49 protein-coding genes, 2 pseudogenes and 1 riboswitch (2 of these 52 running past the window's edge) are annotated in these 57,671 nt (G+C 54.5%); of the genes and pseudogenes, 21 read left to right on the plus strand and 30 right to left on the minus strand.

Annotated elements, in window-relative coordinates:
- A protein-coding gene (locus ABVN44_RS17920; protein WP_001217365.1) for a GMP reductase crosses the window boundary here: on the minus strand, nucleotides 1-758 show its 5' portion. The gene continues 286 nt to the left of window position 1, outside the view; 758 of the gene's 1,044 nt are visible here — the first part of the coding sequence; the start codon lies at nucleotides 756-758; the stop codon falls past the left edge of the window.
- Nucleotides 759-983: 225 nt separating this feature from the next.
- Here ABVN44_RS17920 and coaE point away from each other — a divergent pair, with 225 nt between their 5' ends.
- From coaE to yacG, 3 genes are read left to right on the plus strand one after another with little or no spacing between them, the layout of a single operon-like run.
- Nucleotides 984-1,604 (plus strand): dephospho-CoA kinase, encoded by a 621-nt coding sequence (gene coaE / locus ABVN44_RS17925; protein WP_001270913.1) that lies wholly within the window; start codon nucleotides 984-986, stop codon nucleotides 1,602-1,604.
- Complete coding sequence (gene zapD / locus ABVN44_RS17930) at nucleotides 1,604-2,347, plus strand: cell division protein ZapD (RefSeq protein WP_000557441.1); 744 nt, start codon at nucleotides 1,604-1,606, stop codon at nucleotides 2,345-2,347. Before coaE ends, zapD begins: the two co-directional genes overlap by 1 nt.
- Before the next feature lie 9 nt (nucleotides 2,348-2,356).
- Nucleotides 2,357-2,548: a DNA gyrase inhibitor YacG gene (yacG, locus tag ABVN44_RS17935; protein WP_001286419.1), complete on the plus strand. Its 192-nt coding sequence runs from the start codon at nucleotides 2,357-2,359 to the stop codon at nucleotides 2,546-2,548.
- Here the strand turns inward: yacG and ABVN44_RS17940 are convergent.
- A pseudogene (locus ABVN44_RS17940) lies at nucleotides 2,545-2,652 on the minus strand (LysR family transcriptional regulator); the annotation flags it as partial. The gene yacG and the pseudogene ABVN44_RS17940 overlap by 4 nt on opposite strands.
- Nucleotides 2,653-2,687: 35 nt before the next feature.
- On the opposite strand from ABVN44_RS17940, the pseudogene ABVN44_RS17945 reads away from it, so the two are divergent.
- A pseudogene (locus ABVN44_RS17945) lies at nucleotides 2,688-2,828 on the plus strand (aldo/keto reductase); the annotation flags it as partial.
- A 33-nt stretch (nucleotides 2,829-2,861) separates the two neighbouring features.
- Here ABVN44_RS17945 and mutT read toward each other — a convergent pair.
- The 23 genes from mutT to leuO form a co-directional block, all read right to left on the minus strand.
- Entirely contained in the window at nucleotides 2,862-3,257 is a 396-nt protein-coding gene (mutT, locus tag ABVN44_RS17950; protein WP_000736058.1) for an 8-oxo-dGTP diphosphatase MutT, read from the minus strand.
- Between the two features lie 151 nt (nucleotides 3,258-3,408).
- Nucleotides 3,409-6,114: a preprotein translocase subunit SecA gene (gene secA / locus ABVN44_RS17955; protein ID WP_000905757.1), complete on the minus strand. Its 2,706-nt coding sequence runs from the start codon at nucleotides 6,112-6,114 to the stop codon at nucleotides 3,409-3,411.
- A gap of 61 nt (nucleotides 6,115-6,175) precedes the next feature.
- Nucleotides 6,176-6,673 (minus strand): secA translation cis-regulator SecM, encoded by a 498-nt coding sequence (secM, locus tag ABVN44_RS17960; RefSeq protein WP_000014336.1) that lies wholly within the window; start codon nucleotides 6,671-6,673, stop codon nucleotides 6,176-6,178.
- Nucleotides 6,674-6,951: 278 nt separating this feature from the next.
- Complete coding sequence (gene lpxC, locus ABVN44_RS17965; RefSeq protein ID WP_000595487.1) at nucleotides 6,952-7,869, minus strand: UDP-3-O-acyl-N-acetylglucosamine deacetylase; 918 nt, start codon at nucleotides 7,867-7,869, stop codon at nucleotides 6,952-6,954.
- A gap of 100 nt (nucleotides 7,870-7,969) precedes the next feature.
- On the minus strand, nucleotides 7,970-9,121 hold the full coding sequence (gene ftsZ / locus ABVN44_RS17970; RefSeq protein WP_000462785.1) for a cell division protein FtsZ: 1,152 nt from the start codon (nucleotides 9,119-9,121) through the stop codon (nucleotides 7,970-7,972).
- A gap of 60 nt (nucleotides 9,122-9,181) precedes the next feature.
- Entirely contained in the window at nucleotides 9,182-10,444 is a 1,263-nt protein-coding gene (gene ftsA, locus ABVN44_RS17975; RefSeq protein ID WP_000588463.1) for a cell division protein FtsA, read from the minus strand.
- Complete coding sequence (gene ftsQ / locus ABVN44_RS17980; protein WP_000075728.1) at nucleotides 10,441-11,271, minus strand: cell division protein FtsQ; 831 nt, start codon at nucleotides 11,269-11,271, stop codon at nucleotides 10,441-10,443. The genes ftsA and ftsQ overlap by 4 nt, the downstream gene beginning before the upstream one ends.
- A 1-nt stretch (nucleotide 11,272) precedes the next feature.
- The gene (locus ABVN44_RS17985; protein ID WP_000763895.1) at nucleotides 11,273-12,193 is read right to left on the minus strand and encodes a D-alanine--D-alanine ligase; all 921 of its coding nucleotides are present in this window, start codon (nucleotides 12,191-12,193) and stop codon (nucleotides 11,273-11,275) included.
- Nucleotides 12,186-13,661 (minus strand): UDP-N-acetylmuramate--L-alanine ligase, encoded by a 1,476-nt coding sequence (gene murC / locus ABVN44_RS17990; RefSeq protein WP_001096072.1) that lies wholly within the window; start codon nucleotides 13,659-13,661, stop codon nucleotides 12,186-12,188. Before murC ends, ABVN44_RS17985 begins: the two co-directional genes overlap by 8 nt.
- 118 nt (nucleotides 13,662-13,779) lie before the next feature.
- On the minus strand, nucleotides 13,780-14,847 hold the full coding sequence (gene murG / locus ABVN44_RS17995) for an undecaprenyldiphospho-muramoylpentapeptide beta-N-acetylglucosaminyltransferase (protein ID WP_000016613.1): 1,068 nt from the start codon (nucleotides 14,845-14,847) through the stop codon (nucleotides 13,780-13,782).
- Complete coding sequence (gene ftsW, locus ABVN44_RS18000) at nucleotides 14,844-16,088, minus strand: cell division protein FtsW (RefSeq protein WP_001239803.1); 1,245 nt, start codon at nucleotides 16,086-16,088, stop codon at nucleotides 14,844-14,846. Before ftsW ends, murG begins: the two co-directional genes overlap by 4 nt.
- A complete protein-coding gene (gene murD / locus ABVN44_RS18005; protein ID WP_023231564.1) occupies nucleotides 16,088-17,404 on the minus strand; it encodes a UDP-N-acetylmuramoyl-L-alanine--D-glutamate ligase in 1,317 nt (438 codons plus the stop codon). Before murD ends, ftsW begins: the two co-directional genes overlap by 1 nt.
- 2 nt (nucleotides 17,405-17,406) lie before the next feature.
- Nucleotides 17,407-18,489: a phospho-N-acetylmuramoyl-pentapeptide-transferase gene (mraY, locus tag ABVN44_RS18010; protein ID WP_000964138.1), complete on the minus strand. Its 1,083-nt coding sequence runs from the start codon at nucleotides 18,487-18,489 to the stop codon at nucleotides 17,407-17,409.
- Nucleotides 18,483-19,841: a UDP-N-acetylmuramoyl-tripeptide--D-alanyl-D-alanine ligase gene (gene murF, locus ABVN44_RS18015; protein ID WP_000626634.1), complete on the minus strand. Its 1,359-nt coding sequence runs from the start codon at nucleotides 19,839-19,841 to the stop codon at nucleotides 18,483-18,485. The genes mraY and murF overlap by 7 nt, the downstream gene beginning before the upstream one ends.
- Nucleotides 19,838-21,325: a UDP-N-acetylmuramoyl-L-alanyl-D-glutamate--2,6-diaminopimelate ligase gene (murE, locus tag ABVN44_RS18020; protein ID WP_023231565.1), complete on the minus strand. Its 1,488-nt coding sequence runs from the start codon at nucleotides 21,323-21,325 to the stop codon at nucleotides 19,838-19,840. The genes murF and murE overlap by 4 nt, the downstream gene beginning before the upstream one ends.
- A complete protein-coding gene (gene ftsI / locus ABVN44_RS18025; RefSeq protein ID WP_000642235.1) occupies nucleotides 21,312-23,078 on the minus strand; it encodes a peptidoglycan glycosyltransferase FtsI in 1,767 nt (588 codons plus the stop codon). Before ftsI ends, murE begins: the two co-directional genes overlap by 14 nt.
- Before the next feature lie 15 nt (nucleotides 23,079-23,093).
- Nucleotides 23,094-23,459, minus strand: a complete 366-nt coding sequence (gene ftsL / locus ABVN44_RS18030; protein WP_000625651.1) for a cell division protein FtsL — start codon at nucleotides 23,457-23,459, stop codon at nucleotides 23,094-23,096.
- Nucleotides 23,456-24,397 (minus strand): 16S rRNA (cytosine(1402)-N(4))-methyltransferase RsmH, encoded by a 942-nt coding sequence (gene rsmH, locus ABVN44_RS18035; RefSeq protein WP_000970433.1) that lies wholly within the window; start codon nucleotides 24,395-24,397, stop codon nucleotides 23,456-23,458. The genes ftsL and rsmH overlap by 4 nt, the downstream gene beginning before the upstream one ends.
- 1 nt (nucleotide 24,398) lies before the next feature.
- On the minus strand, nucleotides 24,399-24,857 hold the full coding sequence (gene mraZ / locus ABVN44_RS18040) for a division/cell wall cluster transcriptional repressor MraZ (protein ID WP_000488294.1): 459 nt from the start codon (nucleotides 24,855-24,857) through the stop codon (nucleotides 24,399-24,401).
- A gap of 605 nt (nucleotides 24,858-25,462) precedes the next feature.
- Nucleotides 25,463-26,467 (minus strand): catabolite repressor/activator, encoded by a 1,005-nt coding sequence (cra, locus tag ABVN44_RS18045; protein ID WP_000762406.1) that lies wholly within the window; start codon nucleotides 26,465-26,467, stop codon nucleotides 25,463-25,465.
- Between the two features lie 283 nt (nucleotides 26,468-26,750).
- A complete protein-coding gene (gene ilvN, locus ABVN44_RS18050) occupies nucleotides 26,751-27,242 on the minus strand; it encodes an acetolactate synthase small subunit (RefSeq protein ID WP_129339503.1) in 492 nt (163 codons plus the stop codon).
- A gap of 2 nt (nucleotides 27,243-27,244) precedes the next feature.
- Entirely contained in the window at nucleotides 27,245-28,969 is a 1,725-nt protein-coding gene (gene ilvI / locus ABVN44_RS18055) for an acetolactate synthase 3 large subunit (RefSeq protein ID WP_001748923.1), read from the minus strand.
- A 321-nt stretch (nucleotides 28,970-29,290) separates the two neighbouring features.
- A complete protein-coding gene (leuO, locus tag ABVN44_RS18060; RefSeq protein ID WP_001115420.1) occupies nucleotides 29,291-30,235 on the minus strand; it encodes a transcriptional regulator LeuO in 945 nt (314 codons plus the stop codon).
- A 656-nt stretch (nucleotides 30,236-30,891) separates the two neighbouring features.
- Between leuO and leuL the strand changes: the two genes are divergently transcribed.
- The 5 genes from leuL (at nucleotide 30,892) to leuD (ending at nucleotide 35,747) form a co-directional block, all read left to right on the plus strand.
- Entirely contained in the window at nucleotides 30,892-30,978 is an 87-nt protein-coding gene (leuL, locus tag ABVN44_RS18065) for a leu operon leader peptide (protein ID WP_001575587.1), read from the plus strand.
- A gap of 87 nt (nucleotides 30,979-31,065) precedes the next feature.
- Nucleotides 31,066-32,637, plus strand: a complete 1,572-nt coding sequence (leuA, locus tag ABVN44_RS18070; RefSeq protein ID WP_000082819.1) for a 2-isopropylmalate synthase — start codon at nucleotides 31,066-31,068, stop codon at nucleotides 32,635-32,637.
- Nucleotides 32,637-33,728, plus strand: coding sequence for a 3-isopropylmalate dehydrogenase (gene leuB / locus ABVN44_RS18075; RefSeq protein WP_000042336.1), 1,092 nt, complete (start codon nucleotides 32,637-32,639; stop codon nucleotides 33,726-33,728). Before leuA ends, leuB begins: the two co-directional genes overlap by 1 nt.
- 2 nt (nucleotides 33,729-33,730) lie before the next feature.
- The gene (gene leuC, locus ABVN44_RS18080) at nucleotides 33,731-35,131 is read left to right on the plus strand and encodes a 3-isopropylmalate dehydratase large subunit (RefSeq protein WP_001140632.1); all 1,401 of its coding nucleotides are present in this window, start codon (nucleotides 33,731-33,733) and stop codon (nucleotides 35,129-35,131) included.
- A gap of 10 nt (nucleotides 35,132-35,141) precedes the next feature.
- Nucleotides 35,142-35,747 carry a 3-isopropylmalate dehydratase small subunit gene (gene leuD, locus ABVN44_RS18085; RefSeq protein ID WP_000818264.1) on the plus strand — a complete coding sequence of 202 codons (606 nt, stop codon included), beginning with the start codon at nucleotides 35,142-35,144 and terminating at the stop codon, nucleotides 35,745-35,747.
- Between the two features lie 334 nt (nucleotides 35,748-36,081).
- Here leuD and sgrT read toward each other — a convergent pair whose 3' ends face one another.
- The gene (gene sgrT / locus ABVN44_RS18090; RefSeq protein ID WP_001248755.1) at nucleotides 36,082-36,204 is read right to left on the minus strand and encodes a glucose uptake inhibitor SgrT; all 123 of its coding nucleotides are present in this window, start codon (nucleotides 36,202-36,204) and stop codon (nucleotides 36,082-36,084) included.
- 92 nt (nucleotides 36,205-36,296) lie between these two features.
- On the opposite strand from sgrT, the gene sgrR reads away from it, so the two are divergent.
- From sgrR to thiQ, 4 genes are all read left to right on the plus strand, one after another.
- Nucleotides 36,297-37,955 carry an HTH-type transcriptional regulator SgrR gene (gene sgrR, locus ABVN44_RS18095; protein WP_129339479.1) on the plus strand — a complete coding sequence of 553 codons (1,659 nt, stop codon included), beginning with the start codon at nucleotides 36,297-36,299 and terminating at the stop codon, nucleotides 37,953-37,955.
- Between the two features lie 46 nt (nucleotides 37,956-38,001).
- Nucleotides 38,002-38,101, plus strand: a riboswitch (TPP riboswitch).
- Nucleotides 38,102-38,132: 31 nt separating this feature from the next.
- Nucleotides 38,133-39,116 (plus strand): thiamine ABC transporter substrate binding subunit, encoded by a 984-nt coding sequence (gene thiB / locus ABVN44_RS18100; protein ID WP_000915326.1) that lies wholly within the window; start codon nucleotides 38,133-38,135, stop codon nucleotides 39,114-39,116.
- A complete protein-coding gene (gene thiP / locus ABVN44_RS18105) occupies nucleotides 39,092-40,702 on the plus strand; it encodes a thiamine/thiamine pyrophosphate ABC transporter permease ThiP (protein ID WP_000235635.1) in 1,611 nt (536 codons plus the stop codon). Before thiB ends, thiP begins: the two co-directional genes overlap by 25 nt.
- Nucleotides 40,686-41,393 (plus strand): thiamine ABC transporter ATP-binding protein ThiQ, encoded by a 708-nt coding sequence (gene thiQ, locus ABVN44_RS18110; protein ID WP_000915965.1) that lies wholly within the window; start codon nucleotides 40,686-40,688, stop codon nucleotides 41,391-41,393. Before thiP ends, thiQ begins: the two co-directional genes overlap by 17 nt.
- 38 nt (nucleotides 41,394-41,431) lie before the next feature.
- Here thiQ and ABVN44_RS18115 read toward each other — a convergent pair whose 3' ends face one another.
- Both ABVN44_RS18115 and araC read right to left on the minus strand, forming a co-directional pair.
- A complete protein-coding gene (locus tag ABVN44_RS18115) occupies nucleotides 41,432-42,199 on the minus strand; it encodes a DedA family protein (protein WP_001148369.1) in 768 nt (255 codons plus the stop codon).
- 118 nt (nucleotides 42,200-42,317) lie between these two features.
- Nucleotides 42,318-43,163 carry an arabinose operon transcriptional regulator AraC gene (gene araC, locus ABVN44_RS18120; RefSeq protein WP_000852387.1) on the minus strand — a complete coding sequence of 282 codons (846 nt, stop codon included), beginning with the start codon at nucleotides 43,161-43,163 and terminating at the stop codon, nucleotides 42,318-42,320.
- A gap of 340 nt (nucleotides 43,164-43,503) precedes the next feature.
- On the opposite strand from araC, the gene araB reads away from it, so the two are divergent.
- The 3 genes from araB to araD all read left to right on the plus strand — a co-directional run bounded on the left by araB (nucleotide 43,504) and on the right by araD (nucleotide 47,562).
- Nucleotides 43,504-45,213 carry a ribulokinase gene (gene araB, locus ABVN44_RS18125; RefSeq protein ID WP_048348999.1) on the plus strand — a complete coding sequence of 570 codons (1,710 nt, stop codon included), beginning with the start codon at nucleotides 43,504-43,506 and terminating at the stop codon, nucleotides 45,211-45,213.
- Between the two features lie 10 nt (nucleotides 45,214-45,223).
- Nucleotides 45,224-46,726, plus strand: coding sequence for an L-arabinose isomerase (araA, locus tag ABVN44_RS18130; RefSeq protein WP_023231569.1), 1,503 nt, complete (start codon nucleotides 45,224-45,226; stop codon nucleotides 46,724-46,726).
- Nucleotides 46,727-46,866: 140 nt separating this feature from the next.
- On the plus strand, nucleotides 46,867-47,562 hold the full coding sequence (araD, locus tag ABVN44_RS18135; RefSeq protein ID WP_000888684.1) for an L-ribulose-5-phosphate 4-epimerase: 696 nt from the start codon (nucleotides 46,867-46,869) through the stop codon (nucleotides 47,560-47,562).
- A gap of 5 nt (nucleotides 47,563-47,567) precedes the next feature.
- On the opposite strand, the gene ABVN44_RS18140 is transcribed toward araD, so the two are convergent.
- The gene (locus ABVN44_RS18140) at nucleotides 47,568-47,987 is read right to left on the minus strand and encodes a DUF4751 family protein (RefSeq protein WP_024148439.1); all 420 of its coding nucleotides are present in this window, start codon (nucleotides 47,985-47,987) and stop codon (nucleotides 47,568-47,570) included.
- Between the two features lie 517 nt (nucleotides 47,988-48,504).
- On the opposite strand from ABVN44_RS18140, the gene ABVN44_RS18145 reads away from it, so the two are divergent.
- The 4 genes from ABVN44_RS18145 (at nucleotide 48,505) to rluA (ending at nucleotide 55,271) form a co-directional block, all read left to right on the plus strand.
- On the plus strand, nucleotides 48,505-49,125 hold the full coding sequence (locus tag ABVN44_RS18145) for a YdcF family protein (RefSeq protein WP_000877512.1): 621 nt from the start codon (nucleotides 48,505-48,507) through the stop codon (nucleotides 49,123-49,125).
- Nucleotides 49,126-49,168: 43 nt separating this feature from the next.
- Nucleotides 49,169-51,520 (plus strand): DNA polymerase II, encoded by a 2,352-nt coding sequence (polB, locus tag ABVN44_RS18150; RefSeq protein ID WP_000035715.1) that lies wholly within the window; start codon nucleotides 49,169-49,171, stop codon nucleotides 51,518-51,520.
- A 173-nt stretch (nucleotides 51,521-51,693) separates the two neighbouring features.
- On the plus strand, nucleotides 51,694-54,600 hold the full coding sequence (gene rapA, locus ABVN44_RS18155) for an RNA polymerase-associated protein RapA (protein ID WP_001116968.1): 2,907 nt from the start codon (nucleotides 51,694-51,696) through the stop codon (nucleotides 54,598-54,600).
- A gap of 11 nt (nucleotides 54,601-54,611) precedes the next feature.
- Nucleotides 54,612-55,271 (plus strand): bifunctional tRNA pseudouridine(32) synthase/23S rRNA pseudouridine(746) synthase RluA, encoded by a 660-nt coding sequence (gene rluA, locus ABVN44_RS18160; protein WP_000525196.1) that lies wholly within the window; start codon nucleotides 54,612-54,614, stop codon nucleotides 55,269-55,271.
- A 94-nt stretch (nucleotides 55,272-55,365) separates the two neighbouring features.
- Here rluA and djlA read toward each other — a convergent pair whose 3' ends face one another.
- Nucleotides 55,366-56,178 (minus strand): co-chaperone DjlA, encoded by an 813-nt coding sequence (gene djlA, locus ABVN44_RS18165; protein WP_001200595.1) that lies wholly within the window; start codon nucleotides 56,176-56,178, stop codon nucleotides 55,366-55,368.
- Between the two features lie 253 nt (nucleotides 56,179-56,431).
- On the opposite strand from djlA, the gene lptD reads away from it, so the two are divergent.
- On the plus strand, nucleotides 56,432-57,671 hold the 5' portion of the coding sequence (gene lptD, locus ABVN44_RS18170) for an LPS assembly protein LptD (protein WP_000746127.1). 1,121 nt of this gene lie beyond the right edge of the window; only the first 1,240 of its 2,361 coding nucleotides appear in the window; it begins with the start codon at nucleotides 56,432-56,434; its stop codon lies beyond the right edge, outside the window.

A 57,671-nucleotide genomic window follows, 5' to 3' on the forward strand; every position in this document is an offset into this window, starting at 1 on the left:
CCGCCGCTCTCTTCGTGACCCGCCAGCATGCCGCCCAACATAACGAAATCCGCGCCGCCGCCGAAGGCTTTTGCTACGTCGCCTGGCATGGTGCAGCCGCCATCGCTGACGATCATGCCGCCCAGGCCATGCGCCGCGTCAGCGCATTCGATAACCGCCGACAGTTGCGGATAACCAACGCCGGTTTTTACACGCGTCGTGCATACGGAGCCAGGACCAATTCCCACTTTCACGATATCGGCGCCGGAGAGGATAAGCTCTTCGCACATCTCGCCCGTTACCACATTGCCTGCGCAGATTGTTTTTGTCGGCCATGCTTCACGTGCTTTCGCGACGAACTGCACAAAATGTTCTGAATAGCCATTGGCCACATCAATACAGACAAAGTTCAGCGCAGGATTCAGCGCCAGAATCTGCACGGTTTTTTCGAAATCAGCATCAGAGGTCCCGGTGGAAACCATCACATGCTTGAGAACATCAGCCGAAGCCGTGTTGATAAAAGCTGCCCACTCTTCAACGGTATAATGTTTATGTACAGCAGTCAGAATATCAAACCCGGCCAATGCTTGCGCCATTTCAAACGTCCCGACGGTATCCATATTGGCCGCAATAATCGGTACGCCAGACCAGGTCTGACCTGAGTGTTTAAAGGTGAATTGACGTTCCAGTTCGACATCGGAACGGCTTTTGAGGGTAGAACGTTTAGGACGGATAAGAACGTCTTTGAAACCTAACTTCAGATCTTCTTCAATACGCATGTGCGGATTCCTGGGGTTAATGGCGAAAAATCGAAACTCACAACTCCAGTGACGCTATCATACGCACTAATCATGGCCGTACAAGACTGCGAAATTCTCTTTTTTTACGTTACAATCCCATAAATTTACCTGGCGAATAGTAGGTTAATGCTCAGAGCGCATCGTCTTTGTATGTTTAAAATTTAACCTTTTGATTGTCAAACTAAAATTCCGGAAGCTGGAGATATGAGGTATACCGTAGCCTTAACCGGCGGTATTGGCAGCGGTAAAAGTACCGTCGCTGATGCCTTCGCTGACCTCGGAATAACCGTCATTGACGCGGATATTATCGCGCGCCAGATGGTTGAGCCAGGGCAGCCCGCCCTGAACGCAATAGCGGAACATTTTGGTTCTGAACTTATCGCCGCCGACGGCACGTTACGTCGCCGGGCGCTGCGTGAGCGTATTTTTTCGCATCCGGAAGAAAAAGCCTGGCTTAACGCTCTGCTTCATCCCTTAATTCAGCAGGAAACCCAACGACAGTTTCAACAGGCTACGTCGCCCTATGTGTTATGGGTTGTGCCTCTGCTGGTTGAAAACAGGCTGTATCAAAAAGCCAACCGCGTACTGGTGGTTGACGTGACGCCCGAAACGCAGCTCATACGCACAATGCAGCGTGATGATGTTACGCGCGAGCATGTTGAACACATTCTCGCTGCGCAGGCGACGCGTGAAGCGCGCCTTGCCGTGGCGGACGATGTTATTGATAATAACGGCGCACCGGATGCTATCGCATCAGATGTGGCCCGCCTGCACGCCAGTTATCTTAAGCTCGCGTCGCAGTTTGTCTCACAGGAAAAACCGTAATGCACACCCAGGTCCTATTTGAACACCCTCTCAATGAGAAGATGCGTACGTGGCTGCGCATAGAGTTTTTGATCCAACAGCTCTCCATCAACCTGCCAATTGCAGACCATGCTGGCGCACTGCATTTTTTCCGTAACATCAGCGATCTACTGGATGTGTTCGAACGGGGCGAAGTCCGTACCGAACTGCTGAAAGAACTGGAGCGCCAGCAGCGTAAATTACAGGCCTGGGTTGAGGTTCCCGGCGTCGATCAAGACCGTATTGAAGCCCTGCGCCAGCAGTTAAAATCCGCGGGCAGCGTGCTAATCTCCGCCCCGAGGATTGGCCAGCAGCTACGCGAAGATCGCTTGATTGCCCTTGTGCGTCAACGCCTAAGTATTCCTGGCGGCTGTTGCAGTTTCGATTTACCCACTCTGCATATCTGGTTGCACCTACAACAGGCGCAGCGCGACGCCCAGATTGAAAGCTGGCTTGCCAGCCTGAATCCCCTCACCCAGGCGCTGACTTTGGTGCTTGATCTGATCCGTAATTCAGCGCCTTTCCGTAAGCAAACCAGCCTGAACGGTTTTTATCAGGATAACGGGGACGACGCCGATTTGCTGCGTCTTATGCTGACGCTCGATTCACAACTTTATCCGCAAATTTCCGGCCATAAGAGCCGTTTTGCCATTCGCTTTATGCCGCTGGATAGTGAAAATGGTCTGGTGCCGGAGCGTCTTGATTTTGAACTGGCCTGTTGCTAAGGAGTAAAAATGTCTGACGTGACCGTCGTAAACTGTCCGACCTGCGGTAAACCGGTCGTCTGGGGGGAAATTAGCCCCTTCCGCCCATTTTGTTCTAAACGCTGTCAGTTAATTGATTTGGGCGAATGGGCCGCCGAAGAGAAACGAATCGCCAGCAGCGGCGACCAGTCTGATAGCGACGACTGGAGCGAAGAGCGCTAACGGTGATGGCTCTGTTGAGACGGCAATATCGCCTTATGACAAAAATAATCAATAAATACGCGTAGTTTTGGCGCCATATGCGCGCGGCCGGGATAATACCAATAAACCGGCGAGATTAGGCTATAACAGAAACGTAGCCGCCACTGCGCCAGAAAACCCTGGCGCGTTATCACTGACCCTAAGCCCGCAGGAGCTGGCGGCAATTGAGGCGGTTTTTCCTCACGACGCCGCGGCCGGCCCCCGCTACTGGCCGGAAATTATGTCGACATTAAATCGCTAATAAGATCGATGGGGATCGTGTTGCGATCCCCCACTAAGGCGCAAATTGGCGTAATTTACGAATAATCGGTTCATTGGCCGGCGGAAAATCGTCCGTATTCAACGCGTTTTGCGCGATCCACCGTCCCGGCTGCCCTTCTTTCCCCCACGGTTCGCCCTCCCAGCGTTCAACCAGCCAAAACCACAGCGTAATGTGTCGGTCCGGGAATTGATATTCCAGAGTGTCGAATAATGTCACCTGTGTTGGCGTAATCCCCACCTCTTCCTGTAGCTCCCGGATCAACGCCTGCTCTGGTGTTTCGTCGGCTTCAATTTTTCCGCCGGGAAATTCCAGCTTGTTCGCCATATGCGCATCAGCGGCGCGTCGGGTAATAAAAATTTCGTCGTTCGGGTTGCGGATAATCCCAACCGCGATTTGCAGTTTTTTCATCTTGTTGCATCCATAAAAAAGGCGCAGTCGCCTGCGCCTTTTTATCTGTGTTCAATGCCAGGCCGAATAAGCGTAGCGCCCTTCGGCAATAATGCCAGCACCGACCTGATGGCAACACATTATGTCTTATCAGGCCGGTAAGTTTATCGCATCAGCTCAGGCGACCGTGACACTGTTTGTATTTCTTACCGGAACCACAAGGGCAAGGATCGTTACGTCCAATCTTACGTTCGCCGGTTTGGGCGGCCAGATCGGCAGCCACGGCGGTATCGTCATCCTGATGGCTTAGCTGCTGCATCTGCGCCAGGCGCTCCGCCTCTTCGCGACGCTGCATTTCCATCGCTTCGACCTCTTCCGGCATACGTACCTGGACTTTGCTCAGGGTACTGATCACTTCATATTTCAGCGATTCCAGCATCGCGGCGAACATAGCGAAGGATTCGCGCTTGTATTCCTGCTTCGGATCTTTTTGCGCATAGCCGCGCAGATGAATACCCTGACGCAGGTAATCCATCGCCGCCAGATGCTCTTTCCACAGGGAATCGAGCGTTTGCAGCATCACGCCTTTTTCGAAATGACGCATCATTTCAGCGCCAACCACCTCTTCTTTACGCTGATACACCTCGATGGACTGCGCCAGGATGCGCTCACGCAGCGTCTCCTCATGCAGCTCCGGCTCTTTATCCAGCCATTCGGCAATCGGCATCTCCAGGTCGAAGTCGTTTTTCAGGCGTTCCTGCAAACCCGGGATATCCCACATCTCTTCCAGCGACTGCGGCGGAATGTAGGCGTCGATAGTCGCCTTAAAGACATCTTCGCGAATGCTGTTAATGGTGTCGCTCACGTCAGACACATCCAGCAGTTCGTTACGCTGGGTATAAATTGCACGGCGCTGATCGTTCGCCACATCATCATATTCCAGCAGTTGCTTACGAATATCGAAGTTACGGCTTTCTACTTTACGCTGCGCGTTAGCGATAGCTTTCGTCACCCACGGGTGCTCAATCGCTTCGCCCGGCTTCATCCCCAGTTTACGCATCATACCGGAGACACGATCGGAGGCGAAAATACGCATCAGCGCATCTTCCATCGACAGGTAGAAACGGGAAGAACCCGGATCGCCCTGGCGACCGGAACGGCCACGCAGCTGGTTGTCGATACGGCGGGATTCATGGCGCTCGGTGCCAATGATATGCAGACCGCCGGCAGCCAGAACCGCGTCATGGCGTACCTGCCAGTCCGCTTTAATCTGCGCAATCTGTTCTTCCGTCGGCGCTTCCAGCGCGGCGACTTCCGCCTGCCAGCTACCGCCCAGCATAATATCGGTACCACGACCCGCCATGTTAGTAGCGATAGTGACCGCCGCTGGATAACCAGCCTGCGCAACGATGCCTGCTTCGTTGGCGTGGAATTTTGCGTTCAGGACGTTATGTTTGATGCCCGCTTTGGTCAGCTCTCTGGAGACCACTTCAGATTTCTCGATAGAAATCGTCCCGACCAGCACTGGCTGACCGTTCGCGGTACGCTCTTTAATATCTTCGATAATGGCCTGGATTTTTTCCGCTTCGGTCATGTAGACCAGATCCGGCAAATCTTTACGGATCATCGGACGGTTGGTCGGAACAACGACGGTGTCCAGCTTATAGATAGAACTAAATTCGAAGGCTTCAGTATCCGCCGTACCGGTCATACCGGCCAGCTTTTCATACAGACGGAAGTAGTTCTGGAAGGTAATAGACGCCAGCGTCTGGTTTTCATTCTGAATTTCAACGCCTTCTTTCGCTTCTACCGCCTGGTGCAGACCGTCAGACCAGCGACGCCCCTGCATGGTACGACCGGTATGTTCATCAACAATGATGACTTCGCCGTCTTTCACAATGTAATCCACGTCACGGGTAAACAGCGCGTGCGCGCGCAGCGCGGCGGTGACGTGATGCATCAGCATAATATTGCCAGGCGAGTAGAGCGACTCGCCTTCATCCATAATGCCTTCTTGCACCAATAGCTCTTCAATCAGCACCAGACCGCGTTCGGTCAGGTTAACCTGGCGCGCTTTCTCATCAACGGAGAAGTGCCCTTCGCCCTGGAAAGTGTCAGAATCTTCTTTCTCCTGACGAATCAGGTGCGGAATGATTTTGTTCACTTTTTTGTACATTTCCGAGCTATCTTCCGCCGGGCCGGAAATAATCAGCGGCGTACGCGCTTCATCGATCAGGATGGAGTCGACCTCATCCACCAGCGCATAATGCAGTTTACGCTGCACGCGCTCTTCCGGGCTGAACGCCATGTTGTCGCGCAGGTAGTCAAAACCGTATTCGTTGTTAGTGCCGTAAGTGATGTCGGCAGCGTAAGCTTCACGTTTGGCTGGCGCAGGCATACCTGGCAGGTTGATACCAACGGACATACCGAGGAATTCGAATAGCGGACGGTTGTTTTCGGCGTCACGCTGCGCCAGATAGTCGTTCACGGTTACCACATGAACGCCTTTGCCGGACAGCGCGTTCAGGTAGGCTGGCAGCGTTGCGGTCAGCGTCTTACCTTCACCAGTACGCATTTCGGCGATACAGCGATCGTTGAGCACCATACCACCCAATAGCTGAACGTCGAAGTGACGCATCCCAAAGACGCGTTTACTGGCTTCACGCACCACCGCGAACGCTTCCGGAATCAGGCTCTCTACGCTTTCGCCTTTTTCAATACGGGCGCGAAATTCGTTGGTTTTCGCTTTCAGTTCGTCATCGGAGAGTTTTTCCATCTCCGGTTCCATCGCATTAATAAGGCTGACGGCCTTACGCATACGACGCAGCGTACGATCGTTACGGCTACCGAATACTTTGGTTAATAATTTGATTAGCATAATAAAGTCTCAAATGCCCCGCGCCGCGGAGCTACAAATAAAGTAAAAGGGTCTTTTTTCGTTAGCTGAGACGTTGCGGACCGGCGCGGATACCCTGCGCCTGACTTATCCAGGCCGGGATGCTAAATGCGGTTTGTGGCGCAAAATACGCCAGGGAGAGGCGGCGAACAATCGCCGGCGGCGTGCCCTCCTGCGTGAGCATCGCGCTGAGCGTATTCAGTAAGGCGATATGATGCGCCTGTAATGGCGACGGCGCGTCGGCAACGGGCAGCGTTTGCGGCGCCATTGCAAAAGAAAGGTGGCGAATCACCGTGCGAATAGCGTGCTGATGCCAGTAATCTACGGTGAAATTGGGACGACGGTTAGAGGCTTCTAACAGCGCAAGATGGCTAAAGTTAACTTTAGACGCGGTGCTGGCGGTCGTCCTTGCAGGCGTATTGGTTTCAGCGGCGTTACTGAGCGCGGGCAAACCAAAACTCGCCGCGACCATCCCTAATAAGAGATGCGGCCAGAAGTATCGTCTGCCTAACTGTCGCCAGCGCGTCAGTATTCCACTCACGTCATTGCCACCTGATATGCCCCTCATGGGCTTACGGAATCAAAACAATTTGCGCACAAATCTTATCATTAAAGCGTACGCGCTACAGCAGTAATGACGAGAAGCTAAGGTGAAAATCGGCTAAGAAAACAGCGAACGCGCCGTGTTTCCATTTAACCCTGTCAAAATGGCTGTATTAAGGAAAGCGCAGATAAAGGATAGTAAAAAAAACGACTGGCTCGCCTGGCCGGAGAGAGTGCCAGGTTAACCAGTCGAATTTTATACGACAGTGTATGTCGTTATGCCAGTACCGTCGAAGGCGCTTTGAAAGCCAACGGCAGTTCTGCGTCGTCCTGGAAGGTCACAAATTCCCAGGCTTCCTGTTTTGCCAGGACTGCCTGTAACAATTTGTTATTCAATGCGTGACCGGATTTATACGCGGTAAACGCACCAATAATATTGTGACCACACATGAACAAGTCACCGATCGCGTCGAGCATTTTGTGACGAACGAATTCATCTTCAAAACGCAGGCCGTCTTCGTTCAATACGCGATAATCGTCAACAACGATGGCACAATCGAAGCTGCCGCCCAGGCACAGGCCGCGGGACTGCAGATATTCGATATCACGCATAAAACCGAAGGTACGCGCACGGCTGATCTGGCGCATGAACGCATCCGCAGAGAAGTTCATCGCGTAGCGCTGGCTGCTGGAATCGATCGCCGGATGGTTAAAGTCGATGGTGAAATCCAACGTAAAACCATTGTACGGTCTGAATTCAGCCCATTTATCGCCATCTTCAACCCGAACAGTCTCTTTGATGCGTACGAATTTTTTGGCGCAGTTCAGTTCATCAATACCGGCGTCAAGCAGCAGGTAGACAAACGGAGCGGCACTGCCATCCATGATCGGGATTTCCGGGGCATTAACCTCAATAACGATGTTATCGATACCTAAGCCCGCCAGAGCAGCGTTCAGGTGCTCAACGGTTGAAATCCGTACATCATGCTCATTCACCAGACACGTACAGAGCATGGTATCACGCACAGATTTGGCATCGGCCGGGAAATCTACCGGTGGATTCAAGTCGGTGCGACGATAGATGACCCCGGTATTGGCCGGCGCAGGGCGTAATGTCAGGGTGACTTTTTTGCCGGTGTGTAAACCGACGCCAGTCGCCTGAACGATACGTTTAAGTGTCCTTTGTTTGATCATCGTATAATCTCGCCAAATTACCTATCCAACCGAAGTGTACTATACATTCGGCGGGCCAGTTTAGCACAAAGAGCCCAGAATCCCAAATTCCAGCTAATTCTTAATCAGCTTGCTTACGCAGGAATGCGGGGATATCCAGATAATCCGGCTCTTTCGCCGCCTGTGGTGTATTGTCGTTAACCACTTTCGCGACCGTTTTTTGCTCCTGCGTCAGCGGCGCCATACCGTGCTGCTGATAACGATCCAACACCGGCTGCTGCACCTGTTTATTGGTCACCAGAGTGATTTCAGGACGCTTGTCCATACCAATACCGGTCGCCACTACCGTCACGCGCAGTTCATCATTCATATCCGGGTCCAGAGAGGTACCGATAACCACGGTGGCGTTATCCGACGCAAATGCACGGATGGTGTTACCGACGGTTTCGAACTCATCCAGACGCAGGTCGAAGCCCGCCGTAATGTTGACCAACACGCCGCGCGCGCCGGACAGGTCGATATCTTCCAGCAGCGGAGAAGAAATAGCCATTTCAGCCGCTTCTTCCGCACGGTCTTCACCGCTCGCCACGCCGGAGCCCATCATTGCGTAGCCCATTTCAGACATCACGGTACGCACGTCAGCAAAGTCGACGTTCATCAGGCCCGGGCGGGTGATCAGCTCTGCGATGCCCTGAACCGCGCCTTTCAGCACGTCGTTAGCCGCGCCGAACGCGTCGAGCAGGGAGATACCACGGCCCAGCACTTTCAGCAGCTTGTCGTTCGGGATGGTGATCAACGAGTCCACATGCTTGGACAGCTCAGTGATACCCTGCTCCGCAAATGCCATGCGCTTTTTACCTTCAAAATTGAAAGGCTTAGTCACCACGGCAACGGTCAGAATACCTAAATCTTTTGCCACTTCAGCAACCACTGGCGCCGCGCCGGTTCCGGTACCGCCGCCCATGCCTGCCGCGATAAATACCATGTCTGCGCCTTCAAGCGCCGCACGCAGCGCTTCACGGTCTTCGTCCGCCGCGTTACGACCGACTTCCGGGTTAGCGCCGGCGCCCAGACCTTTGGTAATGCCGCTACCAATTTGAATGGTCTGGCCAACCGCCGTTTTACGCAACGCCTGAGCGTCGGTATTCACCGCGAAGAATTCAACACCTTCGATGCGCTCGCGCACCATGTGTTCAACAGCGTTACCGCCGCCACCACCGACGCCGATGACTTTAATCACCGCGTCGTTGGTTAGTTCCATAGGTTCAAACATAATCTCTCTCCGTCATGTGCCTGTCGCCTGAGGCCGTAATATCTGGCGGCCTCATAAAAATTAAAACTCTTTTCGCAGCCAGCTATTAAGTCGCTTGATCCACGAGCCAACTGATGCCGTAACACGTTTTTCCACTTCTGCTTCACCGTTTAAGTGGGACTCTTTCCCGTAGTGAAGCAATCCCACCGCCGTTGAGTAATACGGCTCCTGGGCATAATCCGTCAGACCGGTGATATTCAGCGGCGCGCCGATACGCACCTGCGTATGAAACACGCGCTGAGCGCAAGCAGCAAGCCCTTCGATTTGCGCCGCGCCGCCGGTTAACACAATCCCCGCCGCCAGGTGATGTTTTACCCCTTGTTGGCGAAGCTGTTCCTGTAATTGCAATATCTCTTCGTTGACCAGATTGAGCAGCTCGGTGTAACGCGGCTCAATCACTTCCGCCAGCGTCTGACGTTGCAGGCTGCGCGGCGGACGCCCGCCTACGCTCGGTACTTCAACGCTTTCGTCTTTACCGACAATGGAACCCAGCGCGCAACCGTGGCGAACTTTAATGGCTTCAGCATCGCTCGGCGGCGTACCAAAGGCATAAGCGATATCGCTGGTCACCACGTTCCCCGCGTAAGGGATCACTTTGGTATGACGCAGCGCGCCGCCAGTATAAACGGCGATATCCATTGTACCACCGCCGATATCCACGACACAGACGCCCAGTTCACGTTCATCTTCCGTTAACACGGAATAACTGGCCGCCAGTCCGGCAAATATCAGTTGGTCAACTTTCAGACCACAACGTTCAACAGCTTTGACAATGTTTTTTGCCATATCGTTGTGGCAGGTAATCAAATGTACTTTCGCCTGCATACGCACGCCGGAAAGACCGACCGGATTTTTAATGCCTTCCTGGTAGTCAATGGCATACTCCTGAGGAATCACATGCAGCACGCGATGTTCATCGCGCACGCGCACTGACTTCGCAGTATGCACGACGTTTTCCACATCTTCTTGCGTCACTTCCTCTTCGGAAATGGGCACCATACCAATTTCATTCTGACAGCTAATATGTTTGCCGGAAAGCGCCAGATATACCGAGGAGATCTGGCAATCGGCCATCAATTCCGCCTGGTCAATGGCGCGCTGAACGCATTTCACCACTGACTCAAGGTCATTCACCCCGCCTTTATCCATACCCCGCGATGGGCAACTGCCCACGCCAATGATATTGACCATACCGTCGGGCAGAACTTCCCCTACTAAAGCGGCAACCTTCGCGGTGCCAATCTCCAGTCCTACTACCAGTTTTCTGTCCGTCGCCTTGATCATTGTTGTTCTGCCTGTGCCTGATTCTGTTGCTGATTAGATTCCTCAGGGGGGAGCGGCGCCCAGCCAACTGCCGCACCTGAGTCATAACGCAAATCAACGTAGCTAATCCGTTTGCCATCGGTTTGCGCCTGCTGCTGTAAAACCGGATAGAGTTCTACAAAGCGAGCCAACCTTTTCATCGTATCGCCCCTGCCGAGATTGAGCTTAATGCCGTTATTAAGCGTCAATTGCCAGGAGCGACGTGCGGTCATCGCCGCTTCCTTCAGAGTGAATTTATCCTTAGCCAGCACCTGCCCCATCTCGCGGTATCCCTGCAACACTTCACTCGCGCTGCCTTCCGGGCCATACAACATGGGTAAAACCTGTTTGCCGATGCGGTCTGACGGCACGCTGAAGGTGTTCCCTTCAGCATCGACCATATGTTGATCATTCCAACGCGCAATCGGCACATATTCAACCAGATGAATCTTCAATTCATCAGGCCACTGTTTTCTGACGCTGGCCTGTTTAATCCACGGCAAACGCTCAATCTGGCTCTGGATAATGTTCACATCCTGCGTCATGAAGGTTCCCGGCGCGCCCAGAGCCAGTATCGCCTGACGGATATCATCGTTACGCGTGTAGTGACGCTCGCCGGTTAATACCAGCTTTGATAACGGTAAACGCTGCGCATCTTCCATCCACCCTAACACGACCCACCCGCTAACAAACACGGTGCACAGTACCGTCAGCAGAAATAAAATACCTGCAAGACGCGTTCCATTATTGCGGCGTGAAGAAGGCGTCTCTTCATCACTGTTTCGCGTGTTCAGCGCAGCCTGCGACATATCAGTCCGCCAACTCCAGAATTCGTACCACTAACTGCGAGAAGCTCATTCCCGCCTGACGCGCCGCCATCGGCACCAGACTATGGCTGGTCATCCCCGGAGAAGTATTGGCTTCCAGCAGATAAAACTGACCATCGCTGTCCAGCATGACGTCAATACGCCCCCATCCCGTGCAGCCTAAAGCTTTCCATGCCTGCAGGACGAGAGACTGTAGCGCGGCTTCCTGGGACGCTTCTAAACCGGCAGGGCAGAAATACTGAGTCTCATCAGAGAGATACTTCGCCTCATAATCATAGAAGGTTCCTGCCGGTTGGATACGAATTGACGGTAAAATTTCTTCGCCAACTATCGCCACCGTAAATTCCGGACCGCACAGCCATTTCTCAATCAGTATTTCGTCATCATGCTGAAAAGCCAATGATAACGCACCCTGTAAAGCATTTTCTTCTACTACTTTCGTCATACCGACGCTGGAGCCTTCACGGCTGGGTTTGACGATCAGCGGTAAACCCAGCGCCGAAATTCGCGCTTTTTGTTCTTCGCTAAGGCCTTTTTCAAACTCAGCGCGCGTCAGCGCGACCCACGGCGCAACCGGTAAGCCTGCGCCCTGCCACAGCAATTTACTGCGCAGTTTATCCATGGAAAGCGCCGAGGCCATCACGCCGCTACCGGTATAAGGCAGGCCGAGCAGTTCAAGCATTCCCTGTAAGGTGCCATCTTCACCGCCGCGGCCATGCAACGCAATAAAGACCTTCTGAAAGCCCATTGCTTTAAGCTGCGCGACATCGACCTCTTGCGGATCGACGGGATGCGCATCAATACCGCCTTCACGTAACCCGGCCAACACTGCCGCGCCGGAATTTAACGAAACGTCCCGCTCCGCAGAGGTTCCGCCCAACAGGACCGCGATTTTATCAGCCATGTTGCTCTTCCTCCTGGATTTGCGGCTTCAGCTTGATTTCAGATAAGTAACGCGCAATTTTGCCAACATTTCCTGCGCCTTGCACTAATATCAAGTCGTTACCCGTCAGCACCGGCGCTAACATTGTCGCAACCTGAGCCGGATCGGAAACCAGAATCGGGTCAATTTTTCCCCGATTACGAATCGTACGACATAAAGAACGGCTATCCGCGCCCGGAATCGGCGCTTCGCCCGCCGGGTAAACGTCCAGCATCAGCAGCGCATCGACCTGGGTCAGCACATTGGCGAAATCGTCATACAGATCGCGCGTGCGCGTGTAACGGTGCGGCTGAAACAGCATCACCAGGTTTTTATCCGGCCACCCTGCTCGCGCAGCTTTAATGGTGGCGTCTACTTCAGTCGGATGATGGCCATAGTCATCCACCAGCATCGCCGTCCCGGCTTTACCATTCACCGGCTCAAGCGGGAACTCGCCGAGGAAGTCAAAACGACGCCCGGTCCCCTGGAAGCTTTCCAGCGCGCGCAGGATAGCGTCATCGTCGATGCCTTCTTCGGTCGCTACCGCCACTGCTGCGGCGGCATTCAGGGCATTGTGGCGACCCGGCGCATTCAACGTGACATGCAGATCCGGCATTCCCTGGCGCAACAGCGTAAAGTGCCCCTGCGGCCCTATCTGCTGATAATCTTCTACGCGGACGTCAGCATCCTCGCTAAAGCCATACGTCGTGGTCTGACGCCCCACCCGCGGCAGCAACTCGCGGATGACCGGATCGTCGACGCACATTACCGCGCGACCATAGAACGGCAGGTTATGCAGGAAGTTAATAAACGTCTGCTTTAAATTTTCAAAGTCGCCATGATAGGTATCCATATGGTCGGCTTCGATGTTGGTGACGATCGCGACCATCGGCTGCAAATGCAGGAAGGACGCGTCGCTCTCATCTGCCTCGGCAATCAGGTAACGACTATGGCCCAGACGCGCATGAACGCCTGCGGCTTTCACCAGTCCGCCATTCACGAAAGTCGGGTCCAGCCCCGCTTCGGCATAAATACTGGACACCATCGCGGTCGTTGTGGTTTTTCCGTGCGTCCCGGCAATGGCGATGCCGTGGCGAAAACGCATCAGTTCCGCCAGCATTTCCGCACGGCGAATAACCGGAATACGCGCTTCATGCGCCGCGACAATTTCCGGGTTATCCGCGGAAATTGCGCTGGAAACGACGACCACGCTGGCATCACGCACATTTTCCGGACGATGGTTAAAGAAAATCGTCGCCCCCAGGCTCGTCAACTGCTGGGTCACCGGATTCGGCGCTAAATCGGAACCACTGATCTGATACCCTTCATTGGCCAGAACTTCGGCAATACCGCCCATACCAGCACCACCGATGCCGACAAAGTGAATGTGCCGAACGCGACGCATTTCGGGCACGATGGAACGCAGTTTTGCCAGTTGTTGTGTATTCATTCTTTACGCCATTAACTCCAATACCCGCCATACTTCAAATTGCAGATGCGTTGGCTTGCCTGCAACCCAAATTATTGAGGGTAGAAAAACCCTGCGATGCAAAAGGCACCGCCACAAATTATGTCCGGGCAACCCGGCTGACTTCACTGGCGACGCGCTCGGTAGCATCCGGAATGGATACCGCGCGGGCACGCTCCGCCATGGTTAACAACGCCTCGCGCGACCACCCCGCCAGGGTGTCGGCGACAGCCTCTACAGTAAACTGCGGCTGCTCAAAAATCTTAGCTGCGCCGGCGTTTTCTAACGGCAGCGCATTCCAGTACTGCTGCCTGTCTTTATGCTGAAACGGCACGAATATCGCCGGTAATCCGGCGGCGGCGATCTCGCTCACCGTTAAAGCGCCGGAACGACATACCACCACATCCGCCCACGCATAGGCGGCGGCCATGTCATCGATAAATTCCGTCACCTTATGCTGCGGTTGTCCCGCCCCGGCATATGCCTGCTCTACCGTGAGCTGCGCGCCTTTTCCGCTTTGATGCCAGATTGTAACCGTATCGCCCAGTCTGGCGGCAACCTGCGGCATCGTCTGGTTCAGGACTCGCGCCCCCTGAGAACCGCCGACCACCAACACGCGAATCGGGCCGTCACGACCGGCCAGACGCACCTGCGGCAACGGCAACGCCAGTACGTCGGTACGCACCGGGTTACCCACCACTTCCGCGTTCGGGAATGCACCGGGAAACGCCTGCATCACCGTGGTCGCGATTTTGGCCAGCCACTGATTGGTTAGCCCGGCGATACCGTTTTGCTCATGCAAGACGACCGGAATACCCAATGACCAGGCGGCAAGACCGCCGGGGCCGGAAACATAACCGCCCATTCCCAGCACGACATCCGGCTTAAACCGCTTCATGATCGCCCGCGCCTGCCGCCAGGCGTTAAAAATCCGCAGCGGCGCCGCCAGAAGCGCTTTTACGCCTTTGCCGCGCAGACCGGAGATCCGAATAAAGTCAATATCGATGCCATGCTTCGGCACTAAATCCGCTTCCATACGATCGGCGGTACCCAGCCAGCGAACTTGCCAGCCCTGGGCCATTAAATGATGCGCAACGGCCAGTCCCGGGAACACGTGCCCGCCGGTACCGCCCGCCATCACCATTAACCGCTTCGGTTGACCACTCATCGAGAACCTCGTGTAAACGCCTGCGCTTTTTCCAGACGCGTTTCATAATCAATACGTAATAAAAACATAATGGCCGTCGACATAATCAACAGACTCGACCCGCCATAACTGATCAGCGGCAGCGTAAGGCCTTTGGTCGGCAGCATCCCCGCGGCCGCGCCAACGTTTACCAGCGCCTGGAAACTAAACCAGATACCGATAGAACACGCTAAAAATCCGGAAAAACGGTGGTCAATCTCCAATGCCTTACGGCCAATCGACATCGCGCGAAAAGCGACGAAGAATACCATTAAAAGCGCCAATACCACACCGATATAACCCAGTTCTTCCCCAATAATGGCGAAGATGAAATCGGTGTGCGCCTCCGGCAAATACTCCAGTTTCTGCACCGAATTCCCCAGCCCTTGCCCCCATATCTCACCGCGACCAAAAGCCATCAGCGACTGCGTCAGCTGATAACCGCTGCCGAACGGATCTTCCCAGGGGTTCCAGAACGAGGTAACGCGGCGAATACGATACGGTTCGGCGAGGATTAACAGAATCACCGCCGAGATGCCCATCCCGATAATGGCGATGAACTGCCATAATTTCGCCCCGGCGAGAAACAGCATCGCCAGCGTGGTGACAAACAGTACGACCACCGTCCCGAGGTCAGGCTGCGCCAGCAGTAACACCGCCAGCACCAGAATCACGCCCATTGGTTTTAAAAAGCCGCGCAGGTTATTTCGCACCTCATCAACCTTGCGCACCAGATAGTTCGCGAGGTAGCAGAACAGCGACAGCTTGGTAAACTCCGCAGGCTGAATACGCAGCGGCCCCAGCGCAATCCAGCGCGACGCCCCGTTAACCGAGCTCCCGACGACCAGCACGATAAGCAGCATAATGATCGACGCAATCAGCATCGTCGTGCTGTATTTTTGCCAGAAGGTCATGGGCAAACGTAGCGTGACCATCGCCAGACAAAATGCCAGGAAGATATAGAGCGCATCACGTTTGGCAAACAAAAACGGATCGTTCGCCAGGCGCTGCCCGACTGGCATGGAGGCCGACGTCACCATGACAAAACCAATCGCCGCCAGCCCGAAGGTCAGCCATAGCAGCGTGCGGTCATACATGATCAGACTGTCGGCGTCTTTATCGCGCGAAGCCATCACCCAGCCTTTAAGCGCCGCAAACAGCCAGGCCAGGAGGCCAAAGCCTGGTACGCGCGGCATTCTCAGACGGGGGAGAGATAAACGCATCAACCTAACTCCTTCGCCAGACGGGTAAAGACATCGCCCCGTTGCTCAAAATTTTTAAACTGATCGAGGCTGGCGCAGGCGGGCGACAACAGCACCATATCACCCGGCTGAACGTGCGGCGCCAGCAAACGCATCGCCTCTTCCATCGTCTCAGTCTGTTGGGCGATTTCCGGACGCAGTGCGGCAAGCTGCGCGCCATCGCGCCCAAAGCAATACAGGCGGATACGATCGCCGGTCAGATAGCGCGCCAGCGGAGAAAAGTCTGCCGACTTACCGTCGCCGCCCAGCAGCAGATGCAGCGTACCGTCCACATGCAAACCGTTTAGCGCCGCTTCGGTACTGCCGACGTTGGTCGCTTTCGAGTCGTTGATCCAACGTACGCCGTTATGCTCCAACGCCAGCTGGAAGCGATGCGCCAGACCGGTAAATGTCGTCAACGCCTTCAAACTGCTGGCGCGCGGCAGACCTACGGCATCCGCCAGCGCCAGCGCTGCTAACGCATTGGTATAGTTATGCTGCCCGGAAAGCTTCATCTCTTTCACGTTCAGCACCTTCTCGCCTTTGACTCGCAGCCAGGTTTCGCCCTGCTGACGATTAAGGTGATAATCACCCATATTGACGCCAAAGCTGACGCAGCGCTCATCGGCCCCGCGTACCGGCATCGTCAACGCGTCATCGGCATTCACTACGCACACTTTCGCCTTCTCGTAGACGCGCAGTTTCGCCGCCCGGTACTGTTGCAAACCAAACGGATACCGGTCCATATGATCTTCAGTGACGTTGAGCACCGTTGCCGCCGCCGCTTGCAAACTTGACGTGGTTTCCAGTTGGAAACTGGATAATTCCAGCACGTACAATTCGCGATCGGCATCCAGCAGCATCAGCGCCGGAAGACCGATATTGCCGCCAACGCCGACATTGACGCCCGCCGCTTTCGCCATCTCGCCCACTAAGGTGGTCACGGTGCTTTTGCCGTTCGAGCCGGTGATGGCCACAATCGGCGCCTGCGCTTCGCGGCAAAACAGTTCGATATCGCCGACAATTTCCACTCCAGCGCTGGCGGCAGCGCTAAGAGAGGGATGCGCCAGAGCAATACCAGGGCTGGCGACGATTAAATCCGCCGCTAAGAGCCACTCGTCGTTCAGGCCGCCAACGTGACGCTCAACATCTTGCGGCAGCTTATCCAGACCCGGCGGCGTCACGCGAGTATCCATCACCCGCGGCGTCACGCCGCGGGCGAGAAAAAAGTCCACGCAAGAGAGTCCGGTTAAGCCCAGACCGATAATGACGACGTTTTTGTCCTGGTAATCAGCCATGATTAACGTACCTTCAGCGTTGCCAGGCCAATCAGCACCAGCATCAGCGAAATAATCCAGAAACGCACAATCACGCGCGGTTCCGGCCAGCCTTTCAGTTCATAGTGGTGATGGATAGGCGCCATACGGAAAATACGCTGTCCGCGTAGTTTAAAGGAACCCACCTGCAGGATGACCGACAGAGTTTCCACCACAAAGACGCCGCCCATGATCACCAGCAGGAACTCCTGACGCAGCAGCACGGCGATAATGCCCAACGCGCCGCCCAACGCCAGCGATCCGACGTCGCCCATAAAAACCTGCGCCGGATAGGTGTTAAACCACAAGAATCCTAATCCCGCGCCGACAATCGCCGTACAGACAATCACCAGCTCGCCCGCATGGCGTAAATACGGAATATGCAGGTAATTGGCGAAGTTCATGTTCCCGGTCGCCCAGGCCACCAGCGCAAAGCCGGCGGCAACGAAGACAGTCGGCATAATCGCCAGACCATCAAGCCCGTCGGTCAGGTTTACGGCGTTACCCGTACCGACGATGACAAAGTAGGACAGCAGAATGTAAAACAGCCCCAATTGCGGCATAACATCTTTAAAGAACGGCACCACCAGTTGGGTCGCGGGCGTGTCTTTCCCGACGAGATAAAGCGCAAAGGCCACGCCGAGCGCGATAACCGACATCCAGAAATATTTCCAGCGCGCAATCAGCCCTTTGGTATCTTTCCGCACCACTTTGCGGTAGTCATCGACAAAACCGATAATGCCGTAGCCAATCAATACCACCAGCACGCACCAGACGTACGGGTTAGACGGGTAAGCCCATAACAGAACGGAAATCACAATCGCCGTCAGGATCATGATGCCGCCCATCGTCGGCGTACCGCGTTTACTGAAGTGCGATTCCGGGCCATCGTTACGTACCACCTGGCCAAAAGAGAGTTTTTGCAGACGAGCGATCATACGCGGGCCCATCCATAAAGAGATGAACAGCGCGGTCAACAGGCTGACGATGGCGCGAAACGTCAGATAAGAAAAGACGTTAAAGCCGGAATAATATTTGACCAAATGCTCGGCCAGCCAAACTAACATGAACCTTTCTCCTGTAACGCATGAACCACATCTTCCATCGCGGCGCTGCGTGATCCTTTCACTAAAATAGTCATCATCGGTTGCTCCTGAAGCAGAGCGTGTAAACGCGCAATGAGCGCGGCTTTATCGGCAAAATGTTCGCCGACGCCGCTGGCGTGGCTGATAGCCTGACTGAGTTTTCCGGTGCTTAACACGCGATCAATACCCGCCGCTTTTGCGGCCTCGCCAACCTGGAGGTGGCACGCTTCGCTTTCTGCGCCCAGCTCGGCCATATCGCCTACCACCAGCACGCGGTAGCCGGGCATTTCAGAAAGGACCTGCACTGCGGCGGTCATCGAACCGACGTTGGCGTTATAAGCGTCATCCAGTACCAGTTGGTTTTCACTTAGTTGAATCGGGAACAGACGCCCGGGTACGGCTTTTAACGCCGCCAGCCCTGCTTTAACCGCCGCCAGCGTCGCCCCCACCGCCATTGATAAAGCAGCGGCCGCCAGCGCGTTGGCAATATTGTGCCGCCCCGGCAACGGCAGCAGCACATCAATGCTGCCCATCGGCGTTTGCAGGGTAAATTCGGTACCGTGTGACGTCACGTGGATATTCGCAGCGGTAAAGTCGCTGTTTGCCGCATTCGGCGAAAAGCGCCACACCTGACGATCGCCAATAATGCTTTGCCAGTTCAGCCAGTCATTATTATCGGCATTCATAATCGCGATACCGTTCTCAGGCAAACCGGTATAGATTTCGCCTTTCGCTTTCGCCACGCCGGCCAGCGAGCCGAAACCTTCCAGATGCGCCGCCGCCAGGTTATTGACCAGCGCCGCTTCCGGGCGCGTCAGGCTAACGGTCCAGGCGATTTCTCCCTGGTGATTAGCGCCTAACTCGATCACCGCATAGTCATAATCATGGTTTAAGCGCAGCAGCGTTATCGGCACGCCGATGTCGTTGTTAAAATTGCCTGCGGTATACAAAGTATTTCCGCACTGGCTAAGAATCGCGGCGGTCATCTCTTTGACCGAGGTTTTGCCGGACGAACCGGTTAACGCCACCACCCGCGCCGGTACCTGCATACGTACCCAGGCGGCCAGTTGGCCAAATGCCTGACGCGTGTCTTTTACAATCACCTGCGGGAGATCGATATCCAGAGGACGACTGACCAGCAGGGCGCCAGCGCCGTTCGCTTTTGCTTTATCAGCAAAATCATGCGCATCAAAGCGTTCCCCTTTCAGCGCCACGAACAGGCATCCCGGCGTCACTTTCCGTGTGTCGGTAATGACCGTATCGAGCGTGAGATCCGCCCCGCGGTGTTCGGCGCCAAGGACATCGGCAATTTTGCTGAGCGTTACGCTAATCATGCGATCACCCCCAGCAAACGCGCTGCGGTCACGCGGTCTGAATAATCAAGACGCTGCGTGCCGACAATCTGGTAATCCTCGTGCCCTTTACCTGCAATCAGCACGACGTCATTGTCTTTTGCCTGCATAATGGCATTGGTTACCGCCTCAGCGCGGCCTTCCATTACCCTGACCTGCCCGGCGTCCAGCATTCCGGCCAGAATATCGTTGATAATGGCGCGCGGCTCCTCGGTACGCGGGTTATCGTCAGTCACCACGACGATATCCGCGAATTCTTCGGCAATGGCCCCCATGAGTGGGCGCTTACCTTTGTCACGATCCCCGCCACAGCCAAAGACGCACCACAATTTTCCGGCGCAGTGCAGGCGCGCCGCCTGCAACGCTTTTTCCAGCGCATCCGGCGTGTGCGCGTAATCCACCACCACCGTCGGTTTGCCTGGCGCAGTGAACACTTCCATACGCCCGCAAACCGGCTGCAAACGCGCGGCGGTTTTCAGCAAATCCGTTAACGGATAGCCCAGCGCCAGCAGCGTCGCCAATGCCAGCAGTAAGTTGCTGACGTTAAACGCGCCCATCAGGCAGCTTTCGATTTCGCCTTCACCCCAGCTTGAAGCAAAACGAATCGTCGCTCCGCGGTCGTGGTACTCCACCGCCTCCGCTTTCAGCCAACGACCGTGACAGTTAGGGTTGATATGCCCTTCCATTGAAACCGCGACCGCATCGGGTAGCGACGCCAGCCAGCGGCGTCCAACTTCATCATCGGCGTTGACGATTGCCTGACCGTGATGGTGGGTGGAATAAAGCATCCATTTTGCCGCCTCGTAATGCGCCATATCGCCATGATAGTCGAGATGGTCGCGGCTCAAATTAGTAAACACGGAGGCGGCAAATTTCAACGCCGCCACGCGATGCTGCACCAGGCCGTGAGAAGAGACTTCCATCGCGCCGAAGGTCGCGCCCTGCGCAACCAGACTGGCCAGCACATGCTGAACATCCACAGCGGAACCGGTTGTGTTCTCCGTCGGGATCACTTTACCCAACAGTCCGTTGCCTACCGTTCCCATCACTGCGCTGGTTTCGCCGAGCAACTGGCTCCACTGCGCCAGTAGTTGGGTGGTGGTGGTCTTGCCATTGGTGCCGGTCACCGCCACCAGACGCATGTTTTCAGATGGCTCATGGTAAAAGCGGCCCGCCAGCGCAGATAAACGCTCATTGAGCTGGCTGAGATAGACGACCGGTACGCCGTGCATTTCGCGAATCTCACCGTCGGTCGCCTCGTCTTTCGCCTCTGCAATAATGGCAGCTACGCCTTGCGCTATCGCCTGCGGGATATATCGACGCCCGTCCGCCTGATGACCCACCACTGCCACAAAGAGATCGCCCGCCGCAGCCACACGGCTGTCGAGCGTCATCTCTCGCAGTTCTCGCGCGGGTAGTCCAGCCACCCACGGAGCAAGAAGGTCGCGCAAATTACGATCTGCCACCTGTTCCCTCGCCTTGATTAATTACGAATTCATTTTTTTCGCCCGTTGCCAGCGCGTCCGGTTCGATGTTCATGGTGCGCAGAACGCCGCCCATGATGGCACCAAATACCGGCGCGGAAACGGCGCCGCCGTAGTATTTACCCGCCTGCGGATCGTTGATGACAACCACCAGCGCGAAGCGCGGCTGACTCGCAGGCGCGACGCCTGCGGTGTAAGCAATGTATTTGTTGATGTAGCGACCGTCCGGCCCCACTTTTTTCGCCGTACCGGTTTTAATCGCGATACGGTAGCCTTTAATTGCCGCCTTCACGCCGCCGCCGCCCGGCAGCGCCACGCTTTCCATCATATGCACCACGGTGCGTACGGTGGATTCAGGGAAGATGCGTTCGCCGGGTACAGGCGGATCAACTTTGGTAATCGACAGCGGGCGATAAATGCCATAGCTGCCGATCGTTGCATAGACTCGCGCTAACTGTAACGGCGTTACCATTAGCCCGTAGCCGAAAGAGAAGGTGGCCCTCTCTATGTCGGACCACCGTTGTTTTTGAGGATATAAGCCACTGCGTTCTCCGACCAACCCCAAATTGGTCGCCTTTCCTAGCCCAAAACGTGAGTAAGTATCTACTAACGCTGAGGACGGCATCGCTAACGCCAGTTTGGATACACCGACGTTACTCGACTTCTGTAGAACCCCGGTCAGGGTTAATTCGCTGTAGCGCGCCACGTCTTTAATTTCGTGGCCGTTAATTCGGTATGGAACGGTATTCAACACCGTATTTTCGTTGACGATACCGCGCTGAAGCGCAGTCATCACCACCATCGGCTTAACCGTAGAACCTGGTTCAAACACGTCGGTGATGGTACGGTTACGCATCGCGTCTTTCGGCGTACCGGCAAGGTTGTTGGGGTTATAGGAAGGGCTATTCGCCATCGCCAGTACTTCACCGGTATTGACATCGACCAGCACCGCGCTACCGGATTCCGCCTTGTTAAACGCCACCGCGTTGTTCAGTTCGCGGTAAACCAGCGCCTGTAAGCGTTCATCAATGCTTAACGCCAGGTTGTGCGCTGCCTGACTGTCAGTGGAGGAGATATCCTCAATCACGCGGCCATAGCGGTCTTTACGCACGATTCGCTCGCCAGGCTGACCGGTAAGCCACTTATCAAAGCTCTTTTCAACGCCTTCAATCCCTTGACTGTCGACGTTGGTAAAACCGATGAGGTGAGCGGTTACTTCTCCTGACGGGTAGTAGCGGCGGGACTCTTCACGCAAATGAATCCCCGGCAGTTTGAGTTTTTTGATGTAGTCCGCCATGTCAGGGTTTACCTGGCGCGCCAGATAAATAAAACGCCCTTTCGGGTTGGCGTTGATACGGGCGGAGAGCTGATCGAGCGGAATATTGAGCGCAGTAGAAAGCGCTTTCCAGCGATCGCCAACGCTGATGCCGCCGGCGTCATGAACTTCTTTCGGGTCGGCCCAGATCGCCTTAACCGGTACGCTGACCGCCAGTGGACGCCCGGAACGGTCGGTAATCATACCGCGTGAGGTGGAGACTTCCTGAACACGCAGCGAACGCATATCGCCCTGACGCACCAGCATATCCGGGGCGATAATCTGTAGCCACGCCGCGCGTCCAAGTAAAAAAACCAGCGCCAGTAAAATACAGCCGCACAGCAACGCAAAACGCCAACTGATGAAGTTGGTCTGTTCTTCCTGGCGCTTCGATTTTTGCGTTTTTGCCGCTGCTTTCATGCGTCGCGTTTATCCTTATTTTTGCACTACGATATTTTCTTGGGACGGATCAACATGCTGCATTTGCAGCTTTTCCGTTGCGATCCGCTCCACCCGGCTGTGATCGCCGAGCGCATTTTCTTCAAGGATCAGGTTGCGCCATTCAATGTCCAATGCATCGCGCTCCAGAACCAGTTGTTCACGCTGCGCGGTGAGTAAACGAGTATGGTGCGCCGTCGTGACCACCGTCACCGCCGTTAAAATGATGCAAATGAACAAGCAGAGTGGCAGCTTCCCGAACCGCAAAAGATCGTCACCGATCACGCCAGGCAAGGCATGGCGCTCGTTGCTTCCTATCGATCCCTTCACTTTGCTTAGGGCTTCTGTCACTCTGCTGATCATGCGTTCGTCCTCTCTGCGATACGCAGAACTGAACTACGGGCCCGAGGATTTTCAGCTACCTCTTTTTCACCCGGCATCAACTTGCCTAACGCTCGTAACTCACGACCGCCCAGTTTTTTGAGCTGCGCTTCCGTCATCGGTAATCCCGCCGGCACCTGCGGACCGCGGCTTTGCTCACGCATAAAGCGTTTCACAATACGGTCTTCCAGCGAGTGGAAACTGATGATTGAAAGCCGCCCGCCTGGGGCCAGTACGCTGAGCGAGCTTTTTAGCGCCTGCTCTATCTCCTCCAGTTCACTGTTTACCCAGATGCGCACCGCCTGGAAGGTACGGGTCGCGGGATGTTTGAATTTGTCTTTTACCGGGGTCGCCGCCGCAACCACTTCCGCCAGCTCTTTGGTGCGGGTCATCGGCTGTTCGCGATTGCGCTCAACAATGGCGCGAGCAATACGTTTGGCAAAACGCTCCTCGCCGAATGTTTTCAGCACCCAGGCGATATCCGCCTCCTCCGCCGTTTGTAACCACTCGGCGGCAGACTGGCCGCGCGTCGGGTCCATTCGCATATCCAGCGGACCGTCACGCATGAATGAAAAACCGCGCTCCGCATCGTCAAGCTGCGGAGAAGAGACGCCAAGATCGAGAAGGATCCCGTCAATCTTGCCGGTAAGCTCGCGCTCGGCGACATAATCAGCCAGCGCGGAAAAAGGTCCATGAATGATGGAGAAGCGAGGATCATTGATGGCCTGCGCAACGGCGATCGCCTGCGGATCGCGATCGATCGCCAGCAAGCGCCCCTCTTCGCCCAGTTGCGAGAGGATCAGGCGCGAGTGGCCGCCGCGACCAAATGTGCCATCAATATAGATACCATCCGGACGAATATTCAGCCCATTAACGGCTTCATCCAACAGTACCGTAGTGTGTTTAAAATTTTCCATCATCTTATAGAGACAAGTCCTGCAGCCGCTCCGATAACGTTTCGGTAGCTGACTGTTCAGCGTCGATATCTTCCTTGACCTGTTGATACCAGGTCGTTTCATCCCACAGCTCAAATTTGTTGAACTGTCCAACCAGCATCACTTCTTTCGTCAGTCCGGCATGTTGCCGCAGAACTGGCGCGATCAGTAATCGACCTGCACCATCCATCTGACATTCGCTGGCATGGCCCAACAGTAAACGCTGTACGCGACGTTCTACCGGGTTCATGCTCGACAGACGAGATAACTTTTGCTCAATAATTTCCCATTCAGGCAGGGGGTAAAGCAGCAGGCATGGGTGATGGATGTCAATGGTACATACCATTTGACCGGTAGCGCTCTCGATCAGTTGCTCCCGATAACGGGTCGGCACGGTCAGGCGCCCTTTACTGTCGAGATTGACTAACGTTGCCCCCCGGAACATGCCAGTCTCACCCCTTCTTACCACTTTATCCCACAAATTCCCACTCGAAGGAGTTTACGGAGCGGAGGAAAAGCTTGTCAAGCAAGTCACAACGCTTACCTAAGTAAAAAAGCCAATGTTTACGGCGAATATCTGCGTTGATTAATTTCCACCCAGCGTGCAAGCCAAATTAACGTTATGAATATTTGTAAGAAAAAAACCAAAGACCCACCGCCGTTTAAAACGGACTCAATATAATCCGAGAAAAATATAAAGTGTCAGTTTGCGACGCGAGCGGCATTTTAGGACATATTGCACCGTGTTAACAGTGCCTGTTTAACGTGTGCAGCGCCTGCTATACCAGCGCCTACGAGCGACTGTCGCGCCAAAGACAAAAAGTGGCTGTTAATTCGACGATTTCTTGCCTGCTTGTAACAAAACAAGACAAAGGAAAAGACTCGTTACGTCTTAATTAGTGGAATATGGACGATTTCGGACAAAAGAAAGGTAATAAAAAAGAATTTTCGGATAATTTTAAGGAATAATCTTAATTATTTAAGGGATATTTTTACTGATACGCATTTGTTTGACGGCGGCAGAAGAGAGAGTCTTTTACCGCCGGTCCTCTAGCTACGGCTCAGAATGCCGCGACGATACAGGTTTCGCCGAATACGCGTTAAGCCGGGTTTCGGTTTACGCGGTTCATCAAGACTTGCCAGCACAATCTCCAGCACGCGTTCCGCGACATCACGATGACGCTGCGCCACCGCCAGTACCGGGCATTGCAGAAAATCCAGCAGCTCATGATCGCCGAAGGTCGCAATCGCCAAATCCGAGGGCAGTTTTCCATCGCGCCGCAGCGTAACGTCCATCACGCCCTGTAATAGCGCGAATGATGTCGTAAAGAGCGCCTGCGGCATAGGATGCGTTTCCAGCCATTTCTCAAACAGCTGCGCGGCGGCTTCGCGCTCATAGCTGTTGGCATATAAGAAATTCACCTCCCGCGGATCGTCTTTCCATGCGGTGCGGAACCCCTGCTCGCGCAGGAAACTGACGGACAACTCCGGCAGCGCGCCCAAATAAAGCACCGTTTCCGCCGGGAATTTACGCAGCTCTTCCGCCAACATCTCGGCATCATCCTGATCGGCGCCGACCACGCTGGTGAAATGTTCGCGATCCAGCGCGCGGTCGAGCGCGACGATGGGGAACGGATCGTTGGCCCAGCGCTGATAGAAGGGATGCTCCGGCGGTAACGAAGTTGAAACAATGATTGCATCCACCTGGCGTTGCAAAAGGTGCTCAATGCAGCGCATTTCGTTATCCGGCTGATCTTCAGAACAGGCGATCAGCAGTTGGTAGCCACGCTGGCGTGCCTGGCGCTCAAGATAGTTTGCGATACGGGTGTAGCTCGTGTTTTCAAGGTCCGGGATCACCAGACCAATGGAACGTGTGCGTCCAGCACGCAGCCCGGCAGCCACAGCGTTAGGATGGTAATTGTGCTCACGCACTACCGCCATGACTTTTTCTACGGTTTTGTCGCTCACGCGGTATTGCTTTGCTTTACCGTTTATAACGTAGCTTGCAGTTGTGCGCGAGACACCGGCCAGCCGAGCGATTTCATCCAGTTTCACAATTGCCCCTTGTGTAAATTGTACAAACCATAACCTTTATGTCGGCATGGGTTAAAATCGTTAACATCTAAGCGCAGTTTGATCACTCCGGCAACCGCTTTTATTCCGGGTTACCACGGATTTCGCAAAAAAAAGCCCAACCGATGATATTGGGTTGGGCGATAATTCCTGTTGGCTGATATCCGGCAAACCTGCCTGATGGCGCTACGCTTATCGGACCTGGGCCAGATATCAGCCTGTAGACCGGATAAAACGCAACCGCGTCGTCATCCGGCGAATCTGCTCAGCGCATAATCTTATCGCCGCGCGAAAGCCCGACGACGCCTGAACGCGCCACTTCAACAATTTTCGCCACGTCGCGCAGCGAGGCCAGAAAAGCATCCAGTTTATCGCTGGTGCCCGCCAGTTGAACGGTATACAGCGTTGGCGTAACGTCAATAATCTGACCACGGAAAATTTCCGTATTACGCTTCACCTCTTCCCGTCCATAGCCGCTGGCCTGGATTTTCACCAGCATGATTTCCCGCTCAACGTGCGCTCCCTGTCCCAGCTCGCTGACGCGCAGCACATCAACCAGCTTGTGCAGCTGCTTTTCAATTTGCTCAAGCACTTTTTCATCGCCTACCGTCTGGATAGCCATGCGCGACAACGTCGGATCGTCTGTCGGCGCGACGGTCAGGCTTTCAATATTATATCCGCGTTGCGAAAAGAGGCCGATAACCCGCGATAACGCCCCAGATTCGTTTTCCAGTAATACCGATAAAATCCGGCGCATCATCAGGTCCTCTCCGTTTTGCTTAACCACATTTCGTCCATCCCGCCCCCGCGAATCTGCATCGGATAGACATGCTCGCTGCCATCAACGGTGACATCGACGAACACCAGTCGGTTATTACGCACATGCTCAAGGGCTTCGCTGAGTTTACTTTCCAGCTCATCCGGACGGTTAATCTGCAGCCCGACATGGCCATATGCTTCCGCCAGGCGCACAAAATCCGGTAACGACTGCATATAAGACTGAGAATGGCGACCGGAATAGATCATATCCTGCCACTGTTTCACCATCCCCAGATAACGGTTGTTCAGGTTCAGAACCAGTACCGGCAGTTCATACTGTAAGGCTGTCGACAGCTCCTGAATGTTCATCTGTATGCTGCCATCGCCGGTCACGCAGACCACCATTTCTTTCGGCAGGGCCATTTTAACGCCCAGCGCAGCCGGTAGGCCAAAACCCATCGTGCCGAGCCCGCCGGAATTAATCCAGCGACGTGGTTTATCGAACGGGTAATAGAGAGCAGCAAACATCTGGTGTTGTCCTACATCGGACGTCACGTACGCGTCGCCCTTCGTCAGACGCCAGAGGGTTTCAATCACCGCCTGGGGTTTAATGCTTTCGCTTTCCGCGTCATATTTCAGGCACTGACGGGCGCGCCAGCTCTCTATCTGCTGCCACCAGTCGCGAATATCATCCTGCGGCTGAGACGGCGCATCCTGCGCCAGTAGCTCCAGCATTTGTTCCAGTACCAGGCGGGCATCGCCAACCACCGGGATATCAGCGTTAACCGTTTTGGATATGGACGTCGGGTCAATGTCGATGTGTAATACCGTCGCGTTCGGACAATATTTAGCGAGATTATTCGTCGTGCGGTCGTCAAATCGTACGCCAACAGCGAAAATCACGTCGGCGTTATGCATGGTCATATTGGCTTCATAAGTGCCATGCATTCCCAGCATTCCTAACGACTGGCGATGAGTAGCAGGAAACGCGCCCAGTCCCATTAATGAAGAGACCACCGGCAGGTTAAAGGTTTCAATGATGTGGCGCAGCGGCGCATAGCAGGCCGCGCTTATCGCCCCTCCCCCAACGTAGACCACCGGCTTTTTTGCCGACGCCAGCGTTTGCAAGGCACGCTTAATTTGTCCTTTATGTCCTGATGTTGTGGGATTGTAAGAGCGCATACTGACCGTCTCCGGCCAGGCATACGGCATTTTTTTCGCCGGATTCAAAATATCTTTCGGCAAATCCACGACCACCGGCCCAGGACGTCCGCTTGCCGCCAGCCAGAAGGCCTTTTTAAGCACCTGGGGAATATCTTCCGTCTGTTTGACCAGGAAGCTATGTTTGACCACCGGTCGGGAAATCCCCACCATGTCGCACTCCTGAAAGGCATCATAGCCAATCAATGAGGTGGCGACCTGGCCGGAAAGAATCACCAGCGGAATGGAATCCATATAGGCCGTAGCAATCCCGGTAATCGCATTGGTCGCTCCCGGTCCGGAAGTCACCAGCACCACGCCAACGTCGCCAGTGGCTCGCGCCAGGCCATCCGCCATATGCACCGCGGCCTGCTCATGACGCACCAGCACATGATCGATCCCTCCAACGGTATGTAGCGCATCATAAATATCAAGCACTGCGCCTCCAGGATAGCCGAACACCTGCTTTACGCCTTGATCGATAAGCGATCGGACGACCATCTCGGCTCCAGACAACATCTCCACGGCTTGCCTCCACTTTATACCTGTCATCACGGTTTGACGGACACCTTAACCGCTCGCTATCACGCCTGGCAATTGGGTGGAATGACGTAAAGATGGGGAAGGTTAGAATAATCAGGAGGCAAGAAGAGAAGAAATGGAGAAATACTCCGTCTGAATCACACCAGGTAATAAATAATCGCTTATAAATGCAGACTTACAGCAATTCATCTATTTTTCACAACGACGAAAAGAATCGCTCACCGTTAAATCAGCATAAAATTTTTGATATACGCAAAAAAGCAGAATAAACCAGAATTTGTTTCTGATTTATTCTGCCCGGTTTTATCGCTTACAAACAGAAACTAATAAATCTTCCATCCATTGGTGCCCTTTATCACGCCCAGCCGCTTCATGCCAGGAAAGGTAGCATGTCCGGCTATTCAGTTTTAAAGGCAACGGCAATATTTGCAGATCCAGCGATTCCGCAAACTCTTCCGCCAGCCAGCGCGGGGCAATAGCGACCAAATGCGTCTGCGAAACCACGTTCAGAACGCTGATAAGCGCCATGCCCTGATAAGCCACGCTCGACTGTTTATCCGGCGTGTCATACCACGGCTGACTAAATGACGCATAACGATCGAGAGAAACAACCGCATGTTGTTCATTATAAACATCGCCTTCCAGTAGCGGGCCGCTAATACGCGGGTGTTTTCGGCTGGCGACTAAAACCATTTCATCTTTAAATAGCGGTACGCTGGTAAACTCAGGACGACGGAATTCTTCATAACTAATAACGAACTCGGTTTCCTGATAGCGTAGCTGATGCTCAGTATTCTGATTCAACGACGCTTTAAAAACGACATGAATATTTGGCGCAATTTTTTCTACACGATTATAAATCTGTGACGTCAGGATATTATCCAGCGGACTGCACACGCAAAGATTGAATACACGTTCGCTGCTGGTCGGCTCAAACCCCGATCCCGGCAATTCATTTTGCACCAATTGCAACGCCTGACGGACTGAACCAAATAACTGAAATGCACGGGCAGTCGGCTGAATTCCTCGTCCATATCGAACAAAAAGTTCGTCATTAAACATAACCTTCAGACGCGCTACGGCGTTACTGACCGCAGGCTGCGACATTCCCAGCGTGTGGGCGGCGCGCGTAATATTCTGCTCTTGCATTACCGCATCGAACACGGTCAATAGGTTCAAATCAACCATGCGAAGCTGTGGTTTGCCCATATCTAAAAGATGCGGCTTTTCGGTTTTGACCTCTGGCATATTTAACTCCACTGTCACGCTTAACTCCCTTTTTCTGGCTGAAGGCAGAAATAATTCCTGAAAATATGATTTACCATGCATATAAAATAAGAAAAAGGGAAAGCGTTAAAATTCGGAAAACATAAAGACGCTGACAGAGACAAATAGAATGCCAGCGCAAGCGTAATGTGTCCTGAGTCACACCATTGCGATTCATAATGTTTAAATTACGCAAGCAATATAACCATAACTATGGCGAATACACAATCATACACCAAGTGAATGATCATTTAAGTTTCAATTAAATGTTTATATTATTAATAGCTAAAAAGTTAACATTAATTTATCAATAACTTTATCCTTATCCATTAAGTAAACAAGGTTATTTGTTAAAATATAAAACAAATCAAAAAGATAAACCAAACCTTTAGCATACCTTTAACAGGCCATTCCCCTAACCAATTTGCAAACAAAAATGCCTAAATATTTCAAACAATGAAAAGTATGAATGTCCACTCGTTCTTTTATCCTTTATTGGACGCGCAGCCCAGCACAATTAGCTAAAGTACGTATCCGGATATCGTCAACAAAATGCAATGGCGACAGAAAATAGAGTTGACATTAAACGGCATATCCAGTACCACTAAAAGCATAACGCATTCGCTGGAGCTGAATTAATGTCACATATCGTTCGTTTCACTGGGCTACTACTACTCAACGCATTTATTGTGCGCGGTAGACCGGTGGGCGGCATTCAACATTAAGTCAGCTCGAAGTCAAACAAAACCCGCGCCGTTGCGCGGGTTTTTTTATGCCTGACGCAAGGCGCCCCTGGAGACAAGGACCACATCATGAGCCAGCAAGTCATTATTTTTGATACGACCTTACGCGACGGCGAACAAGCGTTACAGGCTAGCCTGAGCGCGAAAGAGAAGCTGCAGATTGCCCTGGCCCTTGAGCGCATGGGTGTTGATGTCATGGAAGTAGGCTTCCCGGTCTCTTCTCCGGGTGATTTTGAATCTGTCCAAACCATCGCCCGCACCATCAAAAACAGCCGCGTTTGCGCCCTGGCGCGTTGTGTAGAAAAAGACATCGACGTCGCGGCACAGGCGCTGAAGGTCGCCGACGCGTTTCGCATCCATACTTTTATCGCCACCTCGCCAATGCACATCGCCACCAAGCTGCGCAGCACGCTGGATGAGGTCATCGAACGCGCGGTATACATGGTTAAGCGGGCGCGTAATTACACTGATGACGTAGAGTTCTCCTGCGAAGATGCTGGCCGGACGCCTGTTGACGATCTGGCGCGCGTGGTGGAAGCCGCTATAAACGCCGGCGCGAGAACCATTAATATTCCCGATACCGTGGGCTATACCATGCCGTTTGAGTTCGCGGGAATCATTTCCGGCCTGTATGAACGTGTCCCCAATATCGACAAAGCCATCATCTCCGTTCATACCCACGACGATTTAGGGATAGCGGTAGGCAACTCGCTGGCGGCAGTACATGCGGGCGCGCGTCAGGTTGAAGGCGCGATGAACGGTATCGGAGAACGTGCCGGTAACTGCGCACTGGAAGAAGTGATCATGGCGATTAAAGTGCGCAAAGACATCATGAACGTACACACCAACATCAATCACCACGAAATCTGGCGCACCAGCCAGACCGTCAGCCAGATCTGTAACATGCCGATCCCGGCCAACAAAGCGATTGTCGGCAGCGGCGCTTTCGCCCACTCTTCCGGCATCCACCAGGATGGCGTCCTCAAGAACCGCGAAAACTATGAAATCATGACGCCAGAGTCCATCGGTCTGAACCAGATACAGCTGAACCTGACCTCCCGCTCTGGCCGTGCCGCCGTGAAACATCGCATGGAAGAGATGGGTTACAAGGACACAGACTACAACATGGACCACCTGTACGACGCGTTCCTGAAGCTGGCGGACAAAAAAGGCCAGGTGTTCGACTATGACCTGGAAGCGCTGGCGTTTATTAATAAACAGCAAGAAGAACCAGAGCATTTCCGTCTGGATTACTTCAGCGTGCAGTCCGGCTCCAGCGATATCGCCACCGCTTCCGTGAAGCTGGCCTGTGGTGAAGAGATCAAGGCCGAAGCGGCGAACGGCAACGGCCCGGTCGACGCCATCTATCAGGCGATTAACCGCATCACTGGCTACGACGTTGAGTTGGTTAAATACGACCTGAACGCCAAAGGCCAGGGCAAAGACGCGCTGGGTCAGGTCGATATCGTCGTGAACCATCATGGTCGCCGCTTCCACGGCGTCGGGCTGGCGACGGATATCGTCGAATCCTCCGCCAAAGCGATGGTGCACGTACTGAACAATATCTGGCGCGCCGCCGAAGTTGAAAAAGAATTGCAACGCAAAGCTCAAAATAAAGAGAACAACAAGGAAACCGTGTAATGTCGAAGAACTATCATATTGCCGTACTGCCGGGCGACGGTATCGGCCCGGAAGTCATGGCGCAAGCCCTGAAAGTTATGGATGCGGTACGCAGCCGTTTTGATATGCGTATCACCACCAGCCGCTATGACGTCGGCGGTATTGCTATCGACAATCATGGTCATCCACTGCCGAAAGCCACCGTTGAAGGGTGCGAGCAGGCGGATGCCATTCTGTTTGGCTCCGTCGGCGGCCCGAAATGGGAAAATTTGCCCCCGGAAAGCCAGCCAGAGCGCGGCGCCCTGCTGCCGCTGCGCAAACATTTCAAATTATTCAGTAACCTGCGTCCGGCGAAACTGTATCAGGGACTGGAAGCATTTTGCCCGTTGCGCGCCGATATCGCCGCTAACGGTTTCGATATCCTGTGCGTGCGCGAGCTGACCGGCGGGATCTATTTCGGACAGCCAAAAGGCCGTGAAGGCAGCGGTCAGTACGAAAAAGCCTTTGATACCGAAGTTTATCACCGCTTTGAGATCGAGCGCATTGCCCGTATCGCCTTTGAATCGGCGCGTAAACGCCGCCGTAAAGTCACCTCTATTGATAAAGCCAACGTACTGCAAAGCTCTATCCTGTGGCGTGAGATCGTCAACGATGTCGCGAAAACGTATCCCGATGTGGAACTCGCGCACATGTATATCGATAACGCCACCATGCAGTTGATTAAAGACCCGTCGCAGTTTGACGTACTGCTGTGCTCTAACCTGTTCGGCGACATTCTGTCCGACGAATGCGCCATGATCACCGGCTCAATGGGGATGTTGCCCTCCGCCAGCTTGAACGAGCAAGGATTTGGCCTGTATGAACCGGCTGGCGGCTCCGCGCCGGATATCGCCGGGAAAAATATCGCCAATCCAATTGCGCAGATCCTGTCGCTGGCGCTGCTGCTGCGCTACAGCCTGGATGCCAACGATGCGGCAACGGCCATTGAACAGGCGATCAATCGCGCATTAGAAGAGGGCGTTCGCACCGGCGATTTAGCCAGGGGCGCTGCCGCAGTCAGTACCGATGAGATGGGCGATATTATCGCCCGCTATGTCGCAGAAGGGGTGTAATCATGGCCAAAACGTTATACGAAAAATTATTTGATGCCCACGTGGTCTTTGAGGCGCCAAACGAAACGCCGCTGCTGTACATCGACCGCCACCTGGTGCATGAAGTCACCTCTCCGCAGGCGTTTGACGGTCTGCGCGCGCACCATCGTCCGGTACGTCAGCCAGGGAAAACCTTCGCCACGATGGATCACAACGTCTCGACGCAGACTAAAGACATTAATGCCTCCGGTGAAATGGCGCGTATCCAGATGCAGGAGCTGATTAAGAACTGTAACGAGTTCGGCGTCGAACTGTATGACCTGAATCACCCGTATCAGGGCATCGTCCATGTGATGGGGCCGGAACAGGGCGTCACCCTGCCGGGCATGACCATCGTCTGCGGCGACTCCCACACCGCCACCCACGGCGCGTTTGGCGCGCTGGCCTTCGGCATCGGCACTTCTGAGGTAGAACATGTACTGGCGACGCAAACCCTGAAACAGGGGCGCGCTAAAACCATGAAGATTGAAGTCACGGGCAACGCCGCGCCGGGCATTACCGCCAAAGACATCGTGCTGGCGATCATCGGTAAAACCGGCAGCGCCGGCGGCACCGGGCACGTGGTTGAATTTTGCGGCGACGCTATCCGCGCGCTGAGTATGGAAGGCCGCATGACGCTGTGCAATATGGCGATTGAGATGGGCGCCAAAGCCGGTCTGGTCGCCCCGGATGAAACCACTTTTAACTACGTAAAAGGGCGTTTGCACGCGCCGAAGGGCCGCGATTTTGACGAAGCCGTCGAGTACTGGAAAACGCTGAAAACCGATGACGGCGCGACCTTTGATACTGTCGTCACCCTGCGGGCAGAAGAAATCGCGCCGCAGGTGACCTGGGGCACTAATCCGGGCCAGGTGATTTCCGTCACCGACATCATCCCCGATCCCGCCTCCTTTAGCGATCCGGTTGAGCGCGCCAGCGCCGAAAAAGCGCTGGCTTATATGGGCTTACAGCCGGGCGTACCGTTAACGGACGTTGCTATCGATAAAGTCTTTATCGGCTCTTGTACCAATTCGCGCATTGAAGATTTGCGCGCGGCGGCGGAAGTCGCCAAAGGGCGCAAAGTCGCGCCTGGCGTACAGGCGCTGGTGGTGCCGGGTTCAGGTCCGGTGAAAGCGCAGGCGGAAGCGGAAGGTCTGGACAAGATCTTTATCGAAGCAGGATTTGAATGGCGCTTACCGGGCTGTTCCATGTGCCTGGCCATGAATAATGACCGCCTGAACCCGGGCGAGCGCTGCGCATCCACCAGCAACCGTAACTTTGAAGGCCGTCAGGGCCGCGGGGGTCGCACGCATTTAGTCAGCCCGGCGATGGCCGCCGCTGCCGCCGTTACCGGCCACTTCGCCGACATTCGCAGCATCAAATAAGGAAACTACCATGGCAGAGAAATTTACCCAGCATACCGGCCTGGTTGTCCCACTGGATGCCGCCAACGTCGATACCGATGCAATTATCCCTAAACAGTTTTTGCAGAAGGTTACGCGCACCGGTTTTGGCGCCCATCTGTTTAACGACTGGCGCTTCCTGGACGAAAAGGGCCAACAGCCAAATCCGGAATTCGTGTTGAACTTTCCGGAATATCAAGGCGCGTCGATTCTGTTGGCGCGAGAAAACTTTGGCTGCGGCTCGTCACGCGAGCACGCGCCGTGGGCGCTGACCGATTACGGCTTTAAAGTGGTGATCGCGCCAAGCTTCGCCGACATTTTCTACGGCAACAGCTTTAACAACCAACTGCTGCCGGTAACCCTGAGCGACGCACAGGTCGATGAGCTGTTTGCTCTGGTGAAAGCCAATCCGGGGATTCATTTTGAAGTGGATCTGGAAGCACAGGTGGTGAAAGCAGGCGATAAAACCTATAGCTTTAAAATCGACGACTTCCGCCGCCACTGCATGTTGAACGGTCTGGACAGCATTGGGCTGACGCTGCAGCACGAAGACGCGATTGCCGCCTACGAAAATAAACAACCGGCATTTATGCGGTAACCCTTGACGCCTTACCGGGCCTACAGGTTATGCAATATCACCAGGTTGCCACTATATCCTGTAGGCCTGATAAGCGTAGTACCATCAAACTTCGGGTTACTCATCAGTCGCTCATGCCGGGGATACTCCGGCATTTTTTATACGTCTTTTACTCGCCCGCTCACCCCCGCGTGACCACAGAAACCGCCGCATAAATCCCGTTGAGACGCCGTCCCATCGTCGTCATCCAGAAACAGCCGAAATAAAAAAAGCCAGCAGATATTATCTGCTGGCGGGTGATTTTAGGCTATCGCCTACACCAATACTCAGTCACACATGATGTCTGCAATTGGCTTCAATCGGTCGCCTCCCACTGCATCAGTTCCGCGAGCATTTTTAAGCGCTGCGGCGCGCTCAGGCAAGCCAGCCAGGACGTTTTTTCCGTCGCGGCAAAATATCTCAACCAGAACTGGCGCATAGTGACCTCTTCCTCTTGCTTCATCGAAAGATATTATTGGCCTAATATAGGGATAATAAAATTGCTGAGTTTTTCATCGGAGTTCCCCTTTTATGCCCTCAGGTCGCCTGCAACAACAATTTATCCGTCTCTGGCAATGTTGTGACGGTAAAACGCAAGACACCACGCTTAATGAGCTGGCGGATCTGCTGAACTGTTCGCGTCGCCATATGCGTACGCTGCTAAATACGATGCAGGCGCGCGGTTGGCTAACATGGGAAGCCGAAGTTGGACGCGGAAAGCGTTCGCGTCTGACGTTCCTGTATACCGGACTGGCGCTGCAACAGCAGCGGGCGGAAGACCTGCTGGAACAAGATCGAATCGATCAACTGGTACAACTGGTCGGCGATAAAAGCGCTGTCAGGCAAATGCTGATTTCCCATCTGGGACGCAGCTTCCGCCAGGGGCGGCATATTCTGCGGGTTCTTTACTATCGTCCGATGCACAATCTCCTGCCGGGAACCGCATTACGTCGCTCGGAAACCCATATTGCCCGGCAAATTTTCAGTTCGCTCACGCGGGTAAATGAGGAAAACGGGGAACTGGAAGCGGACATTGCCCACCACTGGCAGCAAATTTCCCCTTTACTGTGGCGCTTCTACCTGCGCCCTGGCATTCATTTTCATCATGGCCGCGAGCTGGAGATGGAAGATGTCATCGCCTCGCTGACGCGTATCAATACGCTTCCGCTTTACTCGCACATCACAAAGATAGACTCCCCTACCGCGTGGACGCTGGATATTCATCTTTCCCAGCCGGATCGCTGGTTGCCGTGGCTGCTGGGCCAGGTCCCGGCGATGATTTTGCCGCGGGAGTGGGAAACACTGGCTAATTTCGCCAGCCACCCTATCGGCACCGGGCCTTATGCCGTGCGGCGTAATACGCCGAACCAACTCAAGATACTCGCCTTTGATGACTACTTCGGCTATCGGGCGTTGATAGACGAAGTGAACGTCTGGGTACTGCCGGATATCAGTGAAGAACCGGCCTGCGGCTTGATGCTGGAAGGGCCGATACAAGGCGGTGAAAAAGCGATAGAAAGCCGACTGGAAGAGGGGTGCTATTACCTGCTATTCGACGCCAGAACGCCGCGCGGCGCGCATCCGCGGGTCAGAGAATGGGTAAGCCACGTCCTCTCCCCCACCAATTTACTCTATCATGCCGATGAACCGCTACAGCAGCTCTGGTTCCCGGCCTATGGGCTTTTACCGCGCTGGCATCACGCCCGTCCAGGCCCGGGCGAAAAACCCGCCGGGCTGGAAACCCTCACGCTGACCTTCTATCGCGAACACATTGAGCACCGGGTTATCGCCCGTATCATGAGCGCGCTTCTGGCTGAACATCAGGTGCATCTGCATATTCAGGAGATCGACTACGATCAATGGCACGCCGGCGACATCGAAAGCGATATCTGGCTCAATAGCGCTAACTTTACGCTGCCGCTGGATTTCTCGCTGTTCGCGCACCTGTGCGAAGTACCGCTCTTGCAGAACTGCATTCCGCGCGACTGGCAGGACGACGCCGCGCAGTGGCGCGCTGGCGAGATGAACCTGGCGAACTGGTGCCAGCAACTGCTGGTCAACAAAGCGATTGTGCCGTTGATCCACCACTGGCTGATTATCCAGGGACAGCGCAGTATGCGCGGGCTGCGCATGAATACCCTCGGCTGGTTTGATTTTAAATCGGCGTGGTTTGCGCCGCCAGATCCTTAACGCCAGCTCTTGATTGCTGCCCGGCAACAAAATCACTACACTAACGCCGAACTCAACGGGGTGCCGCGCTCATGCGCGCGCTGAGAAAATACCCGTCGAACCTGATCCGGATAATGCCGGCGAAGGGATTTGAGGTTACCTCTCAAGTCCTTTGCCACTCTTTCACTGAGGTGCAAAGTGTTAAAAAAATATCTTCCGCTTTTACTCCTGTGCGCGGCGCCTGCTTTCGCCAAACCCGTTCTCACCGTCTATACCTACGACTCGTTCGCCGCCGACTGGGGGCCAGGCCCGGCGGTGAAAAAAGCGTTTGAAGCCGATTGCAACTGCGAGCTGAAACTGGTGGCGCTGGAGGATGGCGTTTCGCTGCTCAACCGCCTGCGGATGGAGGGGAAGAACAGCAAAGCCGATGTGGTGTTGGGGCTGGACAACAATCTGCTGGAAGCGGCCACGCAAACTAAACTCTTTGCCAAAAGCGGCGTGGCGAATGAAGCGGTCAAGGTGCCCGGCGGCTGGAAAAACGACACATTTGTGCCGTTCGATTACGGCTATTTCGCCTTTGTCTACGATAAAAGCAAGCTGAAAAATCCGCCGAAAAGCCTGAAAGAACTGGTCGAGAGCGATCAAAAATGGCGGGTGATTTATCAGGACCCGCGTACCAGTACGCCAGGGCTGGGGCTGTTACTGTGGATGCGCAAAGTCTATGGCGATAACGCGCCGCAGGCCTGGCAAAAACTGGCGGCCAAAACGGTGACGGTGACGAAAGGCTGGAGCGAGGCCTACGGCTTATTTCTGAAAGGTGAAAGCGATTTGGTGCTCAGTTACACCACCTCTCCGGCGTATCACATTATTGAAGAGAAGAAGGACAATTACGCCGCCGCGAACTTCAGCGAAGGCCATTACTTACAGGTAGAAGTCGCGGCGCGTACCGTCGCCAGTAAGCAGCCGGAACTGGCGGAGAAATTCCTCAAATTTATGGTTTCTCCGGCGTTTCAGAACGCCATACCCACCGGCAACTGGATGTACCCGGTAGCGGACGTCGCCCTACCAGCAGGGTTTGAATCATTGGCAAAACCCGCCACAACGCTGGAATTCACGCCGCAACAAGTGGCAGCACAACGCCAGGCATGGATTAGCGAATGGCAACGCGCCGTCAGCCGTTAATTCCCGGCTGGCTGATTCCGGGGCTGTGCGCCGCCGCGCTGATGATAACCGTCTCGCTGGCGGCCTTTCTGGCGCTTTGGCTGAACGCGCCGTCGGGCGCGTGGTCGACAATCTGGCGGGATAGCTACCTGTGGCATGTGGTGCGCTTCTCATTCTGGCAGGCGTTTCTGTCCGCAGTGCTGTCTGTGGTCCCGGCGGTTTTTCTCGCCCGCGCGCTTTATCGACGCCGTTTTCCTGGACGTCTGGCGCTGCTGCGTCTGTGCGCCATGACGCTGATTCTGCCGGTACTGGTTGCCGTGTTCGGTATTCTTAGCGTGTATGGCCGTCAGGGCTGGCTGGCCTCGCTGTGGCAGATGCTGGGGCTTCAGTGGACATTCTCCCCCTACGGCTTGCAGGGCATTTTACTGGCGCACGTCTTTTTTAACCTGCCAATGGCGAGCCGTTTGTTGCTGCAATCTTTGGAAAGCATTCCCGGCGAGCAGCGCCAGCTCGCCGCCCAGCTCGGTATGCGCGGCTGGCATTTTTTCCGTTTTGTCGAATGGCCGTGGCTGCGCCGCCAAATTCCGCCCGTCGCGGCGCTGATTTTTATGCTCTGCTTCGCCAGTTTCGCAACGGTTCTGTCGCTCGGCGGCGGCCCGCAGGCCACCACTATCGAGCTGGCTATCTTTCAGGCGCTCAGTTATGACTACGATCCCGCCCGCGCGGCGATGCTGGCATTAATCCAGATGGTCTGCTGCCTGGCGCTGGTACTGCTAAGCCAACGGTTGAGCAAAGCGATTGCGCCGGGGATGACGCTGACGCAGGGCTGGCGCGATCCTGACGATCGTCTCCACAGCCGTCTGACTGACGCCTTATTAATCGTGCTGGCGCTGCTGCTGCTGCTTCCGCCGCTGGTCGCCGTGGTGGTCGATGGCGTCAACCGCAGCCTGCCGGAGGTGCTGGCGCAACCCATTCTGTGGCAGGCTGTCTGGACATCGCTACGCATTGCGCTGGCGGCGGGCGTTCTGTGTGTGGTGCTGACCATGATGCTGCTGTGGAGTAGCCGCGAGCTACGCCAACGCCAGCAACTATTCGCCGGACAAACGCTGGAACTCAGCGGGATGTTGATCCTCGCGATGCCGGGGATCGTGCTGGCGACAGGCTTCTTTTTACTGCTCAATAACAGCGTTGGCTTACCGGAATCCGCCGACGGCATCGTGATTTTCACCAATGCGCTGATGGCAATCCCCTACGCGCTAAAAGTCCTGGAAAACCCAATGCGCGATATTACCGCCCGTTATGGAATGCTGTGCCAGTCATTAGGAATTGAAGGCTGGTCGCGGTTAAAGGTCGTGGAACTGCGGGCGCTGAAACGTCCGCTGGCGCAGGCGCTGGCGTTTGCCTGCGTACTTTCTATCGGTGATTTTGGCGTCGTCGCGCTTTTCGGCAATGACAATTTCCGCACGCTGCCGTTTTATCTGTATCAGCAGATCGGCTCCTACCGCAGCCAGGACGGCGCGGTGACCGCGCTGATACTATTGCTGCTCTGCTTTACGTTATTTACCCTCATAGAGAAACTACCGGGCCGACATGCTAAAACTGATTGATATCACCTGGCTTTACCATCATTTGCCGATGCGTTTTACGCTGGCGGTAGAACGCGGCGAGCAGGTGGCGATTCTTGGCCCCAGCGGCGCGGGGAAAAGCACGTTGTTGAATTTAATTGCCGGTTTTCTTGCGCCTGCCAGCGGTACGCTACTGATTGCCGGCGACGATCATACGCTTACGCCGCCCTCACGCCGTCCGGTCTCAATGCTGTTTCAGGAGAATAATTTATTCAGCCACCTGAATGTGCAGCAAAATATCGGTCTGGGGCTAAACCCTGGGTTAACGCTCAACGCCAGCCAGCGGGAAAAACGGGACGCTATCGCACATCAGATGGGCATTGAGAGTCTGATGACGCGTTTACCGGGCGAACTGTCCGGCGGCCAGCGTCAGCGGGTAGCGCTGGCGCGCTGCCTGGTACGTGAACAGCCGGTACTGCTGCTGGATGAACCGTTCTCCGCGCTCGATCCCGCGCTGCGCCAGGAGATGCTGACGTTGGTCAGCGATATCTGCCGCGAGCGACAGCTCACGCTGTTGATGGTCTCGCACAGCGTGGAAGATGCGGCGCGAATTGCGCCCCGGTCAATCGTCGTCGCCGACGGACGCATTGCGTGGCAAGGCAAAACAGACGAGCTACTAAGCGGTCAGGCCAGCGCCTCAGCGCTATTGGGCATCAAATCCCATATTTTGTAGGCCGGATAAGGCGAAGCTGCCATCCGGCAAAGGAATCGTTAGTAACCCACAACTTTGCGCAGAATATCGATATATACCGGCATCAGCGGGTGGCGAACCAGCACCACCAGCGCGACCACGCCGATCCCGAGCGTCAACGGCGCCAGATACAGCAAACGGCTGCGGGGGAAATACGCGGTTAAACGATCGACTGCCGCTTTGCCGCTGCGCCACAGCCGCCAGCATAGCCAGCCTCCGACCCACAGCAGCAACGCCGTCGCCAGCAGCAGCCATTTGAAATCTCCGCTCTGCATATCGGAAGGAATATCGATTGCCGCTCCCGCCAGAATGCCCGGCAGGAAATAAAACGGCGGCCACAGCAAACAGCCAATCAAGTTCGGCCCAATAAATTTCGCTACGGGAAGATCCAGCATCCCTGCCACCATCGGCACCAGCGGCCTCGTCGGACCGACAAAACGTCCGACCAGGATCGTGAACATACTGTGCTGATGCAGCGCGTGTTCGGTTTTATCCAGCAGCGACTTGTTCTTTTTCATAAAAGACCAGCGGTGTAGCGGCTTTTTAAAGCGCCACCCCAGCCAGAACGAAATCCAGTCGCCCATCAGACAGCCGATAATACCCACCAGCCAGGCATGCCAAAAATTGAGCTCGCCGCTGCCGATAAGCGCGCCCAGCCCCGCCATCAGTACCGTGCCGGGTAAAATCAACCCCACCAGCGCCAGCGATTCCAGGAAGGCGACCAGCAACACAGCGATAAGCGAATACAGAGTGGATTGGGTGATAAAGTGTTCCAGCAGTGCTTGCATAGTGTGTCCGTCAGCGTGATGAAGCAGGGATTCTGCTTACCCCGTCCCCCTTCGTCAAGCCGTCAATTATCCGAATAGTTACGGCTTATGACATCTTTGTGGACACATCATTCACTTTTTATTCACATCCGGCCCTGAACTCGCTAGGACTTGCCCCGGTGCATTTTTTAAATACCCGCGAAAAATAGAGCTGATCGTCAAATCCAACATTGCGCCCAACGGTCGCTATCGGCATTCGCGTGGTGCTAAGCAGGAGTTTCGCCTGGCTGATACGCTGATCTTCGCGCCAACTCAATACGCTAATGCCTAACTGCTGGCGGAACAGATGCGATAATCGGGAGGGCGACAGGCAGACATGCTGGGCGACGCTGGCGATGTCAAAATGGCTGTCCGCGAGATGGTCGCTGATATACTGGCAGGCATCGCGCACACGGCTATCCATCGGCGGATGCAACGACTCATTAATTACCGCCATACGTCTGAGCAACAGCTGCTCCAGCAGATTGATCGCCAGTAGCTCAGAATAGCGGCCTTCCCCTTGCCCGGCGCTGATGATCTGTCCGAACAGTTCGCTGAAATGCGGCTGGCGCGCCTCGTCCGGGCGGAAAAATCCTGTCTGGGCAAAGATTGTCGGCCAGGTCAGCCACTCCTGCCAGTAGGCGCGAGGCCGGAAATAAACCCACTGGTGATACCACTCGCTGGCGTCCGGATGCCGTCCATAGTGATGAATCTCGCCCGGCGGAAACAATAATATATCGCCAGGCCGACAGACAAACTGCTCGCCATTATTATTAATGACGCCCTCTCCGCGGATGGTCAGGTTAAGAATATATCCCTTCATGCCCAACGGACGATCGATAAAAAAATCCAGATATCCATTCGCTTCAATTGGCGTCAGTCCGGCGACCAGATGGGCATTAAATGAATATCCCGGCAATAGCGGATCATTTTGCGTTTCAGCCATGATTTCTCTACCCCCCGATGTTCAGAGAAGAAACAAATTGTCCATATTGACCAGGACGACAGTGCTTACGTCTCCGCAAGACCTTGCGCTTGATGAAAGCACGTATCAACCCCGCTTGTGAAAAGCGCTTTGTAACAAAAGCGTACAGTTCAGGCGATAAAATTAAGTAACAGAAGTGTCTATAACTATGGCTGGAATGTCCACATTGAATATTTGCACAGCGTCACACTTTGCAAAGCATTAGCATTTTTGTCCATAAGATTAGCGGATCCTGCCTGACGGTTTTTGCCGCGACTCTCTACTGTTTCTCCATACCTGTTTTTCTGGATGGAGTAAGACGATGGCAATTGCAATTGGCCTCGATTTTGGCAGTGATTCAGTGCGCGCTCTGGCAGTGGACTGCGCCACCGGCGACGAGATCGCCACCAGCGTAGAGTGGTATCCGCGCTGGCAAGAAGGCCGTTATTGCGACGGCCCGAACAACCAGTTCCGTCATCATCCGCGCGACTACATGGAGTCAATGGAGGCCGCGCTGAAAGCCGTTCTGGCACAATTAAGCGCCGCGCAACGCGCAAATGTCGTTGGCATTGGCGTTGACAGCACCGGCTCTACGCCAGCGCCGATTGACGCCGACGGTAACGTCCTGGCGCTGCGTCCGGAGTTCGCCGAGAACCCGAATGCGATGTTTGTGCTGTGGAAAGATCACACCGCCGTGGAAGAGGCCGACGAAATCACTCGTCTGTGCCATAAGCCAGGCAAGGTCGACTACTCCCGCTATATTGGCGGCATTTACTCCAGCGAATGGTTCTGGGCGAAGATTCTGCACGTCACCCGCCAGGATAGCACCGTCGCGCAGGCCGCCGTCTCGTGGATTGAACTGTGTGACTGGGTGCCGGCGCTGCTTTCCGGCACCACTCGCCCGCAAGATATCCGCCGTGGCCGCTGCAGCGCCGGGCACAAAACGCTGTGGCATGAAAGCTGGGGCGGTCTGCCGCCCGCGAGCTTTTTTGATGAACTCGATCCGTGCATTAACCGTCATCTTCGCTACCCGTTATTTAGCGAAACCTTCACCGCCGATCTGCCCGTGGGCACCCTGTGCGCCGAATGGGCGCAGCGCCTCGGCTTGCCGGAAAGCGTAGTGATTTCCGGCGGCGCGTTCGACTGCCACATGGGCGCGGTCGGCGCGGGCGCACAGTCCAATACGCTGGTAAAAGTCATCGGCACGTCTACCTGCGACATTCTGATTGCGGATAAACAGAGCGTCGGGGATCGCGCCGTGAAAGGCATTTGCGGTCAGGTTGACGGCAGCGTGGTGCCGAACTTTATCGGTCTGGAAGCGGGGCAATCCGCTTTCGGCGATATCTACGCCTGGTTTAGCCGCGTGTTGAGCTGGCCGCTGGAACAACTTGCCGCGCAGCACCCGGAACTGAAAACCCAGATTAAAGCCAGCCAAAAACAGCTACTGCCAGCGCTCACCGACGCCTGGGCGAAAAATCCGTCCCTGGATCACCTGCCGGTGGTGCTCGACTGGTTTAACGGTCGCCGCACGCCAAACGCTAATCAGCGTCTGAAAGGCGTCATTACCGATCTCAATCTCGCCACCGACGCGCCAGCGCTGTTTGGCGGTCTGGTCGCCTCGACCGCCTTCGGCGCGCGCGCCATTCAGGAGTGTTTTACCGATCAGGGTATCGCGGTCAATAACGTGATGGCGCTTGGCGGCATCGCCCGTAAAAATCAGGTCATTATGCAGGTCTGCTGCGACGTACTGAATCGTCCGTTGCAGATCGTCGCTTCCGACCAGTGTTGCGCATTAGGCGCCGCTATCTTTGCCGCCGTCGCTGCGAAAGTCCATGCCGACATTCCAGCCGCCCAGCAAAGCATGGCGAGCGCGGTAGAACGCACTCTGCGCCCCCACCCTGAACAGGCGCAACGCTTCGAACAGCTTTACCGCCGCTACCAGCAGTGGGCGCTAAGCGCAGAACAACATTATCTTCCGACTACCGCGCCGGCGCCAACGACCCCGGCCAATCAGGCAATCCTGACTCATTAAGGACACGACAATGACGATTTTTGATAATTATGAAGTATGGTTTGTGATTGGCAGCCAGCATTTGTATGGCACAGAAACCCTGCGTCAGGTCACCCAACATGCCGAGCATGTGGTCAACGCGCTGAATACCGAAGCCAAACTGCCATGTAAACTGGTATTAAAACCGCTGGGCACCTCGCCGGATGAGATTACCGCCATTTGTCGTGACGCCAATTATGACGATCGCTGCGCAGGGCTGGTGGTCTGGCTGCACACCTTCTCCCCGGCCAAAATGTGGATCAACGGGCTGAGTATTCTTAACAAACCACTACTGCAATTCCATACCCAATTTAACGCCGCCCTGCCGTGGGACAGCATCGATATGGACTTTATGAACCTGAACCAGACTGCGCACGGCGGCCGCGAGTTCGGTTTTATCGGCGCGCGGATGCGCCAGCAGCACGCGGTCGTCACTGGTCACTGGCAGGATAAAGAGGCCCATACGCGTATCGGCGCCTGGATGCGCCAGGCGGTCTCTAAACAGGATACCCGCCAGCTAAAAGTCTGCCGCTTCGGCGACAATATGCGTGAAGTCGCAGTGACTGACGGTGATAAAGTGGCCGCGCAAATCAAATTTGGCTTTTCGGTCAATACCTGGGCGGTCGGCGATCTGGTGCAGGTGGTGAATTCTATCGGCGACGGCGATATCAACGCTCTGATTGACGAGTATGAAAGCAGCTATACCCTGACGCCCGCCACCCAAATCCACGGCGATAAACGCCAGAACGTGCGAGAAGCGGCGCGTATTGAACTCGGTATGAAGCGTTTCCTGGAACAGGGCGGCTTTCACGCCTTTACGACGACATTTGAAGATTTGCACGGCCTGAAACAACTCCCGGGTCTGGCCGTACAGCGTCTGATGCAACAGGGCTACGGCTTTGCGGGCGAAGGCGACTGGAAAACCGCCGCTCTGCTTCGCATTATGAAAGTGATGTCAACCGGTCTGCAGGGCGGCACCTCATTTATGGAGGATTACACCTACCACTTCGAGAAAGGCAACGATCTGGTGCTCGGCTCGCACATGCTGGAGGTGTGTCCGTCCATCGCGGTGGAAGAGAAACCGATCCTCGACGTCCAGCACCTCGGGATTGGCGGCAAGGAAGATCCGGCGCGTTTGATTTTCAATACCCAAACCGGCCCGGCGATCGTCGCCAGCCTGATCGACCTCGGCGATCGTTATCGCCTGCTGGTCAACTGCATTGACACCGTAAAAACGCCGCACTCCCTGCCGAAACTGCCGGTAGCTAACGCGCTGTGGAAGGCGCAGCCGGATCTGCCGACCGCCTCCGAAGCGTGGATTCTGGCTGGCGGCGCGCACCATACCGTCTTCAGCCACGCGCTGGATCTGAACGATATGCGCCAGTTCGCAGAAATACACGATATCGAAATCGCGGTAATTGATAATGATACCCGTCTGCCGGCCTTTAAGGACGCGCTGCGCTGGAACGAGGTGTATTACGGGTTCAAACGTTAATTGGTGAAACGGATTGCCCGGCGGCACTGCATTTACCGGGCCTACGGTCCTGTAGGCCGAATAAGGCATTTGTGTCGCCATCCGGCACACCGTCGCTCGTAGGCCGGATAAGCGAAGCGCCATCCGGCAGGGAGAAAACAATGTTAGAAGATCTCAAACGCCAGGTACTGGAAGCTAATCTGGCGCTGCCAAAACACAACCTGGTCACCCTTACTTGGGGTAACGTCAGCGCCGTCGATCGCGAACGCGGCGTACTGGTGATTAAGCCGTCCGGCGTCGATTATAGCGTCATGACCGCTGACGATATGGTGGTGGTCAGCCTGGAGACCGGTGAAGTCGTTGAAGGTCATAAGAAACCGTCGTCCGATACGCCAACCCACCGTCTGTTGTACCAGGCATTTCCGACTATCGGCGGCATCGTACACACCCATTCGCGCCACGCGACTATCTGGGCGCAGGCGGGTCAGCCGATTCCGGCGACGGGCACCACCCACGCCGACTATTTCTACGGTACGATTCCCTGCACTCGCAAAATGACCGAGGCGGAAATTAATGGCGAGTATGAATGGGAAACGGGCAATGTCATTGTTGAAGCCTTTGAAAAACAAGGCATTGACGCCGCTCAAATGCCCGGCGTGCTTGTCCATTCGCACGGCCCGTTTGCCTGGGGTAAAAATGCCGAGGATGCAGTGCATAACGCCATCGTGCTGGAAGAAGTGGCCTATATGGGGATCTTCTGCCGCCAGCTTGCGCCGCAGTTGCCCGACATGCAGCAATCCCTGCTGGATAAACACTATCTACGCAAACACGGCGCAAAAGCCTATTACGGGCAGTAATGCCTCTAAAAACGCGTCCCATTGGGGGCGCGTTGATGAATCTGGTCGGTGATATATTCAGCAAATGCGCTTTGATAGACGTAATGATCAGAACTCACATATTCAATAATATTATCATAATATCCCTGCAACACTTTTCCTTCCAGCGCATGGAAGAAAATATAATCTTCGATTGTTGACTGCCAGCGTTGCCCATTTAACAGATAGTTAATAATGGTATCCCGATGTCCGTTTTTTCTGTCGTGTCCTTGCCAGTGAAAAAAAGCATTGCCGTTTTCAATAATCTCGGTACGCCAAATCTGTTCTGTCCATGTTTTATACTCAAAAAATCGACTCACGGTTTTTATGGAAGGGTTAGCGCATTGAGTATTGACGAAAAGATAACGGTCGCTCCCTACCAGACGCGCCTGCATACTCACATTCATAAAAGATCATTCCCGAATACCACAAATTTTGATAAAAACACCCGCACCCGAAAGTCAAAATAAAATTATATTCTAAAATAAAAATTAAATTATGCAGAGAGTTCCCGACGAATTCGCACTGTAATCCATTTTTATTTAACCATAGCGGCCAATTGGAACATTATATTTCTACCTGACGGTGCGGATGTTCCAAATGAAATTGTTACACTTTTCATTAATTAAAACAAACAAAAAATATCGCTTTTTTGTTAATCCGAGAAATAAGTAACAGATTCGAACAAGCGCCTTTCTGAAAAATACTGAATGTATGAAAACAGACTTGACACAAAACAGCTAATACATGGGTAAAAATGGTAAATAAACATGATTCAAAATTAGCAGTTATAGGATAATTATATCTGCTGTATATACCGGCATCATTATATTGATAAATATACGTCAGCAAAAATATCTGACGCTAAAAGCCATTTTATCGTTAAAATATCCATTACACCCGTCACGGGGAACGAACTCATTCATGAAATATCGCTACATCATCAGAATCGCGGCAGGCATAATTCTCATTATGGCTACGGTGTTTATCCATAATGCCATCGCTATTTATCAGTTCAGTCAGCAAAACCAGACGCGCGTAGCTGACTGCGCGATTGTCGCAGGAGCAGGCGTTAGCGGAAAAACGCCTTCTCCCGTTTTTCAGGCCAGACTGGATCATGCCATCTGGCTTTACCAACAACACATTGTCCGCGCGTTGGTATTAACCGGCGGCTACGGCGCTGGCGCAACGGTTTCCGACGCGGCGATAGCCCGTCAATACGTTCTGGAAAAAGGCATTCCGGCTAAGGCGATTTTTATTGAAGAGCGCTCTACCGTGACGCGCGAAAATATTCGTTACGCAAAACAGATACTGCGACAACAACAATGGCGCACAGCGTTACTGGTCAGCGATCCGCTGCATATGCTGCGTCTGAAAACTATCGCTCAGGATAATGGTATCGATAGCCGCTCATCACCCACGCGATCCACCCGCTATAAATCCTGGTGGGCGCAAACCCGCTTCTTACTGCGAGAAACTTTTTATTACAGCGGATATCGGCTTTTACGTTATATGCCTGTACAAAATAACAGTATTACCCCCTAAAACAGGTTATAATTAGCGTGAATTTTTTAGACAGGTAATCATCGTGGCGCAGGCAGGTTTCATTTTAACCCGGCACTGGCGGGATACGCCGCAAGGGACGGAGGTCTCTTTCTGGCTGGCGACAGACAACGGCCCTGTGCAGGCGACGCTGGCGCCGCAAGAGTCCGTGGCGTTTATTCCGACCAGCCAGACCTCCCGCGCCGCCTCGCTGCTACAGGCGGAAAAAGACTATCGCCTGACGCCGCTCCAGCTGCGAGACTTTCATCGTCAGCCGGTATCCGGTCTGTATTGCCGCACTCACCGCCAGCTTATGCGGATGGAGAAACTGCTGCGCGAAAACGGCGTCACCGTTTATGAAGCGGATGTACGCCCGCCGGAACGTTACCTGATGGAGCGTTTTATTACGTCGCCCGTTTGGGTAGACGGCGAGATGCGCAACGGCGTTATCCGCAATGCGCGTCTTAAACCCCACCCCGACTATCGACCGCCGCTAAAATGGGTCTCGCTGGATATCGAAACCACGCGACACGGCGAACTGTATTGCATTGGTCTGGAAGGCTGCGGCCAGCGTACCGTTTATATGCTGGGCCCGGCGAATGGCGATGACCGCCAACTGGACTTCGAGCTTGTGTATGTCGCCAGCCGCCCGCAGCTGCTGGAAAAACTCAACGCCTGGTTTGCCGAACATGATCCTGACGTCATCATCGGCTGGAACGTAGTGCAGTTCGACCTGCGTATGCTGCAAAAACATGCCGAACGCTACCGTATCCCTTTACGGCTGGGGCGAGACAATAGCGAACTGGAGTGGCGCGAACATGGCTTCAAAAACGGCGTTTTTTTCGCCCAGGCCAGAGGGCGAGTCATTATCGATGGTATCGACGCGCTTAAATCCGCGTTCTGGAATTTTTCGTCTTTTTCGCTGGAAGCCGTCTCGCAGGAACTGCTCGGCGAAGGAAAATCCATTGATAACCCCTGGGATCGTATGGATGAGATCGATCGCCGCTTTGCCCAGGATAAACCCGCCCTCGCCACCTACAACCTGAAAGACTGTGAGCTGGTCACGCGCATTTTCCATAAAACCGAGATCATGCCGTTTTTGCTGGAACGCGCGACGATCAACGGCCTGCCGGTCGATCGCCACGGCGGTTCGGTCGCCGCATTCGGGCATCTTTACTTTCCGCGAATGCACCGCGCCGGCTATGTCGCACCCAATCTCGGCGAAGTGCCGCCGCTGGCAAGTCCCGGCGGCTACGTAATGGATTCACAACCCGGATTATACGATTCAGTACTGGTGCTGGATTATAAAAGCCTGTACCCGTCGATTATCCGCACGTTTTTGATTGATCCCGTCGGGCTGGTCGAAGGTATGGCGCAGCCGGATCCGGAACACAGTACCGAAGGTTTCCTTGACGCCTGGTTTTCACGAGAAAAGCACTGCCTGCCGGAAATTGTTAGCCAAATCTGGCACGGGCGCGATGAAGCCAAACGTCAGGGCAATAAACCGCTCTCGCAGGCGCTTAAAATCATTATGAACGCCTTTTATGGCGTACTCGGCACCACGGCCTGTCGCTTTTTCGATCCCCGTCTGGCGTCGTCAATCACCATGCGCGGTCATGCGATTATGCGCCAGACCAAAGCGCTGATTGAGGCGCAGGGTTATGACGTGATTTATGGCGATACCGATTCCACTTTCGTCTGGCTCCGGCGCGCGCATTCAGAAGCCGATGCGGCGGAAATCGGGCACAGGCTGGTGCGTCACGTGAACGAATGGTGGGCGCAGACGTTACAACAGCAAAATTTGACCAGTGCGCTGGAGCTGGAGTTTGAAACCCACTTTTGTCGCTTTCTGATGCCGACCATCCGCGGCGCGGATACTGGCAGTAAAAAACGCTACGCGGGCCTGATTCAGGAAGGCGACAGCCAGCGTATGGTATTTAAAGGTCTGGAAACGGTGCGGACCGACTGGACGCCGCTGGCGCAGCGCTTTCAACAGGAGCTGTATCTGCGTGTTTTTCGCAATGAACCTTACCAAGACTATGTGCGTGAGACTATCGATAAACTGATGGCGGGCGAACTGGACGCACAGCTGGTTTATCGTAAGCGTCTGCGTCGCCCTTTACATGAGTACCAACGTAACGTTCCGCCGCACGTTCGCGCCGCCCGGCTGGCGGATGAACAAAACCTGAAGCAGGGTCGTCCGGCGCAGTATCAGAATCGCGGCGCCATAAAATATGTCTGGACTGTTAACGGCCCCGAGCCCGTGGATTACCAGCAGTCGCCGCTGGATTACGAACACTATCTTACCCGCCAGCTACAACCCGTGGCGGAAGGAATTCTTCCCTTCGTTGAAGATAATTTTGCTACACTACTGACCGGGCAACTGGGGCTATTTTGACGCGTGACGAAAGCGCCGCCTTCCAGTACCATAGCGCCCTTTCCATTCCTGGACCTAATTAACGCCACTACCACATTAGCCTGGTAGCGGGGTCGTATACTCGCAATTATCCAGTGCTGTCGCCTGGGAATGGCGAGTAATGCCTGCAATTAAAGATATAGAGCCGAACACATATGCCTTTTACACTTGGTCAACGCTGGATCAGCGATACAGAAAGCGAGCTGGGACTTGGAACCGTTGTTGCGATGGATGCGCGAACCGTCACCTTACTTTTCCCGTCCACGGGGGAAAACCGCCTGTATGCGCGCAGTGATTCTCCCGTGACCCGCGTCATGTTCAACCCTGGCGATACGATTACAAGCCATGAAGGCTGGCAGCTACATATCGATGAAGTAAAAGAAGAAAATGGCCTGCTTGTTTATGTCGGCACCCGCCTGGATACCGAAGAGACCAATGTGACGTTGCGCGAGGTCCTGCTCGACAGCAAGTTGGTTTTCAGTAAGCCCCAGGATCGTCTGTTCGCCGGTCAAATCGATCGAATGGATCGGTTCGCGCTGCGCTATCGCGCCCGTAAATTTCAGAGCGAGCAGTACCGGATGCCATACAGCGGCCTGCGCGGTCAGCGGACCAACCTGATCCCGCATCAGCTTAATATCGCTCATGATGTGGGTCGTCGCCACGCGCCGCGCGTACTGCTGGCGGATGAAGTGGGCTTAGGTAAAACCATTGAAGCCGGGATGATTCTGCATCAACAGTTATTATCCGGCGCGGCGGAACGCGTATTGATCATCGTGCCGGAAACCCTGCAACACCAGTGGCTGGTAGAAATGCTGCGCCGTTTCAACCTGCGCTTCGCGCTGTTCGATGACGAACGCTATACCGAAGCGCAGCACGACGCGTATAACCCGTTTGAAACCGAACAACTGGTGATCTGCTCGCTGGATTTCGCCCGCCGTAATAAGCAGCGTCTGGAACATTTGTGCGACGCCGAGTGGGATCTGCTGGTGGTCGACGAAGCGCATCATCTGGTGTGGAGTACCGATGCGCCGAGCCGTGAATATATGGCCATCGAACAGTTAGCTGAACGCGTACCGGGCGTGCTGCTGCTGACCGCCACGCCAGAACAGCTGGGGATGGAAAGCCATTTCGCCCGTCTGCGCCTGCTGGATCCGAACCGTTTCCACGATTTCGAACAGTTTGTCGAAGAACAGAAAAACTACCGTCCTGTCGCCGATGCGGTGGCCATGCTGCTGGCGGGCAATAAACTCAGCAACGACGAACTGAACAGGCTGGGCGATCTGATCGGCGAACAGGATATTGAACCGCTGTTGCAGGCCGCTAATAGCGATCGCGACGACGCGCAGGCCGCCCGTGATGAGCTGGTGTCGATGCTGATGGATCGCCACGGCACCAGCCGCGTTCTGTTCCGCAACACCCGTAACGGCGTCAAGGGGTTCCCGAAACGTGAACTACATACGGTAAAACTGCCGCTGCCGACCCAGTATCAGACCGCCATTAAGGTCTCCGGCATTATGGGCGCGCGTAAAAGCGCGGAAGATCGCGCCCGCGATATGCTCTATCCGGAACAAATTTATCAGGAGTTCGAAGGCGATACCGGCACCTGGTGGAACTTCGACCCGCGCGTTGAGTGGCTGATGGGCTATCTGACCAGCCATCGTTCGCAAAAAGTGCTGGTGATCTGCGCCAAGGCGACCACCGCGTTACAGCTGGAGCAGGTGCTGCGCGAACGCGAAGGCATCCGCGCCGCCGTGTTCCATGAGGGCATGTCGATTATCGAACGCGACCGCGCCGCCGCCTGGTTCGCCGAAGAAGATACCGGCGCGCAGGTGCTGTTATGTTCCGAAATCGGCTCCGAAGGACGTAACTTCCAGTTTGCCAGCAATCTGGTGATGTTCGACTTGCCGTTTAACCCGGATCTGCTGGAACAGCGTATTGGTCGTCTGGATCGTATCGGCCAGGCGCATGATATCCAGATCCACGTCCCGTACCTGGAAAAAACCGCCCAGTCGGTGCTGGTTCGCTGGTATCACGAAGGGCTGGACGCCTTTGAGCACACCTGCCCGACCGGTCGCGCGATTTATGATTCAGCCTACGCCAGTTTGATTAACTATCTGGCCGCGCCTGAAGAAACCGACGGGTTTGACGATCTGATCAAATCCTGCCGCGAGCAACATGAAGCGCTAAAAGCCCAGTTAGAACAGGGCCGCGACCGCCTGCTGGAGATCCACTCCAACGGCGGAGAAAAAGCCCAACAGCTTGCACAAAGCATTGAAGAACAGGACGACGACACCAACCTGATCGCGTTCGCCATGAACCTGTTCGATATCGTCGGCATTAACCAGGACGATCGCGGCGACAACCTGATCGTGTTGACGCCGTCCGATCACATGTTGGTGCCGGATTTCCCCGGCCTGCCGGAAGACGGCTGTACTATCACGTTTGAACGTGACGTAGCCCTGTCTCGCGAAGATGCGCAGTTTATTACCTGGGAACATCCGCTCATCCGTAACGGACTGGATCTGATCCTCTCCGGCGATACCGGCAGCAGCACCATTTCGCTGTTGAAAAATAAAGCGCTGCCCGTCGGCACGCTGCTGGTCGAACTGGTTTACGTCGTGGAAGCGCAGGCGCCGAAACAGCTACAACTGAACCGCTTCCTGCCGCCGACGCCGGTACGTATGCTGTTAGATAAAAACGGCAACAATCTGGCCGCCCAGGTCGAGTTTGAAACCTTCAACCGTCAGCTCAGCGCCGTGAATCGCCACACCGGCAGCAAACTGGTTAACGCCGTGCAACAGGACGTCCACGCCATTTTGCAACTGGGCGAGACGCAGATTGAACAGTCCGCCAGAGCGCTGATTGATAACGCGCGTCGCGAGGCGGATGAAAAACTGTCCGGGGAACTGTCGCGTCTGGAAGCGCTGCGCGCCGTCAACCCGAACATTCGCGACGACGAACTTGCCGCTATCGACAGCAACCGTCAGCAGGTGCTGGAAAGCCTGAATCAGGCAGGCTGGCGTCTGGACGCGCTGCGTCTTATCGTCGTCACGCACCAATAACGGAGCCGTACATGGGGATGGAAAACTACAATCCGCCGCAGGAACCCTGGCTGGTTATCCTGTATCAGGATGAGCACATTATGGTGGTCAATAAGCCCAGCGGCCTGTTGTCCGTGCCGGGGCGTCTGGAAGCGCACAAAGACAGCATTATGACGCGTATCCAGCGCGACTACCCGCAGGCAGAATCGGTGCATCGTCTGGATATGGCCACCAGCGGCGTGATTGTAGTGGCGCTGACCAAAGCCGCGGAGCGGGAGCTAAAACGCCAGTTCCGCGAACGTGAGCCGAAAAAGCAGTATGTGGCGCGCGTATGGGGGCATCCCTCCCCGGCGGAAGGACTGGTTGACTTACCGCTCATCTGCGACTGGCCGAACCGGCCAAAGCAGAAAGTGTGTTATGAAACCGGCAAACCGGCGCAAACGGAATATAACGTGGTGGAGTTTGCGGCGGATAATACCGCCCGCGTGGTGCTCAAGCCGATCACCGGACGTTCGCATCAGCTTCGTGTGCATATGCTGGCGTTAGGCCACCCGATTTTAGGCGATCGGTTTTACGCCTCGCCGGAAGCGTTGTCGCTAGCGCCGCGTTTGCAGTTACACGCCGAAATGCTGACCATTACCCACCCCGCTTACGGTAACAGCATGACGTTTAAAGTCCCGGCAGATTTTTAAATTCTGAGCCAATTTATGCCGGAGCGCTTCGCTTGCCCGGCCTACATTCATTAACGTAGGCCGGATAAGGCGCTAGTCGCATCCGGCAATTCAATCACTTGAAGCCTTTCTGTTCTTTGATTAGCTCATACGCTTTCTGAATTTCCTGCGCTTTTTGCTTCGCCATTTCCATCATTTCCGGCGGCAAACCTTTCGCGACCAGTTTGTCCGGATGATGCTCGCTCATCAGTTTGCGATAAGCGCGTTTAATGGTGGTTGCATCGTCGGTGGTTTTAACCCCCAGCACATTACAGGCATCTTCCAGCGTCGGGCCGCGCTGCGCCTGCTGCCAGCCGCCGCCGGACTGTTGATGATAACCGCCGCCAAACTGCGCGCCGCCCTGCATCATGCGCAGAAACTGATCGAACTGTACGCGGGAAATACCTAGCTCTTCCGCAATCACATACAGCACTTCCCGCTCATTAGGGTGTAGCGAGCCATCGGCAAACGCCGCCTGGATCTGAATTTCCAGAAACATCCGGATCAGATCAAAACGCCCGAAGCAGACGCTACGAAACTGCCGCATCTTTTCACGTAATGGGTAATTATCCGCTTTTCCGACCCGAAAGGCGTTCTGCGCGGCTGTACGTGAATCGCCGTGTAAATTCATACGATCCATCAACTGACTGGCGATATGAATATCCGCCTCCGTCACCCGTCCTTTTGATTTGGTTAAGTGGCCCATCACCTCAAAGGTGGTGGCAAAAAACAGCGCCTGCCGTTCCCTCTGGTTGGCAAACCACGCCATTTTTCGGCTGCGGGCTTTGTCGAACATATGGCCCACCAGCAGACCCAGGACCACGCCCCAAAAGCCGCCGCCCATCATCAGGGCTACGGCGACGCCAATTATCTTTCCCCAGTACTGCATAGACTCCCCAAAACGTTACGCTATCGGTGAGGCTATCTCCCACAAAATAAGGTGCTTTTCTGCGAATGAAGGCTACGGTCAATTGTGGGACATCGCCTATAATTTGCATTATCATACCTGTCATTCAATGCCGTGCCTAACACCACAGACGCTAAACGGCAGGATTAACACTGGCGCAGCGAAGATGAGTAAGTTAGGCTGTGACCGTTTGTCACGCGCAACGCTACCGATGATGGAACAATAAATACAACGTATGAAAAAACGTATTCCCACTCTTCTGGCCACCATGATCGCCAGCGCCCTTTATAGTCATCAGGGGCTGGCAGCCGATCTCGCCTCACAGTGTATGTTGGGCGTGCCGAGCTACGATCGTCCTCTGGTAAAAGGCGATACCAACGATCTGCCGGTTACTATCAATGCCGATAACGCTAAAGGTAACTACCCGGACGATGCCGTTTTTACCGGCAACGTGGACATTATGCAGGGGAATAGCCGCCTGCAAGCGGATGAAGTGCAGCTTCATCAGAAGCAGGCGGAAGGTCAGCCGGAACCTGTACGCACCGTCGATGCGCTGGGTAATGTGCATTATGATGACAATCAGGTCATCCTTAAAGGGCCGAAGGGCTGGGCGAACCTGAACACCAAAGACACGAACGTCTGGGAAGGCGATTACCAGATGGTGGGCCGTCAGGGGCGCGGTAAAGCCGATCTCATGAAGCAGCGCGGCGAAAACCGTTATACCATTCTGGAAAACGGCAGCTTTACCTCCTGTCTGCCTGGCTCCGATACCTGGAGCGTGGTGGGGAGTGAAGTCATCCATGACCGTGAAGAACAGGTTGCGGAGATCTGGAACGCCCGGTTTAAAGTAGGTCCGGTTCCGATCTTTTATAGCCCCTATTTACAGCTACCCGTCGGTGACAAACGTCGCTCAGGTTTCCTGATCCCGAACGCGAAATACACGACCAAGAACTATTTCGAGTTCTACTTACCGTATTACTGGAACATCGCGCCCAATATGGACGCCACCATCACCCCGCACTATATGCACCGCCGCGGCAATATTATGTGGGAGAACGAATTCCGTTATCTCACGCAGGCAGGCGAGGGAGTGATGGAATTAGATTATCTGCCTTCTGATAAAGTCTACGAGGACGATCACCCCAAAGAGGGCGATAAGCACCGCTGGTTATTCTACTGGCAGCACTCAGGCGTGATGGATCAGGTGTGGCGTTTTAACGTCGATTACACCAAAGTCAGCGACTCCAGCTACTTTAATGATTTCGACAGTAAGTACGGTTCCAGTACCGACGGCTACGCAACGCAGAAATTCAGCGTCGGCTACGCCGTACAAAACTTTGACGCTACGGTGTCGACCAAACAATTCCAGGTCTTTAACGATCAAAACACCAGCAGCTACTCTGCGGAGCCGCAGTTAGACGTTAACTACTACCATAACGATCTCGGGCCGTTTGATACCCGGATTTACGGCCAGG

Source organism: Salmonella sp. SJTUF15570 (assembly GCF_043357055.1).
Lineage (GTDB): Bacteria > Pseudomonadota > Gammaproteobacteria > Enterobacterales > Enterobacteriaceae > Salmonella > Salmonella enterica.

Bases quoted from the DNA above. Each gene is read 5' to 3' on its own strand.
- coaE (WP_001270913.1), top strand. From the start codon at position 984: ATGAGGTATACCGTAGCCTTAACCGGCGGTATTGGCAGCGGTAAAAGT.
- ftsW (WP_001239803.1), bottom strand. From the start codon at position 16,088: ATGCGTTTATCTCTCCCCCGTCTGAGAATGCCGCGCGTACCAGGCTTT.
- sgrR (WP_129339479.1), top strand. From the start codon at position 36,297: ATGCCCTCAGGTCGCCTGCAACAACAATTTATCCGTCTCTGGCAATGT.
- rluA (WP_000525196.1), top strand. From the start codon at position 54,612: ATGGGGATGGAAAACTACAATCCGCCGCAGGAACCCTGGCTGGTTATC.
- leuD (WP_000818264.1), top strand. From the start codon at position 35,142: ATGGCAGAGAAATTTACCCAGCATACCGGCCTGGTTGTCCCACTGGAT.
- araC (WP_000852387.1), bottom strand. From the start codon at position 43,163: ATGGCTGAAACGCAAAATGATCCGCTATTGCCGGGATATTCATTTAAT.
- murF (WP_000626634.1), bottom strand. From the start codon at position 19,841: ATGATTAGCGTAACGCTCAGCAAAATTGCCGATGTCCTTGGCGCCGAA.
- leuB (WP_000042336.1), top strand. From the start codon at position 32,637: ATGTCGAAGAACTATCATATTGCCGTACTGCCGGGCGACGGTATCGGC.
- araA (WP_023231569.1), top strand. From the start codon at position 45,224: ATGACGATTTTTGATAATTATGAAGTATGGTTTGTGATTGGCAGCCAG.
- ftsA (WP_000588463.1), bottom strand. From the start codon at position 10,444: ATGATCAAGGCGACGGACAGAAAACTGGTAGTAGGACTGGAGATTGGC.
- leuL (WP_001575587.1), top strand. From the start codon at position 30,892: ATGTCACATATCGTTCGTTTCACTGGGCTACTACTACTCAACGCATTT.
- mraY (WP_000964138.1), bottom strand. From the start codon at position 18,489: ATGTTAGTTTGGCTGGCCGAGCATTTGGTCAAATATTATTCCGGCTTT.
- mutT (WP_000736058.1), bottom strand. From the start codon at position 3,257: ATGAAAAAACTGCAAATCGCGGTTGGGATTATCCGCAACCCGAACGAC.
- ABVN44_RS18115 (WP_001148369.1), bottom strand. From the start codon at position 42,199: ATGCAAGCACTGCTGGAACACTTTATCACCCAATCCACTCTGTATTCG.
- ABVN44_RS18145 (WP_000877512.1), top strand. From the start codon at position 48,505: ATGAAATATCGCTACATCATCAGAATCGCGGCAGGCATAATTCTCATT.
- leuO (WP_001115420.1), bottom strand. From the start codon at position 30,235: ATGCCAGAGGTCAAAACCGAAAAGCCGCATCTTTTAGATATGGGCAAA.
- murG (WP_000016613.1), bottom strand. From the start codon at position 14,847: ATGAGTGGTCAACCGAAGCGGTTAATGGTGATGGCGGGCGGTACCGGC.
- mraZ (WP_000488294.1), bottom strand. From the start codon at position 24,857: ATGTTCCGGGGGGCAACGTTAGTCAATCTCGACAGTAAAGGGCGCCTG.
- ilvN (WP_129339503.1), bottom strand. From the start codon at position 27,242: ATGCGCCGGATTTTATCGGTATTACTGGAAAACGAATCTGGGGCGTTA.
- ftsI (WP_000642235.1), bottom strand. From the start codon at position 23,078: ATGAAAGCAGCGGCAAAAACGCAAAAATCGAAGCGCCAGGAAGAACAG.
- ABVN44_RS18140 (WP_024148439.1), bottom strand. From the start codon at position 47,987: ATGAATGTGAGTATGCAGGCGCGTCTGGTAGGGAGCGACCGTTATCTT.
- sgrT (WP_001248755.1), bottom strand. From the start codon at position 36,204: ATGCGCCAGTTCTGGTTGAGATATTTTGCCGCGACGGAAAAAACGTCC.
- ftsZ (WP_000462785.1), bottom strand. From the start codon at position 9,121: ATGTTTGAACCTATGGAACTAACCAACGACGCGGTGATTAAAGTCATC.
- lpxC (WP_000595487.1), bottom strand. From the start codon at position 7,869: ATGATCAAACAAAGGACACTTAAACGTATCGTTCAGGCGACTGGCGTC.
- yacG (WP_001286419.1), top strand. From the start codon at position 2,357: ATGTCTGACGTGACCGTCGTAAACTGTCCGACCTGCGGTAAACCGGTC.
- rsmH (WP_000970433.1), bottom strand. From the start codon at position 24,397: ATGATGGAAAATTTTAAACACACTACGGTACTGTTGGATGAAGCCGTT.
- thiP (WP_000235635.1), top strand. From the start codon at position 39,092: ATGGCAACGCGCCGTCAGCCGTTAATTCCCGGCTGGCTGATTCCGGGG.
- murC (WP_001096072.1), bottom strand. From the start codon at position 13,661: ATGAATACACAACAACTGGCAAAACTGCGTTCCATCGTGCCCGAAATG.
- djlA (WP_001200595.1), bottom strand. From the start codon at position 56,178: ATGCAGTACTGGGGAAAGATAATTGGCGTCGCCGTAGCCCTGATGATG.
- thiQ (WP_000915965.1), top strand. From the start codon at position 40,686: ATGCTAAAACTGATTGATATCACCTGGCTTTACCATCATTTGCCGATG.
- ABVN44_RS17985 (WP_000763895.1), bottom strand. From the start codon at position 12,193: ATGGCTGATAAAATCGCGGTCCTGTTGGGCGGAACCTCTGCGGAGCGG.
- leuC (WP_001140632.1), top strand. From the start codon at position 33,731: ATGGCCAAAACGTTATACGAAAAATTATTTGATGCCCACGTGGTCTTT.
- murD (WP_023231564.1), bottom strand. From the start codon at position 17,404: ATGGCTGATTACCAGGACAAAAACGTCGTCATTATCGGTCTGGGCTTA.
- araD (WP_000888684.1), top strand. From the start codon at position 46,867: ATGTTAGAAGATCTCAAACGCCAGGTACTGGAAGCTAATCTGGCGCTG.
- araB (WP_048348999.1), top strand. From the start codon at position 43,504: ATGGCAATTGCAATTGGCCTCGATTTTGGCAGTGATTCAGTGCGCGCT.
- leuA (WP_000082819.1), top strand. From the start codon at position 31,066: ATGAGCCAGCAAGTCATTATTTTTGATACGACCTTACGCGACGGCGAA.
- ftsL (WP_000625651.1), bottom strand. From the start codon at position 23,459: ATGATCAGCAGAGTGACAGAAGCCCTAAGCAAAGTGAAGGGATCGATA.
- secA (WP_000905757.1), bottom strand. From the start codon at position 6,114: ATGCTAATCAAATTATTAACCAAAGTATTCGGTAGCCGTAACGATCGT.
- rapA (WP_001116968.1), top strand. From the start codon at position 51,694: ATGCCTTTTACACTTGGTCAACGCTGGATCAGCGATACAGAAAGCGAG.
- ftsQ (WP_000075728.1), bottom strand. From the start codon at position 11,271: ATGTCGCAGGCTGCGCTGAACACGCGAAACAGTGATGAAGAGACGCCT.
- zapD (WP_000557441.1), top strand. From the start codon at position 1,604: ATGCACACCCAGGTCCTATTTGAACACCCTCTCAATGAGAAGATGCGT.